The sequence below is a fragment of the Sinomonas mesophila genome (genome assembly GCF_001999765.1).
Classification (GTDB): Bacteria; Actinomycetota; Actinomycetes; order Actinomycetales; family Micrococcaceae; genus Sinomonas; species Sinomonas mesophila.
Genome location: NZ_MTIC01000013.1, coordinates 169,796 through 218,510, shown reverse-complemented (window position 1 = coordinate 218,510; position 48,715 = coordinate 169,796). Strand labels below are relative to the sequence as shown.

Here is a 48,715-nt window from a genome sequence, read left to right as displayed (position 1 = left end):
CTCCGGGTCAGCGCCCCAGCCAAGCTGCCGTCAACGTGTCACACGACAGCCTGACGCATGGGGCATCTCGACGCCGATCCTCCGTCTCGGGTGCACGGCCTGGTCGCCGGTCGGGGCATCCGGAGCCCGGGGGTGCACGACGCCGGCCGGTCACCGGCCTGGGCGGGGAACCCTCCATCGCGCGTCCGGCGCCGCCCGGCCGGAGAGACGCGAAGGGTGCCCCCCGTTTCGGACAATGCCCCCCGCTCCGGCACGGGGCACAGACCGAAACAGGGGGCAGAAAGGCCAAGACTCGCCCCGCATCGTCCGCGGCCCCGCGCACGACGGCGGTGCCCGGCCCGCGCGGGCGAGCACCCGCCGTCGTGCGCCGGCGCAGTGACCGGAGCCGTGCACCCGAAACGGCGAATCGCCGTCGAGATATGTACCCGAAGCGGCGAATCGCCGTCGAGATACGTACCCGAAACGTCAGACGGCGGAAGGCCCGCCCCCTGCGAGGGGACGGGCCTTCTGCGAATCCGCGGGATCCGCGAGGCGAGCAGTGACTACTTCGCCTTCTCGAGGATCTCGACGAGGCGCCACCGCTTGGTGGCGGACAGCGGACGGGTCTCCGCGATGAGAACGAGGTCGCCGATGCCGGCGGTGTTGTTCTCATCGTGGGCCTTGCGCTTCTCGGTGCGGCGGATGACCTTGCCGTAGAGCGAGTGCTTCACGCGGTCCTCGACCTCGACGACGATCGTCTTGTCCATCTTGTCGGACACGACGTAGCCGCGGGCCGTCTTCCGGTAACCACGGTCGTGGGCAGGCGCAGCGTTCTCTGCCACGGTGTTCTCCTGGTTCTCGCTCACTTGGCGTCCTCCTCAGCGGATTCGGCCGCCTCAGCCTTCTTGGACGCCTTCTTCTCGTCCTTGGCGTCCACGACGGCGGGCACAGCCTCCGCGCGGATGCCGAGCTCGCGCTCGCGCAGGATCGTGTAGATGCGCGCGATGTCCTTCTTCACGGCGCGCAGGCGGCCGTGGCTCTCGAGCTGGCCGGTGGCCGACTGGAAGCGCAGGTTGAACAGCTCTTCCTTGGCCTTCTTCAGCTCCTCGAACAGGCGCTCGTTGTCCAGCTGGTCGAGCTTCTCAGCCGTCAGATCCTTCGAACCGACTGCCATTCTCATTCACCACCTTCGCGGCGCACGATGCGCGCCTTCAACGGGAGCTTGTGGATGGCAAGGCGAAGAGCCTCGCGCGCCACCTCTTCGTTCACACCGGAGAGCTCGAAGAGCACACGGCCCGGCTTGACGTTGGCGACCCACCACTCCGGCGAACCCTTACCGGAACCCATGCGGGTCTCGGCAGGCTTCTTGGTCAGCGGACGGTCCGGGTAGATGTTGATCCAGACCTTGCCGCCACGCTTGATGTGGCGGGTCATGGCGATACGAGCGGACTCGATCTGGCGGTTGGTCACGTACGCCGGGGAGAGGGCCTGGATGCCGAACTCGCCGAAGGTGACCTTGGTGCCACCGGTCGCAGCGCCGGAACGACCCGGGTGGTGCTGCTTGCGGTGCTTCACACGACGCGGGATAAGCATTTAAGCCTCTCCTCCTTCTGCTGCCGGAGCAGCTACTCCTTCTGCTGCCGAGGCAGCAGGCGCAGCAGCCTCGGCCGGAGCCTGCTGCTGGCGGTCGCCAGACGGACGACGGCGGCGCTCGCCACCGGGGCGGCCAGGACGGTCGCCCCGGTCGCCGCGGCCGCGAGACGGAGCGGCGGCGGCCTGGGCCGCCAGCTCCTTGGAGGTCACATCGCCCTTGTAGATCCAGACCTTCACGCCGATGCGGCCGAAGGTGGTCTTGGCCTCGTAGAAGCCGTAGTCGATGTTCGCGCGGAGCGTGTGCAGCGGCACGCGGCCCTCGCGGTAGAACTCCGAGCGGGACATCTCGGCGCCGCCGAGACGGCCCGAGCAGGCCACGCGGATGCCCTTGGCCCCGGCGCGCTGCGCCGACTGCATGGCCTTCTTCATGGCGCGGCGGAACGCGACGCGGCTCGAGAGCTGCTCCGCGATGCCCTGGGCCACGAGCTGCGCCTCGACCTCGGGGTTCTTGACCTCGAGGATGTTCAGCTGGACCTGCTTACCGGTGAGCTTCTCGAGCTCGCCGCGGATGCGGTCGGCCTCGGCGCCGCGGCGGCCGATCACGATGCCCGGACGGGCCGTGTGGATGTCCACGCGGACGCGGTCGCGGGTGCGCTCGATCTCGACCTTGGCGATGCCGGCGCGCTCCATGCCCGTGGTCATGAGCTGGCGGATCTTGACGTCCTCACGGACGAAGTCCTTGTAGCGCTGGCCGGGCTTGTTGCTGTCGGCGAACCAGTGCGAGACGTGGTCCGTGGTGATGCCGAGTCGGAACCCGTGCGGGTTGACCTTCTGTCCCATTTACCGGGCCTCCTCGTTCTCGGGCGTCGCGACGACCACGGTGATGTGGCTGGTGCGCTTGTTGATGCGGTACGCGCGGCCCTGGGCACGCGGCTGGAACCGCTTCATGGTCGGCCCCTCGTCGACGAACGCCTCGCTGATGTAGAGGTCGCTCTCGTCGAACGGCAGACCGTCGCGGTCGGCCAGAACGCGGGCGTTGGCCACTGCGGACGCGAGCACCTTGTACACCGGCTCCGAAGCTGCCTGCTGGGCGAACTTCAGGATCGCCAGAGCCTCATTCGCCTGCTTGCCACGAACAAGGTTGACGACGCGCCGGGCCTTCATCGGCGTTACGCGGATGTGGCGCGCAATTGCCTTGGCTTCCATTGCTTTCCTTCTCTTTCTCAGAGCTCAGCGCTGCTGGGCCTGCCTTGCGGCAGGGGTCAGCGGCGCTTGCCCTTCTTGTCGTCCTTCACGTGGCCGCGGAAAGTCCGCGTCGGGGCGAATTCGCCGAGCTTGTGCCCGACCATCGACTCGGTGACGAAGACCGGGACGTGCTTGCGTCCGTCGTGCACGGCGATCGTGTGCCCGAGCATGTCGGGGATGATCATCGAGCGGCGGGACCAGGTCTTGATGACGTTCTTGGTGCCCTTCTCGTTTTCCTTGACGACCTTCACGAAGAGGTGCTGGTCAACGAAAGGACCCTTCTTCAGGCTGCGTGGCATGTGTCCAGGCTCCTATCGCTTGTTCTTGCCAGTACGACGACGACGGACAATGAGCTTGTCGCTCGCCTTGTTCGGGCGGCGGGTGCGGCCCTCGGGCTTGCCGTTGGGGTTGACGGGGTGACGACCACCGGACGTCTTGCCCTCACCACCACCGTGCGGGTGGTCCACCGGGTTCATGGCGACGCCGCGGACGGTCGGGCGGACGCCCTTCCAGCGCATGCGGCCGGCCTTGCCCCAGTTGATGTTCGACTGCTCGGCGTTGCCGACCTCGCCGACGGTCGCGCGGCAGCGCACGTCGACGTTGCGGACCTCGCCCGACGGCAGGCGGAGCTGGGCGTACTTGCCCTCCTTGGCCACGAGCTGGACCGAGGCGCCGGCCGAGCGGGCCATCTTGGCGCCGCCACCCGGGCGGAGCTCGACGGCGTGGATCACGGTACCGACCGGGATGTTGCGCAGCGGCAGGTTGTTGCCGGGCTTGATGTCGGCGTCCGGACCGGACTCGACGACGTCGCCCTGCGCGAGCTTGTTCGGCGCGATGATGTAGCGCTTCGTGCCGTCGACGTAGTGCAGGAGGGCGATGCGGGCCGTGCGGTTCGGGTCGTACTCGATGTGCGCGACCTTGGCGTCGACGCCGTCCTTGTCGTGGCGACGGAAGTCGATCAGACGGTACTGGCGCTTGTGCCCGCCACCCTTGTGGCGCGTCGTGATCTTGCCCGAGTTGTTGCGGCCGCCCTTCTTGGGGAGCGGGCGAACCAGGGACTTCTCCGGGGTCGAACGCGTGATTTCTGCGAAGTCGGCCACGCTCGAGCCACGGCGGCCCGGCGTAGTCGGCTTGTAGTTACGGATTGCCATTTACCTGTTCCTCGTTAAAGTGGTCTCCGCTCAGGCGAGCGGACCGCCGAAGATGTCGATCGTGCCGTCCTTGAGGGTGACAATCGCACGCTTGGTGCTCTTGCGCTGACCCCATCCGAACTTGGTGCGCTTGCGCTTGCCGGCACGGTTGAGAGTGTTGATCGAGTCGACCTTGACCGAGAAGATCTTCTCGATCGCGAGCTTGATCTCGGTCTTGTTCGAGCGCGGGTCCACGAGGAACGTGTACTTGCCCTCGTCGATCAGGCTGTAGCTCTTCTCGGAGACGACCGGCGCAAGGATGACGTCGCGCGGGTCCTTGTAGGTGGCTGCGCTCACTTGGAGCCCTCCTCGTTCTGGGACTTCGCCGCAACGAACGCGTCGAAGGCGGCCTTGGTGAAGACCACGTCGTCGGAGACGAGCACGTCATACGTGTTGAGCTGGTCCGCGTACAGTGCGTGCACCTCGGTGAGGTTGCGCACGGACAGGGCGCCGAGCTCGTCAGCGCGATCGAGCACGACAAGCACGTTCTTGCGCTCGGACACGGAGCGCAGGACGCCGAGGGCGGCCTTGGTGTTCGGCTTCTCGCCGGAGACCAGGGACTCCACGACGTGGATGCGGCCGTTGCGGGCGCGGTCCGACAGGGCACCGCGGAGGGCGGCGGCCTTCATCTTCTTGGGGGTGCGCTGGCTGTAGTCGCGCGGGGTCGGGCCGTGCACGACGCCGCCGCCGGTCATGTGCGGGGCGCGGACGGAACCCTGGCGGGCGCGGCCGGTGCCCTTCTGCTTGAACGGCTTGCGCCCGGCACCGGCGACCTCACCGCGGGACTTGGTCGAGTGCGTGCCCTGGCGCGCGGCGGCGAGCTGGGCGACGACGACCTGGTGCAGCAGCGGGACGTTCGTCTGGACGTCGAAGATCTCAGCGGGGAGATCGACCTTGACGGTTGCGTTGGCCATGGTTTCAGGCTCCCTTCACGGCGGTGCGGACGAGAACGACCGTGCCGCGGGCACCCGGAAGGGCGCCCTTGATGAGGAGCAGCGACTTCTCGGCATCCACAGCGTGGACGGTGAGGTTGAGGGTCGTGTGGCGCACGTTGCCCATGCGGCCGGCCATGCGCAGACCCTTGAAGACGCGGCCCGGGGTGGCGCAAGCACCGATGGAGCCGGGCTTGCGGTGGTTCTTGTGGGCACCGTGCGAGGCGCCGACGCCGGAGAAGCCGTGGCGCTTCATGACACCGGCGAAGCCCTTGCCCTTGGTGGTGCCAACGACGTCGATCTTCTGGCCGGCCTCGAAGAGCTCAACGGAGAGCTCCTGGCCCAGCTCGTAGGACTCGGCGTCGCCGGTGCGCACCTCGACGAGGTGGCGGCGGGGGGTCACGCCGGCCTTCTCGAAGTGGCCGGTGAGCGGCTTGTTGACCTTGCGGGGGTCGATCTGGCCGTAGCCGATCTGGACCGCGGTGTAGCCGTCGGTCTCGGCGTTGCGCAGCTGCGTGATGACGTTGGAGTCAGCCTTAACGACAGTGACGGGGATGAGCTTGTTGTTCTCGTCCCAGACCTGGGTCATGCCGAGCTTCGTGCCCAGCAGGCCCTTCACGTTGCGGGTCGTGGTCATAGTTCTCTCAGCACCTCCCTCTAGAGCTTGATTTCGATGTTGACGTCCGCCGGCAGGTCGAGACGCATGAGCGAGTCGACGGCCTTGGGCGTCGGGTCGATGATGTCGATCAGCCGCTTGTGCGTGCGCATCTCAAAGTGCTCGCGGCTGTCCTTGTACTTGTGCGGAGAGCGGATGACGCAGTACACGTTCTTCTCCGTCGGCAGCGGGACGGGGCCCACCACCGTTGCGCCTGCGCGCGTGACCGTCTCAACGATCTTCCGAGCCGAAGTGTCGATGACCTCGTGGTCATACGACTTCAGCCGGATGCGGATCTTCTGTCCCGCCATATCGCCTGACTCGCTTTCGTCTGTCTAGCACTGCACTGTTCTGTTTCAGCTCACGTGGCTGCCGAGGCATTCAAGGAAAGTGACCACCACTGGCCGCACTGCCTGAATCCGGGCATCCCGGGTTCCTCAAACAGCCGGCCTGTCCGACCCCCGCGGTCGGGCGTGTCGCGATTTTCGCACGCACGTACCCGTAGCCATCCTGCGGAAGTGGGTCGTATTTGGGCTCCAGCCTGGACCCTGCACCCGGCATTATCCGGATCGGGACACGAAAGAGCGCTTGAACAACTCATCTAGTGTGCCAGAGATCCTCCGGGATCGCCAATCGGAGCCCGGCGGCCCCTGATGGACCCCCGTCCTCCCACCATTGCCCTCCCGGCGCGGCGTGAGGATCATGGTCCCATGCCCACTGCGGATCCGCACGACGGCGACGAGGCACCGCCGCCGCTCAGCCTCGCCGCGCCGCCGGTGACGCCCGCGGAGCCCACAGAACCCCGAGCGCCAGGCGAGGAGCCCGCCCGGGCGCCCTCCGCCGTCGACCGCCTTGCCGCACGGATCCCCCCCGACTTCGTCCTCGGCGTCGCGACCGCCGCGTTCCAGATCGAGGGCGCCCTGGCCGAGGACGGGCGCGGCCCGAGCGGCTGGGACCGCTTCACGGAGCGGCCCGGGGCCATCGCGCTGGGCCACACGGCCGCCGTCGCGTGTGACCACTACCACCGCAACGACGAGGACCTCCGGCTCGCGGCGGAGCTCGGCGTCGACTCCTACCGCTTCTCCATCGCCTGGCCGCGCGTCCAGCCGGACGGGCGCGGTGCGTGGAACGAGAAGGGCTGGGACTTCTACGACCGGCTGATCGACCGCATGCTCGAGCTCGGCCTCTCCCCCATGGCCACGCTGTACCACTGGGACACCCCGCTCCCCCTCGAGCTCGACGGCGGGTGGCTGGCCCGCGAGACGGCCGAGCGCTGCGGTGAGTACGCGGCAGAGGCGGGGCGGCGGTTCGGCGACCGGGTGGACCGCTGGATCACGCTCAACGAGCCGGTCTCGGTCACGCTCAACGGGTACGCCGTGGGCATCCACGCGCCGGGCAAGCAGCTGCTCTTCGACTCGATGCCGGCCGTGCACCACCAGCTCCTCGCGCACGGACTCGCGGTCCAGGCGCTGCGCGCATCCGGTGCGCGGGGCGCCGTCGGGATCACGAACATGCACGCCCCCGTGCACCCGGCGGGCATGAACCTCCTCGACTGGATCCATGCGCGGGTCGTCGACCTCATGATCAACCGGCTCTACGCCGACCCCGTGCTCCTGGGCCGCTACCCGAAGCCGCCGCTGCTCGCGCGCAAGTTCTTCCACGCGCTGCGCGACCCCAAGCCCGAGGACCTCGCGACCATCCACCAGCCCCTCGACTTCTACGGGGTCAACTACTACTACCCCGCGCGGATCCGCTCTGGTCCGGGCCCGACGCCGGACGGCGTCGTCGAGACCAAGGCCATGAAGGCCGTCCCGTTCCACCTCGCGGACTTCCCCGAGCATGCGAGCACGGGATTCGGCTGGCCCATCTCCCCCGCGTACTGCGGCGTCGTGCTCCGCGAGCTCAAACAGCGCTACGGCGCCGCCCTCCCGCCCGTCTACATCACCGAGAGCGGGGCGAGCTTCCCGGAGCCCGAGCAGGCGGACGGCCTCGTGTACGACGACGAGCGGATCGACTATCTCGCCGGTCACCTCGAGGCGGCGCTCACCTCGTGCGGGCCAGGGGGGCCGGCCCAGGGGGTCGACCTGCGCGGTTGGTACGTGTGGACGCTCATGGACAACTTCGAGTGGGCCGCGGGCTACACGCAGCGCTTCGGCCTCATCCACGTGGACTTCGACAGCCAGGAGCGCACCCCGAAGGCCTCCTACTACTGGCTCCGGCGCCTCGCCCAGGGCCGCCGGCGCCTCGAGCAGGCGTAGCCCGCTTTCGGGCATGAACCCCGCCGGGCGCGAGAAGACCCCGCCGCGATAGCGCGACGGGGTCTTCTCAGATCAGCCCGTGGGCAGCAATCCGTGAGGACTACTTGATGATCTTGGTGACGCGGCCCGAGCCAACGGTGCGGCCACCCTCGCGGATGGCGAAGCCGAGGCCCTCCTCCATGGCGATGGGCTGGATGAGCGCAACGGTCATCTCAGTGTTGTCGCCCGGCATGACCATCTCGGTGCCCTCGGGAAGGGTGATGACACCGGTGACGTCCGTGGTGCGGAAGTAGAACTGCGGACGGTAGTTCGAGTAGAACGGGTTGTGACGGCCACCCTCGTCCTTGGAGAGGATGTAGACGTTCGCCTCGAAGTCGGTGTGCGGGGTGATCGAACCCGGCTTGACGACAACCTGGCCACGCTCGACGTCCTCGCGCTTGATGCCGCGGAGCAGGAGGCCACAGTTCTCGCCGGCCCACGCCTCGTCGAGCTGCTTGTGGAACATCTCGATACCCGTGACCGTGGTCTTCTGGATCGGGCGGATGCCGACGATCTCGACCTCGGAGTTCAGGGCGAGGGTACCGCGCTCGGCGCGGCCCGTGACGACCGTACCGCGGCCGGTGATGGTGAAGACGTCCTCGATCGGCATGAGGAACGGCTTGTCGCGGTCACGGATCGGGTCCGGAACGTTCTCGTCGACGGCCTCCATGAGCTCCTCGACAGAGGCAACCCACTTGGGGTCGCCCTCGAGGGCCTTGAGGCCCGAGACGCGGATGACCGGGGCGTTGTCGCCGTCGAAGCCCTGCGAGGAGAGGAGCTCGCGCACCTCCATCTCGACGAGGTCGAGGAGCTCCTCGTCCTCGACCATGTCGGCCTTGTTCAGCGCGACGAGCAGGTAGGGGACACCAACCTGGCGGGCGAGCAGAACGTGCTCACGGGTCTGGGCCATCGGGCCGTCCGTGGCGGCGACCACGAGGATGGCGCCGTCCATCTGCGCGGCACCCGTGATCATGTTCTTGATGTAGTCAGCGTGGCCCGGAGCGTCGACGTGAGCGTAGTGGCGCTTCTCCGTCTGGTACTCGATGTGGGCGATGTTGATGGTGATACCGCGCTGGCGCTCCTCGGGAGCGGCGTCGATCGACGAGAAGTCGCGCTTCTCGTTCAGGTCCGGGTACTTGTCGGCAAGCACCTTCGAGATGGCAGCAGTCAGCGTCGTCTTACCGTGGTCAACGTGACCGATGGTGCCGATGTTGACGTGCGGCTTAGTCCGCTCGAACTTTGCCTTCGCCACGTGTTCCTCCTAGAACGTATTCAGAAGACTGCTTCCGGCCGCGCTTGTCGCGGCCGAAACTCCAGCAAGTCTACTGGGGCTGTGTTTTTTCGTGAAATCACGCGGGAGATGGCTCCTGCGCTTCAGGGCGACCCACCGCCGTCGTGCCGTGCATTGCGCTTCAGAGCTGCGCAACGGCACGGACGACGGCGGCGGGCCGCGGTCCAGAACTACTCGCCGCGCGACTTCTGGATGATCTCGTCGGCCACGGCCTTCGGAACCTCGGAGTAGCTGTCGAACTGCATCGAGTAGACAGCACGGCCCTGGGTCTTGGAGCGAAGGTCGCCAATGTAGCCGAACATCTCGGACAGCGGCACGAGGGCACGCACGACCTTGACGCCGACAGCGTCCTCCATGGCCTGGATCTGGCCACGGCGGCTGTTGAGGTCGCCGATCACATCGCCCATGTACTCCTCGGGCGTGCGGACCTCGACGGCCATGAGCGGCTCGAGGATCACCGGGTTGGCGCGGCGTGCGCCCTCCTTGAAGACCTGCGAACCGGCAATCTTGAACGCCATCTCCGAGGAGTCGACGTCGTGGTAGGCACCGTCGATGAGGGTCGCCTTGACGCCCACCATCGGGTAGCCGGCCAGGATGCCGAACTGCATGGCGTCCTGGATGCCGGCGTCCACGCTCGGGATGTACTCGCGCGGGACGCGGCCACCGGTGACGGCGTTCTCGAACTCGTAGAACGTGCCCTCGGCGGTGTCGAGCGGCTCGAAGCTCACCTGCACCTTCGCGAACTGGCCGGAACCGCCAGTCTGCTTCTTGTGCGTGTAGTCGACCTTCTCGACCTTCTTCTTGATGGTCTCGCGGTAGGCGACCTGCGGCTTGCCGACGTTGGCCTCGACCTTGAACTCGCGGCGCATGCGGTCCACGAGGATGTCGAGGTGGAGCTCGCCCATGCCGCCGATCTCGGTCTGGCCGGTCTCCTCGTTGAGGGAGACGGTGAACGTCGGGTCCTCGGCGGAGAGCTTCTGGATGGCGGTGGAGAGCTTCTCCTGGTCGCCCTTGGTCTTCGGCTCGATGGCAACGAAGATCACGGGCTCCGGGAAGGTCATCGACTCGAGCACGATCGGGCTGTTCGTGTCGCAGAGCGTGTCACCCGTCGTGGTGTCCTTGAGACCGATCACGGCGTAGATGTGGCCCGCCGAGACCTCGTCGACCGGGTTCTCCTTGTTGGCGTGCATCTGGAAGAGCTTGCCGAGGCGCTCCTTCTTGCCCTTCGTGGAGTTCAGGACCTGCAGGCCGGAGGTGGCCTTGCCCGAGTACACGCGGATGAAGTTGAGCTGGCCGAAGAACGGGTGCGCCGCAATCTTGAACGCGAGGGCCGAGAACGGCTCGTCGGCGCTCGGCTTGCGGGTCATCTCGACCGCCTCGTCCTTCGGGTCGTGGCCGATCATGGCCGGGACGTCGAGCGGGGACGGGAGGAAGTCGATGACCGCGTCGAGCATCGGCTGGACACCGCGGTTCTTGAACGCAGAGCCGCAGAAGACCGGGTAGATCTCCGAGTTGACCGTGAGCTTGCGGATGCCCGCCTTGAGCTCGTCGATGGTCAGCTCTTCGCCCTCGAGGTACTTCTCCATGAGCTCCTCGGACGCCTCTGCGGCGGCCTCGACGAGCTGGTGGCGGTACTCCTCGGCCTTCTCGCGAAGGTCGGCGGGGATCTCCTGGGTCTCGTAGGCAGCACCCATGGTCACGTCGCCCTTGGCGTCGCCCGGCCACACGAAGGCCTTCATGGAGAGCAGGTCGATGACGCCGACGAAGTCGTTCTCGGCACCGATCGGCAGCTGCATGACGAGCGGCTTGGCACCGAGGCGCTTCACGATCGTGTCGACCGTGAAGTAGAAGTCGGCGCCGAGCTTGTCCATCTTGTTGACGAAGCAGATGCGCGGGACGTTGTACTTGTCCGCCTGGCGCCAGACCGTCTCGGACTGCGGCTCGACGCCCTCCTTGCCGTCGAAGACGGCAACGGCGCCGTCGAGCACGCGCAGGGAGCGCTCGACCTCGACCGTGAAGTCCACGTGGCCGGGGGTGTCGATGATGTTGATCTGGTTCTTGTTCCAGAAGCAGGTCACGGCCGCGGACGTGATGGTGATGCCGCGCTCCTTCTCCTGCTCCATCCAGTCGGTCGTCGAGGCGCCGTCGTGCGTCTCGCCGATCTTGTGGTTCACGCCCGTGTAGAAGAGGATGCGCTCGGTCGTGGTGGTCTTGCCGGCATCGATGTGCGCCATGATGCCGATGTTGCGGACCTTGCTGAGGTCGGTAAGCACGTCGAGTGCCACGGTGTCTCCTGTTTGTCCCTAGTTGGCTGCACATTCGCCGCCGGCTCCCTGTGAGGAGCCGGCGGCGAACCCTGGTTTTACCAGCGGTAGTGGGCGAAGGCCTTGTTCGACTCGGCCATCTTGTGGGTGTCCTCGCGGCGCTTCACCGCGGCACCGAGGCCGTTCGAAGCGTCGAGGATCTCGTTCTGGAGACGCTCGGTCATCGTCTTCTCGCGGCGGGCCTTCGAGTAGCCCACGAGCCAGCGCAGGGCCAGCGCGGTGGCGCGGCCCGGCTTGACCTCGACCGGGACCTGGTAGGTGGCGCCACCGACACGGCGGGAGCGGACCTCGAGGGTCGGGCGGACGTTGTCCATGGCCTTCTTGAGCGCGGCGACCGGGTCGCCGCCCGTCTTCTGGCGGGCACCCTCGAGGGCGCCGTAGACGATGCGCTCGGCCGTGGACTTCTTGCCGTCCACGAGAACCTTGTTGATGAGCTGCGTCACGAGCGGCGAGCCGTAGACCGGGTCGACGACGAGCGGACGCTTCGGGGCAGGACCCTTGCGAGGCATTACTTCTTCTCCTTCTTCGCGCCGTAGCGGCTGCGGGCCTGCTGGCGGTTCTTGACACCCTGGGTGTCGAGGGCGCCGCGGACGATCTTGTAGCGAACACCGGGGAGGTCCTTCACACGACCGCCGCGCACGAGCACGATCGAGTGCTCCTGCAGGTTGTGGCCCACGCCCGGGATGTAGGCCGTGACCTCGACGCCGCCCGTGAGGCGGACACGCGCGACCTTGCGGAGGGCGGAGTTCGGCTTCTTGGGGGTCGTGGTGTACACGCGGGTGCACACGCCGCGACGCATGGGGTTGCCCTTGAGGGCAGGAGCCTTGGTCTTGGAGACCTTCGGCGTGCGGCCCTTGCGGACCAGCTGCTGAATAGTAGGCACTTTCGTGTTCTCCGTACTCGTTGAACTGTTCGCCCACGCCTCCCTCAACGGGTTCGGCGGGCTCTGTCGGTTGCTTCGCACTCGCTGCGGGAACCGACCGTAGGCGTGCAAAAGTGTGGCATTCGTTGCGCACCAACCCCGCAACCCGGAAACAGGCCCCGTCGACTCGCTCGGCGTCTCCGCCAGGTTCCAACGGCCTTCATCCACTGCCACACAGAAACAATCGAGGAAAGCTTATCACGCGCTATCAGGCCCGCCGAATCGGCCCCCAGACGCTCCCCGACCGCCACTTCCTCGCGCCGAGATGGGGTGGTGTGACCCGCCGAAATGGGGTGCTGTGACGCCGAGATGGGGGGATGGGGCGCCGAGATGGGGTGGTGGGGCGCCGAAATGGGGGCCGGGGGCTTGGGATGGCGTGTCTCGGACGACGACCGCTCCCGCGCCGCGGCCACAAAGGGGCGGGCCCTCATTCGGCGTCACAGGCCCCCATCTCGACGTCACAGGCCCCCATCTCGACGTCATAGGCCCCCATCTCGGCGTAGGGGCCAGACACGCGGAGGGCCGACACCCCCGGAGGGAATGCCGGCCGCCCGTGGTGAGGTGCCCGCCGTCGTGCGCCTGTTCAGGGGCGCACGACGGCGGGCGCCGCGACATCAGCGGAAGTCGCCGCCCAGGTCGTAGTCGTCCAGCGGGATTGCGTGGAACTCCTGGACGCCGTCCCCGCTGAGCGGGTCGTAGGCGAAGTCGCTGAACGCGCTCGGACCGGTGAAGAGCGTCGCCTTGGCCTCCTCCGTCGGCTCGACTGCGACGTCCGTGTAACGGGGCAGGCCGGTGCCGGCAGGGATGAGCTTACCGATGATGACGTTCTCCTTGAGGCCCAGCAGCGGGTCGCTCTTGCCTTCCATGGCCGCCTGCGTGAGGACGCGGGTGGTCTCCTGGAAGGACGCGGCCGAGAGCCAGGACTCCGTGGCGAGCGACGCCTTCGTGATGCCCATGAGCTCGGGACGGCCGGAGGCCGGCTTCTTGCCCTCGGACACGACGCGGCGGTTCTCGTCGCGGTAGCGGCGGGACTCGGCGAGCTCGCCCGGGAGCAGCTCCGTGTCGCCGGACTCGATGACCGTGACGCGCCGCAGCATCTGGCGGACGATGACCTCCACGTGCTTGTCGTGGATGCCGATGCCCTGGCTGCGGTACACGCCCTGGACCTCGTCGACGAGGAACTTCTGCGCCTCGCGCGGGCCCTGGATGCGCAGGACCTGCTTCGGGTCGACGGGGCCGTTGACGAGCCGCTGGCCGACGCCGACGCGGTCGCCGTCGTCGACAAGCAGGCGCGAGCGGCGCGAGACCGGGTACGCGATCTCCTCGGTGCCATCGTCCGGGGTCAGCACGATCCGCAGCTGCTTCTCGGTGTCCTCGATCGTGACGCGGCCGGCGGCCTCGGCGATCGGGGCCACACCCTTGGGGGTGCGGGCCTCGAAGAGCTCCTGGATACGGGGCAGACCCTGGGTGATGTCCTCGCCGCCTCCGGCGGAGACGGCACCACCGGTGTGGAACGTACGCATGGTCAGCTGCGTGCCGGGCTCACCGATCGACTGGGCCGCGATGATGCCGACGGCCTCGCCGATGTCCACGAGCTTGCCCGAGGCGAGCGAGCGGCCGTAGCACTTCGCGCAGGTGCCGACGGCGGACTCGCACGTGAGCACGGAGCGCACCCGGATCTCCTGGATCCCGGCGCCGACGAGCTTGTCGATCAGCACGTCGCCGAGATCGGCGCCGGCCTCCGCGAGGACGTTGCCCTCGGAGTCCGTCACGTCCACCGCGAGGGTGCGCGTGTACGCCGTGTTCTCGACGTTCTCGTCCTTGACGAGCTCGCCGTTGTGGTCCGGCACCGCGATCGTGACGTTGAGGCCGCGCTCGGTCTCGCAGTCCTCCTCGCGGACGATGACGTCCTGCGAGACGTCCACGAGACGACGCGTGAGGTAGCCCGAGTTGGCCGTACGGAGGGCCGTGTCGGCCAGACCCTTGCGGGCACCGTGCGTCGCGATGAAGTACTCCAGGACCGAGAGGCCCTCGCGGTAGGAGGACTTGATCGGGCGCGGGATGATCTCACCCTTCGGGTTGGCCACGAGGCCGCGGATACCGGCGATCTGGCGCACCTGCATCCAGTTACCACGGGCACCGGAGGAGACCATGCGGTTGATGGTGTTCATCTTCGGCATGGACTCGCGCATGACCGACGCGATCTCGGTGGTCGCCTTGTCCCAGATCTCGATGAGCTCGGAGCGGCGCTCCTCGTCGTCGATCAGACCCTTGTCGTACTGGCTCTGGATCTTCGCCGCGCGGTCCTCGTAGCCGGCCAGGATGCCGGGCTTCGCCTCGGGAACGGCGATGTCCGAGATGGCCACCGTGACGCCCGAGCGCGTGGCCCAGTAGAACCCCGCGTCCTTGAGGTTGTCCAGCGTGGCCGCCGTGACGACCTTCGGGTAGCGCTCCGCGAGGTCGTTGACGATCCGGGAGAGCTGGCCCTTGTCCGCGACGGACTCGACCCACGGGTAGTCCTCGGGCAGGGTCTCGTTGAAGATGACCTGGCCGAGCGACGTCTCGATGAGTGCCGGGGTGCCCGGCTCCCAGCCCTCGGGCGCGGGACGCTCCGCGGACGGGACGAAGCCCTCGAGGCGGATCTTCACCTGCGCGTTGAGGTGCAGGGTGCGGGCGTCGTGCGCCATGATCGCCTCTGCCACCGACGAGAACACGCGGCCCTCGCCCTCGGCCCCCTCACGCTTGGTGGTGAGGTGGTACAGACCGATGATCATGTCCTGCGAGGGCAGGGTCACGGGACGGCCGTCCGACGGCTTGAGGATGTTGTTCGAGGACAGCATGAGGATGCGGGCCTCGGCCTGGGCCTCCGGGCTCAGCGGAAGGTGCACGGCCATCTGGTCGCCGTCGAAGTCCGCGTTGAAGGCGGCGCAGACGAGCGGGTGCAGCTGGATGGCCTTGCCCTCGACGAGCTGCGGCTCGAAGGCCTGGATGCCGAGGCGGTGCAGGGTGGGCGCGCGGTTGAGCAGCACCGGGTGCTCGGTGATGATCTCCTCGAGCACGTCCCAGACCTGCGGGCGGTAGCGCTCGACCATGCGCTTGGCGCTCTTGATGTTCTGGGCGTGGTTGAGGTCCACGAGCCGCTTCATGACGAAGGGCTTGAACAGCTCGAGAGCCATCTGCTTGGGCAGGCCGCACTGGTGCAGCTTGAGCTGCGGGCCGACGACGATGACCGAACGGCCCGAGTAGTCGACGCGCTTGCCGAGCAGGTTCTGGCGGAACCGGCCCTGCTTGCCCTTGAGCATGTCGGAGAGCGACTTGAGCGGGCGGTTGCCCGGCCCCGTCACGGGGCGGCCGCGGCGGCCGTTGTCGAACAGCGAGTCCACAGCCTCCTGGAGCATGCGCTTCTCGTTGTTGACGATGATCTCCGGCGCCCCGAGGTCAAGCAGGCGCTTGAGGCGGTTGTTGCGGTTGATCACGCGGCGGTACAGGTCGTTGAGGTCGGAGGTCGCGAAGCGGCCACCGTCCAGCTGGACCATCGGGCGCAGCTCCGGCGGGATGACCGGGACGGCGTCGAGGACCATGCCCTGCGGCTTGTTCTCGGTCGTGAGGAACGCGTTGACCACCTTGAGGCGCTTGAGCGCGCGGGTCTTCCGCTGGCCCTTGCCGTTCTGGATGATGTCGCGCAGGTTGTCGGCCTCGGCGTCGAGGTCGAAGGCCTCGAGGCGCTTCTGGATCGCCTCGGCACCCATCGAACCCTCGAAGTACATGCCGTACTTGTCGCGCAGCTCGCGGTAGAGCGCCTCATCGCCCTCGAGGTCGGCGACCTTGAGGTTCTTGAAGCGGTCCCAGACGGCCTCCATGCGCTCGATGTCGGCATCCGCGCGCTTGCGGATGGTCGCCATCGTCTTGTCGGCGACGTCGCGGGCCTTCTTCTTGTCCGCGGCCTTGGCGCCCTCGGCCTCGAGCTTGGCCAGGTCGTCCTCGAGGTCGCGCGCGACGGCGGCGATGTCGGCGTCGCGCGTGTCCACGAGGCGCTTGCGCTCGAGGTCGTGCTCGGCCTGGAGGTTCGGCAGCTGCTCGTGGCGGCGCTCCTCGTCGACCTTCGTGATCATGTAGGCCGCGAAGTAGATGACCTTCTCGAGGTCCTTCGGGGCCAGGTCGAGCAGGTACCCGAGGCGCGACGGGACGCCCTTGAAGTACCAGATGTGCGTCACGGGCGCGGCGAGCTCGATGTGGCCCATGCGCTCGCGGCGGACCTTGGCGCGGGTCACCTCGACGCCGCAGCGCTCGCAGATGATGCCCTTGAAGCGCACGCGCTTGTACTTGCCGCAGTAGCACTCCCAGTCACGGGACGGGCCGAAGATCTTCTCGCAGAAGAGACCGTCCTTCTCAGGCTTGAGGGTGCGGTAGTTGATGGTTTCCGGCTTCTTGACCTCGCCGTGCGACCAGGTGCGGATGTCGTCCGCGGTCGCGAGGCCGATCTGCATGAGGCCGAAGGAGGATTCGCTGGACAATGTGGTCCCTTATCTCTCGTGTCTCTAAGTCGTTCGTGCCGGTGCGGGAGGAGGGTCAGACCTCTTCGACGGAGCTGGGCTCGTCGCGGGAGAGGTCGATGCCCAGCTCCTCCGCAGCGGTGAAGACCGCATCGTCGGCATCGCGCATCTCGATGGTCTGGCCGTCGGCGGAGAGGACCTCCACGTTCAGGCACAGGGACTGCATTTCCTTGATGAGGACCTTGAAGGACTCGGGCACGCCCGGCTCGGGGATGTTCTCGCCCTTGACGATCGCCTCGTAGACCTTCACGCGGCCGTGGATGTCATCCGACTTGATCGTCAGGAGCTCCTGGAGCGTGTACGCGGCGCCGTAGGCCTCGAGGGCCCACACCTCCATCTCGCCGAAGCGCTGGCCGCCGAACTGCGCCTTACCACCGAGCGGCTGCTGGGTGATCATCGAGTACGGGCCGGTCGAGCGCGCGTGGATCTTGTCGTCGACGAGGTGGTGGAGCTTCAGGATGTACATGTAGCCCACGGAGATCGGGTCCGGGAACGGCTCGCCGGAGCGGCCGTCGAACAGCTGGGCCTTGCCCGAGGAGTTGATGAGGCGGTCGCCGTCGCGGGTGACGTTCGTCGAGTCGAGCAGGCCGGCGATCTCCTCCTCGCGGGCGCCGTCGAACACGGGCGTCGCGAGGGTCTGGTTCGGGCCGGTCTCGCGCGGCATGTTCGGCAGGCTGTTGAACCACTCCGGCTCGCCCTCGACCTTCCAGCCGGTCTTGGCGACCCAGCCGAGGTGCGTCTCGAGGACCTGGCCGACGTTCATGCGGCCCGGCACGCCGAGCGGGTTGAGCACGACGTCGACGGGCGTACCGTCGGCGAGGAACGGCATGTCCTCGACCGGCAGGATCTTGGAGATGACGCCCTTGTTGCCGTGACGGCCGGCGAGCTTGTCGCCGTCCGTGATCTTGCGCTTGGCGGCCACGTAGACGCGGACGAGCTGGTTCACGCCCGGGGGCAGCTCGTCGTCGTTGTCGCGGTCGAACACGCGCACGCCGATCACCGTGCCGGACTCGCCGTGCGGGACCTTGAGGGACGTGTCGCGGACCTCGCGGGACTTCTCGCCGAAGATCGCGCGCAGGAGGCGCTCCTCCGGGGTCAGCTCGGTCTCGCCCTTCGGGGTGACCTTGCCGACGAGGATGTCGCCCGCCTCGACCTCGGCACCGATGTGGATGATGCCGCGCTCGTCGAGCTGGGAGAGCACCTCTTCCGAGACGTTCGGGATGTCACGCGTGATCTCCTCGGCGCCCAGCTTCGTGTCGCGGGCGTCGATCTCGTGCTCCTCGATGTGGATCGAGGACAGGACGTCCTCGGCCACGAGGCGCTGCGAGAGGATGATCGCGTCCTCGAAGTTGTGGCCCTCCCACGACATGAACGCCACGAGGAGGTTCTTGCCGAGCGCGAGCTCGCCCTGGTCCGTCGCCGGGCCGTCGGCGATGATGCCGCCGAGCTCGAGGCGGTCGCCCTCGTTGACGAGCACGCGGTGGTTGTAGCAGTTGCCCTGGTTCGAGCGCGCGAACTTGCCGATCCGGTAGTTCGTCTCGGTGCCGTCGTCGTTGAGCACGACGACGAGGTCCGCCGAGACCTCGGTGACGACGCCGGCCTTCTTGGCCACGACAACGTCGCCCGCGTCCACGGCGGCCGCGCGCTCCATGCCGGTGCCGACGAAGGGCGCCTCGGAGCGGACGAGCGGCACGGCCTGGCGCTGCATGTTGGCGCCCATGAGGGCTCGGTTGGCGTCGTCGTGCTCGAGGAACGGGATGAGGGCCGTCGCGACCGAGACCATCTGGCGCGGGGAGACGTCCATGTACTCGACCTCGTCGGCCGGGATCAGGACGGGCTCGCCGCCGCCGCCGCGCTGGCGGACGAGGACCATGTCCTCGGAGAAGCTGCCGTCCTCGTTCAGCGGCGAGTTCGCCTGGGCGATCTGGACCTCTGCCTCGTCGTCGGCCGTGAGGTACGCGACCTCGTCGGAGACGATGCCGCTCGTGACCTTGCGGTACGGGGTCTCGATGAACCCGAACGGGTTGATCCGGCCATAGGACGCGAGCGAGCCGATCAGACCGATGTTCGGGCCTTCAGGGGTCTCGATGGGGCACATGCGGCCGTAGTGCGACGGGTGGACGTCACGGACCTCCATGCCCGCGCGGTCGCGGGAGAGGCCGCCGGGGCCGAGCGCCGAGAGGCGGCGCTTGTGGGTCAGGCCCGAGAGCGGGTTGTTCTGGTCCATGAACTGCGACAGCTGGGAGGTTCCGAAGAACTCCTTGATCGCGGCCACGACCGGGCGGATGTTGATGAGGGTCTGCGGCGTGATCGCCTCGACGTCCTGCGTCGTCATGCGCTCGCGCACGACGCGCTCCATGCGGGACAGGCCCGTGCGGACCTGGTTCTCGATGAGCTCGCCGACGGCGCGGATGCGGCGGTTGCCGAAGTGGTCGATGTCGTCGACCTCGACGCGGACCTCGACCTCGGCGCCCTCGCGGACGCCCTGGACCGACTTCTCGCCCGCGTGCAGCGCGACGAGGAACTTGATCATCGCGACGATGTCCTCGATGTGCAGGACGGAGGCGTCCTTGTCACCGAGGCCGCGGTCGACGCCGAGCTTCCGGTTGAGCTTGTAGCGGCCCACCTTGGCGAGGTCGTAGCGCTTCGCGTTGAAGTAGAGGTTGTCCAGGAGGGACTGCGCGGCCTCGACCGTGGGCGGCTCGCCCGGGCGGAGCTTGCGGTAGATGTCGAGGAGGGCGTCCTCGCGGGTCTCGGTCGTGTCCTTCTCGAGCGTCGCGCGCATCGAGTCGTACTCGCCGAACTCCTCGAGGATCTGGCCCTCGGTCCAGCCGAGCGCCTTGAGCAGGACGGTCACGGACTGCTTGCGCTTGCGGTCGAGGCGGACGCCGACCTGGTCGCGCTTGTCGATCTCGAGCTCGAACCACGCGCCGCGGGACGGGATGATCTTCGCGGTGAAGATGTCCTTGTCGCTCGTCTTGTCGGCCGTGCGCTCGAAGTAGGCGCCGGGAGAGCGGACGAGCTGCGAGACGACGACGCGCTCGGTGCCGTTGACGACGAACGTGCCCTTCTCGGTCATGAGCGGGAAGTCGCCCATGAACACGGTCTGCTGCTTGATCTCGCCCGTGTTGTTGTTCATGAACTCGGCCTTGACGTACAGCGGGGCCGAGTAGGTGGCGTCGCGGTCCTTGCACTCGCCGACCGTGTACTTCGGGTCGGCGAACTCCGGCTCGGAGAAGCTCAGGGACATGGTGCCCTGGAAGTCCTCGATCGGGGAGATCTCCTCGAAGATGTCGGAGAGGCCGCTCGTCGTGGCGACGCTGTCGTCGCCCTCGGCCTGGGCTGCGGCGACCCGGGCCTGCCAGCGCTCATTGCCGACGAGCCAGTCGAAGCTCTCGGTCTGGAGGGCAAGGAGATTCGGAACATCCAGCGGTTCGTGAATCTTGGCGAAAGAGAGACGGCGGTTCGCACCGTCGGTGCTAGCGGTTTGGTAGTCAGAGGTGCTCGAGGCGACCAAGAGGGATCCTTCCACAGACCTTCAGGATTGTCCGCACCCTCCCCCGACGCGCGGCTACCCGCCAACTTCTTCTGTTGAAGGACCGCCGCCCACGAGCCCACCGCTATATGAAGGCTGGAGGTTAAAAGGGAGAACGCAAAGATCTAAGATACCCCAAACGTGCGCGCGTGTCTAGCGCACGTCCGGGTTCCGGTCAAGTGCCTCGTTCCCGGTTCCAGATCCGGGCTGGCTGCGAGAGGCCTCTCTGCCTCGCCTCGCCGTGTCGCGCGAGACAACTGTACACCGCTGCAGATCCGGCAGGGACGACGGCGGGTGGGCACCGCCGCAGCCCAGCGGCGGTGCGCCGCGCGCACCGCCGCGGGCCCGCCGTCGTCCTGCATGCGGCCGCGGTCACCCGGCGGTAGCCTGAACACAGGAACCAGACGGAACCCCACGAAGCCAGCGGAGTTCGGAAGAGTTCAGAAGAACGCAGAAGGAACCGGAAGGAAGAGGGAACCATGAGCGCCGACAACAACGACGTTGTCATCCTGTCCGCGGCCCGCACGCCGCAGGGCCGGCTCAACGGCCAGCTTGCCCCGTTCACCGCCGTCGAGCTCGGCGCGCACGCGATCCGGGCCGCGATCGAGCGCAGCGGCGCGGGGGCGGGCGCGGTCGACGCCGTCGTCATGGGGCAGGTGCTCCAAGCCGGCGCCGGGCAGAACCCGGCGCGGCAGAGCGCCGTCGCCGCCGGCGTCGGCTGGAACGTCCCCTGCGTGACCATCAACAAGGTGTGCCTCTCCGGCCTCACCGCGGTGATCGACGCGGCCCGCATGATCCGCGCGGGCGACGCGACCGTCGTCGTCGCCGGCGGCCAGGAGTCCATGACCCGCGCGCCGCACGTGCTCCCCGGGTCCCGCCAGGGCTGGACCTACGGCACGGTCGCGATCCTCGACGTCGCCGCGCACGACGGCCTCACGGACGCCTTCGACGGGCAGTCGATGGGCCTCTCGACGGAGTCGAAGAACCTCACGCTCGGGATCGACCGGCTCGCGCAGGACGAGGTCGCGGCGGCCTCGCACCAGCGCGCCGCGAAGGCCCAGGCCGAGGGCGTCTTCCAGGAGGAGATCGCGCCCGTCACGGTCAAGCCCCGCAAGGGCGACCCGGTCACGCTCGCCGACGACGAGGGAGTCCGCCCGGCGACGACAGTCGAGACGCTGGCCCCGCTCCGGCCCGCCTTCGCCTCCGACGGCACGATCACGGCGGGCAACTCCTCCCCGATCTCCGACGGCGCTGCGGCCCTCGTGCTGACGAGCCGCGCCTACGCCGAGGAGCACGGCCTGTCCTGGCTCGCCGTCGTCGGTCGCCCGGGGCAGGTGGCCGGGCCGGACAACTCGCTCCACTCCCAGCCCGCCAACGCCATCGCCGACGCCCTCTCGCGCGCCGGCTGGACCACCGCGGACCTGGACTTCATCGAGATCAACGAGGCGTTCGGCTCGGTCGCGGTGCAGTCGCTCAAGGAGCTCGGCTACCCGCTCGGGCAGTGCAACATCCACGGCGGCGCGATCGCCCTGGGCCACCCGATCGGCGCCTCCGGCGCCCGGCTCGCGGGGCACGCCGCGCACGAGCTCGCCCGCCGCGGCTCGGGCCGTGCCGCCGTCGCGCTCTGCGGCGGCGGCGGGCAGGGCGAGGCGCTCCTGCTGTACCGGGACTGAGCGGCAGTGACGACGCACGACGGCGGCGCTCCCCCGGGTGCGGACGGCCACTCGCGCTTCCTCGCGGCCGCGCGGGAGCACGGGCTCGAGGTGCACGTGGCCGAGCGGGCCGCGGCGAGGAGCCTCGAGGAGGCTGCAGCGATCCTGGGGATCGAGCCGCGGGAGATCGTGAAGTCCCTCGTGGTGAAGCGGCCGGACGGGACGTTCCTGTTCGCCCTGATCCCGGGCGACCGGCAGATCTCGTGGCCCAAGCTGCGGGCCCTTCTCGGAGTGAACCGGCTCTCGCTGCCGCCCGCCGATGTCGCGTTCGAGGCGACCGGCTACGAGCGCGGGACCATCACGCCGCTCGGGTCCACGACGCCGTGGCCGGTGGTCGCGGACTCCGCGATCAGCGGGCGCGTATCGATGGGTGCCGGGGCGCACGGGCGCAGCGCCTTCGTGGATTCGAGTCAGCTCGTGCGGGCCCTCGGCGCGACCGTGGCGGACATCAGCGACCCGGCCTGACCCCGGATCCCTCGTCCGCCGAGATGGGGGGGTGGAATCCCGAGATGGGGCCTATGACTCCGCGCTGGGTCGGGGCCGACGAGGCCGGCTCTGGAACCTCGAGGTCGGGCCACGGCCCTCGCTCTCTCTTACTGACCGGCATCTGCTGCCCTTAGCCGCTCCTGCTGAGTGAATTCTCCCAGCAGAAGCGGCTATGGGCAGCACATGTCGAAGCTCGATGGCGGCGCTTCGGCCGTACGACGGCGAGTGGTCCCGAACGCGGACACGCTCACCTCGGCGGCCCACACCCCCACCTCGGCGCCCCACACCCCCCACCTCGGCGCCCCACACCCCCCACCTCGGCGGGAGGCGGGGACGCGGAAGGGCCCCGCCGTCCGAACGGATCGGACTGCGGGGCCCTTCGTGCACGCGGTGCAGGCCCTGGGCCCTGCGGTGCGGGCGGGAACTACTTGAGGGTGACCGTGGCGCCGGCGGCCTCGAGGACCTCCTTGGCCTTGTCGGCGGCCTCCTTGGTGGCGCCCTCGAGGACGGCCTTCGGAGCACCGTCGACGAGGTCCTTGGCCTCCTTGAGGCCGAGCGACGTGAGGCCACGGACCTCCTTGATGACCGCGATCTTCTTGTCGCCAGCGGCCTCGAGGATGACGTCGAAGGAGGTCTTCTCCTCCTCAGCAGCGGCCTCAGCACCGCCGGCCGGGCCGGCGACGGCCACGGCGGCAGCGGTGACCTCGAAGACCTCCTCGAACTTCTTCACGAACTCGGAGAGCTCGATGATGGTGAGCTCCTTGAAGGCCTCGATCAGCTCGTCCTGGGTGAGCTTCGCCATGGTTGGCGTCCTTTCGCTAGGTGGTGCCCCGCCGGGTAGTCAGGCGGCGCACCGAGAATGTGGGTTGGGGGAAGAGAATCAGTTCTCTTCGGCGGGCGCCTCGGCGGCGGAAGCCTCGGCGGGCGCCGCGGCCTCTCCGGCCTCGGCAGCCTCGGCGGACTCAGCAGCGGGAGCCTCGGCGGCAGCCGGAGCGCCGCCCTCCTCCTCGAGCTTGAGGCGCAGGGCGTCGATGATGCGTGCAGCCGCGGCCATCGGCGCCTTGAGGACGCCGGCAACCTTGGCGAGCTGCAGCTCGCGGGACTCCAGGGCTGCCAGGGCGGCAACCTCGCTCGCATTGAGCGACTTGCCCTCGAAGTAGCCGGTCTTGATGATCAGCTGCTTGTTGTCCTTGGCGAAGTCGGTCAGGCTCTTGGCGGCCGCAACGGCGTCACCCTTGATGAACGCGATCGCGGTCGGCCCGGCGAGCTGGCCCTCGAACGCGTCGACGCCAGCCTCCTTCGCGGCGATGGCGGTCAGGGTGTTCTTGACGACCGAGAACTTGTTCTCGGTGCCGAGCGAACGACGCAGCTGCTTGAGCTGGGCGACGGAGAGCCCGCGGTATTCGGTCAGGACCGCAGCGGTCGACTCCTGGAAATCCTTGGTGATCTCCTCGACGGCTGCCACCTTGGTAGGCGTTGCCATAACCCTCCTTCCGGGGAAACAGTGCCGGCTGGTCCGGCCCCCGGAAAGACGGAACGCCCCGCGCAGATGCACGGGGCGTGGCATGCGGGCCGCGGTGCGGCCTATAGGCTTTCGCTCAGTATCACCTGCGCAGGCCGCCCCGGATGGGGACTTTCAGTTGGGCGCGCGTCCCGGCTTTCGGCACGCAGCATCCAACGACCGGCGGTCTTTGGTCCTCCCACTGTACGGGACGCCCCGCGCCTCGCCAAATCCGCCTGGCCCGGGCACCCCCGGCACGCCGCGGGACTCATTCGCGCAGCAGTGCCCGCAGCGTCTGGATGGTGTCGGCATCATCGGGCCGCTTGTCCTCACGGTAGCGCTTGACCCGCGCGAAGCGCAGCGCAATGCCTCCCGGGTAGCGCGAGGACCGCTGCACGCCGTCGAGCGCGATCTCGACGACCGTGACCGGCTCGAGGTAGACGGCGTGCTCGTCGCGGCGGGCCTCGATGGACGGGAAGTGCTCGGTCTGCCAGCGCAGGATCTCGTCGGTGAGGCCCTTGAACGTCTTCCCGACCATCACGAAGCCGCCCGGCTCGCCGAACTCCCCCGTCGGGTCATATGCGCCGAGGTGCAGGTTCGACAGCCAGCCGCGGCGGCGGCCGTAGCCCCACTCGGCGGCGAGGACCACGAGGTCGTACGTGTGCACGGGCTTGACCTTGATCCAGCTGGAGCCGCGGCGGCCGGCGGCGTATGCCGAGCCGATCGCCTTGACGACAATGCCCTCGTGGCCGCTCGCGAGCGCCTCGCGCGAGACCCGCTCCGCGGCCGCAGGGTCCGCGGTCACCTCGCCCGGGACCATGTGGTCCGGCGCGAGCCTCGCGAGCTCGGCGCGGCGCACCGCGAGCGGCTCGTCGAGCAGGTCCCGCCCGTCCACGTGCAGGAGGTCGAAGAACCAGGGCCGCAGCACCGCCTCGCGCGCCCCTTCCGCACCGAACCGGGACATCGTCTCCTGGAACGGCCGCGGCGCCCCGCCCTCATCCAGGGTGAGCGTCTCGCCGTCGAGGATCACGTCCCGCACGGGCAGGGTCCGCACCACCGCGACGACCTCGGGCACGCGGTGGGTGATGTCCGCCAGGCTGCGGGTGAAGACGCGCACGTCACCGCCGGCACGGTGCACTTGGATCCGCGCGCCGTCGAGCTTGAACTCCACCGATGCCTCCCCCGTCGATGCCAGCGCCTCGGCGGGGGTCTTCGCCGAGCCGGCCAGCATCGGCAGCACCGGCCTGCCGACCACGAGCCCGACGGCCGACAGCTCGTCCTCGTTCCCCGTGACGGCGATCCGTGCCGTCTCGCCGAGGTCGCCCGCGAGCATCGCGGCGCGCCGCACGAGTGCGAGGGGCCGGCCGCCGGCGGCCGCGATCGCATCGGCCAGGACGCCCTCGAGGGCGCCCGTGCGGATCTCCCCCAGCAGCACCCCGACGATGAACCGCTGCTCCCGCTCCGTGGCGCGCCGCATGAAACCGCCCAGCAGCTCCGCGCGTGCCGCGCCGGACCCCGTGCCGGACGTCAGGGCGAGCCGGTCGAGGAAGGCGTCGAACTCGCCGACCGTCAGCGACGGCAGCTCGGCGGGCGCCATGCCGCCCCTGGCGTGGGCGAGCCCGCGCCAGCCGACTCCGACGCGGCCCTGCCGCGGCTTCGCAACGAGCAGTCCCACGGCGGTCGCGACCTCCTCCGGCGACTCCCCGGCGAGCCGGCGCAGCAGCTGCGCGAGCGTCTCGATCTTCGCGAGCCGCGACCGCGTGGACGCGACTGCCTCGGCCGCGGAGACGAGCTCGTCGAGCAGCATGGGGCCTAGTCTCGCAGCGTCCGCCACGGCCGAGAAGGCCCCGGTTCCTGGCCAGGGCGGCTCACGGCCCCTCCGGGACCACCGCCGTGGCGGCCGCCCTGCCGTCCTCGACGGCCGCAGCGACGTGGCGTGTGAAGAGCACGAGCCACGCGAGGATCACGCCGGCGACGACGAGCTCCATCCCGGTCATGGTGTAGTAGCCGAGCGGCACCCACAGCAGGACCGAGAGGACGGCCGCGCCGAGCATCACGTACCCGGCGATGTAGAAGGTCCGGCTCAGCCCGGGCAGCCAGGCCCGGACCCCGAGGACGAGGACCGTGTAGGACGCCGTCATGGCCGTCGCGAGGGAGTTGTGCAGGGGCATGAACACGTCCACCGGGACGAGCCCGGACCCCGCGAGGAACAGCCCGATGAGGACGAAGCACGCGATGATCGGCCGCTCGCGCGACCGGGCCACGCCCTCCCCCGAGCGCGCGCGGTGCAGGTCCAGGGCGCGGAGATCGCGCGTCATGTACTCGGCGAGGAGCGCAATCACGGCGCCGGCCGTCACGAGGGTCGCGTTGAACGCCAGCGCGACCCCGTAGTCCGCAGCCCCGAGCACGCTGAAGTTGATCTCCCACCAGTCCGTCCGGCTCGTCGTGACCATGGAGGTCAGCACCCCGGCAGCGAGATACGTCGCGAGCAGGTTGGACAGGGCGAAGCTGTCCATGCGCGAACCCGACTGGTGGCTCGAGTACGCCGCGAGGGCCGCCGCAACGGCGGTGAGCAGCGCGGCGGCGAAGGTGTCCAGGCTCACCCCCGTGAACGCGCGCTGGAAGATCTGGAAGCTCGCCCACGTGACCATGAAGGCGATCGCCGCGTGCGCGAAGGCGAGGGCGACGAGCCCGAGGAGGCGCCGCCAGAGGGGCCGCTCGGCCAGCCACCTCCGGTCCGGGTCGGAGGAGGAGCGCCGGTAGGCCAGGGCGAAGGCCAGCGCGGCGGCGGCGCCGGCCACGATCGCGGCGACGTCTCCGACGCCGCGGTCCCCCGAGAGCGCCGGGCGGCGGTCGGCGAAGGCCCAGAGGGCGACGGCGAGGCCCGCGGCGACGGCGGCCCCGGCGGCGATGAGCGCACGCACCTCGGCGCCGGTCGCCGTCCCCTGCGGCCGCGGGCGGGCCCGGGGACCCGGGGCCGGATCGGGAACGCCCGCCCCCCGGGCGGTCCCGACGGCGTCGTCGCTCATGCGAGCCTCCGGTACCACTCGCCGTCGGCCCCCGCGGGCCTGAACCCGAGGGCGGTGTTGATGGCGAGCATGTGCTCGTTCTCGGCCGCGTTGAAGGTCACGACCTTGGCCGCGCGCGGGAAGCGCGCCCGGTAGGCGCGCAGGTTCGCGAGCTTGATCAGCATGCCGAGGGAGCGCCCCCGGTGTCCGAGGCGCACGAGGGTGTCATCCTGATCGCCCACGTCCTCCTTGCCCTCGCGGACCCACAGGGCCGTGTAGGCCGCGAGCTCCCCCGTGCCGCGGTGCCGCGCGACGGCGTAGAGCGGCACGGTCCCGGCCTCGAAGAGCATGCGGTCGAGGGCCGCGACCCGGTCGGCGTCCCAGCGCTCGGGCTCGTAGGCGTCCTCGCCCTGGGGCGCGTCGATGGACATCCGGCCGAAGAGCTCCGCCATCGCCGCCCTGTGCTCGGGCGGGACGCACTCCCACAGCAGCACCTCGTAGTCGGGCCCCGCCTTGTCCGCGGCGGCCGCCTCGAGGGCCGGCCACGAGGCCTCGTGCTCGTCCAGCACGAGCTCGCTGAACCGCGTGACCTGGCTCAGCGCGAAGCCCGCGGCCTGGGCGAAGCGCACCGAGCGGTCGCCGCCGGGGACTGTGCCGGTACCGGTGGAGGGCACGACGGCGTCGGGCACGACGCCGTCCGGCGCGGCGGCCGCCGCTGGGAGGGTCGGGAGCGTCAGGGGCCTCGCAAGGGGGTGCTCGGTGTAGGTGTCCAGGACCGTGCGGCCCCGCCGTCGTGCCTCCTCGACCGCCGCGGCGAGCAGGAGCCGGCCGATCCCCCGGCCCGTGTGCCCCTCCAGGACCTCGGCGCGCACCTGGGCCCGGCCAAGGTCCTCCTGGAGCGGGACGCGGCACCAGGCCCGGCCGACCATGCGGCCGCCGTCCCGGACGTAGAAGAACGCCGTGGACTCGTAGGCCGAGTCCCGCCACGCGCGCAGGCGGTAGGCGGCCGGGGAGCAGCGGTCCTCGTGCCCCCAGATCTGCCGCTGGACCTCGTCGGCGAGGCCGCAGAACTCGAGGAAGGCGGCAGCGCCCGGCGCCTCGAGGGACGCAGGGAGGCTCAGCCGCTGAACGCGGTAGTCGGCGCTCATGCTCGGAGTCTACTCACGTGTGAAACGCAGCACGCCCCCTCCCGCGGCGGGAGGGGGCGTGCTGCGTGCGGCCGCGCCGAGCTCAGGGCTCAGTGCCACCGGTGAAAGCGTCTTAGGCGTCGAGGACGACCTTCGTGACGTTCGGGTCGACCGGGATGCCGGGGCCGAAGGTCGTGGTGACCGTGGCCTTCTGGATGTAGCGGCCCTTGGACGCCGACGGCTTGAGGCGCAGGACCTCGTCGAGGGCGGCCGCGTAGTTCTCGGCCAGCTGGCGGGCGTCGAACGAGGTCTTGCCGATGATGAAGTGCAGGTTCGAGTGCTTGTCGACGCGGAAGTCGATCTTGCCGCCCTTGATGTCGGTCACGGCCTTGGCCACGTCCGGGGTCACCGTGCCGGTCTTCGGGTTCGGCATGAGGTTGCGCGGGCCGAGGATTTTGCCGAGGCGGCCGACCTTGCCCATGAGCTCCGGGGTCGCGACGGCGGCGTCGAAGTCCGTCCACCCGCCCTGGATGCGCTCGATCAGGTCGTCCGAGCCGACGACGTCGGCGCCGGCGGCCTCGGCGGCCGCGGCCTTGTCACCCGTCGCGAAGACGACGACGCGGGCCGTCTTGCCGGTGCCGTGCGGGAGGTTCACCGTGCCGCGGACCATCTGGTCCGCCTTGCGCGGGTCGACGCCGAGGCGGAAGGCGACCTCGACGGTCGAGTCCATCTTGGACGCGCTGATCTCCTTGGCGAGGGCAACGCCCTCGGCCGGGGCGTACAGCTTGCCGTCCTCGATCTTCGCGGCGGCTGCCTCATATGCTTTGCTGCGCTTTGCCATGCTGCTCTGTGTCTCCTTGTGCAGTTGTGGTCATGTGGGCCGCGCTCGGCCCTGCCACGGACGACGGCGGGATCGCCGGCGTCGTTCTTGTTCAGTTGGGGGGTGAGGGCTTAGCCCTCGACGGTGATGCCCATCGAGCGGGCAGTACCGGCGATGATCTTCTTCGCGGCCTCGACGTCGTTCGCGTTGAGGTCCTCAAGCTTGGTCTTGGCGATCTCCTCGACCTGCGCGTCGGTGAGCTTGGCGACCTTCACGGTGTGCGGGGTCGCGGAGCCCTTCTGCACGCCCGCGGCCTTCTTGATGAGCTCGGCGGCCGGCGGGGTCTTGGTGATGAACGTGAAGGAGCGGTCCTCGTAGACCGTGATCTCCACGGGGATGACGTTGCCACGCTGGGATTCCGTCGCGGCGTTGTACGCCTTGCAGAACTCCATGATGTTGACGCCGTGCTGACCGAGCGCAGGGCCGATCGGCGGGGCCGGGTTGGCGGCACCTGCCTGGATCTGCAGCTTGATCAGGCCGGTGACCTTCTTCTTGGGAGCCAATGTAGGTCCTTCTTTCCAGTGCTTCCTGGGCAGCAGGAGCGCCGCCCAGGTGATGACTGCCCTGGCGAGGCAGTCGGCCGCCCCGGGCCCGGCAAAGCGACCGGTCCCGGGGCGAAGTCTTCGGTTTTCTGCGCTGTGTTCTGCGCCTTGTGTTGTGCGCTTCCGCGCCCTTAGATCTTGGAGACCTGGTTGAACGCGAGGGTCACGGGGGTCTCGCGCTCGAAGATCGACACGAGGACCACGAGGGTCTGGGATTCGGGCTTGATCTCAGAGATCGTGGCCGGGAGGGTCTCGAACGGGCCCTCCTTGACGATGACCGACTCGCCGACCTCGAAGTCGACGTTGACCGGCGCGGCGGCGGCCTTCTGGCCGGCCTTGCCCGCGGCCTTGGCCTCGGCGGCCTGCTCCTGCTCGAACACCGGGGCGAGCATCGAGAAGACCTCGTCGAGGGTCAGCGGGACGGGGTTGTGGGCGTTGCCCACGAAGCCCGTGACGCCCGGGGTGTGGCGGACGGCACCCCACGAGGCGTCCGTGAGGTCCATGCGCACGAGCACGTAGCCCGGGATGCGGACCCGGTTCACGATCTTGCGCTGGGCGTTCTTGATCTCGACGACTTCCTCCATCGGGACCTGGATCTCGAAGATGTAGTCTTCCATGTCCAGCGTCTGGATGCGGGTCTCGAGGTTCGCCTTCACGCGGTTCTCGTAGCCGGCGTAGGAGTGGATGACATACCAGTCGCCGGGCTGGCGGCGCAGCTTGGCCTTGAACTCCTCAGCGGCGGCGGCGGGGTCGAGCGCGTGCTCGGCGGCCGCGTCCGACGGCGCGCCCGCCTCGGCGGCGGCGTCGGCCTCGGCGTCGTAGTCGGTGGCGTCGAACCCGGAATCCGCAGAGTCCACAGGGCCCTCAGCGTCCTCCTCCTCGCCGGACTCGCCAGCGGCATCCGCATCGGAGAACGCCGGCTCGAAGGCGCCCTGGTCGGAGTCGTCGGCAGAGTCGCCGAAGTGGGCGGAGTCGCCGAAGTCGGCAGTCGGAGCTTCCGTCTCCTCCTGCTCGGTACCGCGTTCCTCGAGCTCGTGCTCAGACACTTCGTCTCCTGCTTTCCTCAATGCGACTTAAATGCGTCATCCGCACACCCTGCCCCGGGCGCCGGTTCTCCCAGCGCCTCGGGCACGGTCTGCGGACCCCGGCTACCTGTCGGCGGACTCGCCCCCGAAGACCCACCCGACACCGAGGCCGAAGACGAAGTCGAGGGCGAAGACGATCACCATCACGACCGCCACGAACGCCAGCACCACGATCGTGTACGTGAGCAGCTCCTGGCGGGTCGGCGTCACGACCTTGCGGAGCTCGCCGACCACCTGGCGGATGAAGAGGGCGATGCGGCCGAAGAAGCCGAGCTTCCTGGCCTGCTTGGGCCGGCCCGGAGAGCTGCTCGCAGCTGTTTCGGTCACCGATTCCTCGCTCATCCGTCTCGCCCGCAGGACTTCCCCGCCGGATCCGTTCTGTGGGTGCTGGAATGGCCCGGACTAGCCGGGCCGTTCCCTGCGCAGGGCAGACAGGACTCGAACCTGCAACCTGCGGTTTTGGAGACCGCTGCGCTACCAATTGCGCCACTACCCTTCGGTGCGGATTTGCCGCTGGACCACCATACCAAGGATCCGTCAGCAGCGGTGCGCACCGCCGTTGTCCGTCAGGACGCCGGAAATCCCCAGCACGGGGCACTCTCGCGGTTCCCGATACCGAGGATCCAGTCTACGCATATTCAGGCCCGACGTCGAACCGGGCTCCGCCAGCCCCGGCTCCCGCGCGCGAGCGCCTAGAGTAGGAGGGTCAGCGCCACCCCCACCACAGACAGGACCACCCATGACCTCCGCGCGTGTCTCCCAGCGCATCGGATCCATTGCCGAATCCGCCACCCTGGCCGTTGATGCGAAGGCGAAGGCCCTCAAGGCGGCGGGCCGTCCGGTGATCGGCTTCGGCGCCGGGGAGCCGGATTTCGCCACCCCCTCGTACATCGTCGACGCCGCCGTCGACGCCGCGCGGCAGCCGAAGTACCACCGCTACTCCCCCGCCGCGGGCCTGCCCGAGCTGCGCGAGGCGATCGCCAAGAAGACCCTGCGCGACTCCGGCTACGAGGCCGCCGCGAGCCAGGTGCTCGTGACCAACGGCGGCAAGCAGGCGGTCTACAACTCCTTCGCGACCCTCCTCGACCCGGGCGACGAGGTCATCGTGCCCACGCCGTACTGGACCACGTACCCCGAGGCGATCCGCCTCGCCGGCGGCGTCCCCGTCGAGGTCTTCGCCGGCCCCGAGCAGGGCTACCTCGTCACGGTCGACCAGCTCGAGGCCGCGCTCACGCCGCGCACGAAGATCCTGCTCTTCGTCTCGCCGTCCAACCCGACGGGCGCGGTCTACGCGCCTGAGCAGGTCAAGGAGATCGGCCAGTGGGCCGCCTCGAAGGGCCTGTGGGTCATCACCGACGAGATCTACGAGCACCTGACGTACGACGGCGTGCCGTTCACCTCGATCGCGACGGCCGCACCCGAGCTCGGCGACCGCGTCGTGATCCTCAACGGCGTCGCCAAGACCTACGCCATGACGGGCTGGCGCGTGGGCTGGATGATCGGCCCGGCCGACGTCATCAAGGCCGCGACCAATCTCCAGTCGCACGCGACGAGCAACGTCGCCAACGTCTCGCAGATCGCCGCGCTCGCCGCCGTTTCCGGCCCGCTGGACGTCGTCGAGGAGATGAAGGTCGCCTTCGACCGCCGGCGCAAGGCGATGGTCTCGGCGCTCAACGCGATCGACGGCGTCGACTGCCCGACGCCGCACGGCGCCTTCTACGCGTACGCCGACGTCCGCGGCCTCCTCGGCCGCGAGCTGGGCGGGGTCCGCCCGGCGACGTCCGCCGAGCTCGCGGCGCTCATCCTGGACAAGGTCGAGGTCGCGATCGTCCCCGGCGAGGCGTTCGGCCCGAGCGGCTATGTGCGCCTCTCCTACGCGCTCGGGGACGAGGACCTCGCCGAGGGCGTCGGCCGCCTGGCCGAGTTCCTGGGCACGGCCAAGTAGCCGCAGCCCTCATCGACCGCTTTCGCTGCCGTCGTCCCGGCCTTCCAGGACGACGGCAGCGGAGCGGTCGCCCTCTTTCGGTGCGGGAGTGGGCGGGCTACCAGATCTTCCGGTCCGCCGCCCAGCGCGAGAGCTCGTGCCGGTTGGTGAGCTGGAGCTTGCGCAGCACCGCGGACACGTGCGTCTCGACGGTCTTGACCGAGATGAACAGCTCCTTCGCTGCCTCCCGGTACGTGTAGCCGCGCGCGATGAGGCGCATGACGTCGAGCTCGCGCGCCGAGAGCCGGTCGAGCTCGTCGTCGGCGACGTCCGCGACCGCCGCGGTCCCGAACGCGTCGAGGACGAAGCCGGCGAGCCGGGGGGAGAACACGGCGTCGCCCCCGGCCACACGCAGCACGGCGTCGGTGATCTCGGGGCCCGAGGCCGTCTTGGTGACGTAGCCGCGGGCGCCCGCGCGGATCACCGAGACGACGTCCTCCGCGGCGTCCGAGACGCTCAGGGCGAGGAACCGCACCTGGCCCAGCAGCGCCGCCGAGCGCGTCAGCACCTCCCGCCCACCGCCGCCGAGGCCGCCGGGCAGGTGCACGTCGAGCAGCACGACCTGGGGCCGCGCGGAGTCGATGACGGCGACGGCGTCCTCCACCGTCCCGGCCTCGCCCACGACGGCGACGCGCTCGTCGAGGTCGGCCTTGAGGCCCGAGCGGAAGATCGTGTGGTCGTCGACGATCACGACGGTGACGGGGCCGGCCGCCCCGGAGGGCGCAGCGGCGGCGTGCTCGTGGGTCGTCATGTCTCCTCCGTTCCGGGCAGCCGCAGCCGCACCTCGGTGCCGCCGGGACCGCTCGCGATGGCTGCCTCGCCCCCATGGCGGCGCATGCGGCCGATGATGGACTCGCGGACGCCGAGCCTGTCCGCGGGGACGTCGTCGAGGTCGAAGCCCGGCCCGCGGTCGCGCACGAAGACCTCGACCGTGCCGCCGCGCGACTCGGCGTAGACCGAGACGGGCCCGCCGCCGCCGTGCCGGGCAGCGTTGAGCATGGCCTCGCGCGAGGCCTGGAGCAGGGCCTCGTACGCGTCCCGGCGCTCCCGCCCCCCGTTCTCGCCGTCCCGCGCCTCGCCCACGAGGACGACGTCGATCGGCGCGCCGACGGCCCCCTCGACCTCGGCCGCGAGCGCCGTGAGCCGGTCCTCGAACGAGCCGCCCGAGGCTCGCGAGTCGCGATAGAGCCACTCGCGCAGCTCGCGCTCCTGCGCCCTCGCCAGGCGCGTCACGTCGGCCTCGCTGCCCGCGCGGCGCTGGATGAGGGCGAGGGTCTGGAGGACCGAGTCGTGCAGGTGCGCGGCGATCTCGGCGCGCTCCTCCTCGCGCACCCGGGCGGCACGCTCCGCCCCGTACTCGCGCCAGAAGGTGAGGCCCCAGGGCAGGAGCACGAGGGCCACCCCAGCGAGGACCGCGAAGGACGCGAGCAGTGCCGTGCCGAGCAGGTTCCACTGGCTGCCCGAGACCGCGAGCGTGACGCCGGCGACGACGAGGGCCAGGCCCGCGCCGAGACGCAGCCAGCCCGTCCAGCGCTCGGTGCCCGCTCCGCGGACGAGCCGCTCGCGCCGCGCCTCGTCCAGCTGCATCCACGCCAGCGCGACGCCGCCGAGGATCGCCGCGATGGGGACGACGGTGTCCACGGGGACGTCGACGCCGACGAGGCTGCCCCCGAGCACGAACGCGCCGAGCAGCAGGACGAGCCCGAGCAGGATCTCGCGCGCGTAGCGCGGGACGGCGCGCTGCCGGGCCGGGGGGCCGGGGTCGGGGACAGCGCTCACGGCCGGCGCGATGGCCGACGCCGGGCGGCGGGCGGCGCGCTTGGCCGCCTCCGCCGCGGTGGGCACCATGATCCAGAGCCACGCGTAGAAGACGAGGCCGGCGCCGCCGAGGATCGAGGCTGCGGCCATGACCCACCGCACCGCGTCCACGCGGAGCCCGAGGTGCCGGGCGAGGCCCGAGCACACGCCCGCGATGAGGCGGTCCTCGCCCCGGACGAGCGGCGGGCGCGCGGGCACGGTGTTCATGCCCTCAATCCAAGCACCTTTCGCCCTCCTCAGGGGCGTTCCCGGGCGCTTCCCCGGGTCCACTCAGGGTCCGTTCAGGGGTTCCCCCCATGGGTGCGCGGGGGCGCGCGGCGACACGATGGACGCATGAGCACACAGCACCCTGATCCCGACCATCCCGACCATCCCGAACCGGCCACAGGGCCCCAGGCCGGCCCGGTTCCCGGGCCCCAGCCCGGCCCGGTTCCCGGGCCCCAGCCCGGCCCGATGCCCGGCGCGCCTCGCCAGAGCGACTTCTTCGGCTGGATCCGCGGCCTCGGCGTCGTGCGCGGCGGCGACCGCTGGCTCGGCGGCGTCTCGAGCGGGCTCGCGTACCGCTGGGGCGTCGATCCGATCCTCATCCGCGGCCTCTTCATCGTCGCCGCGCTGTTCCTCGGCGTCGGCGTCCTCGCCTACGGCCTCGCCTGGCTCCTGCTGCCCGAGCCTGACGGGCGGATCCACGTCCAGGAGGCGGGGCGCGGGCGCTGGACGGCGGGCATGACCGGCGGCGTCCTCGTGACGATCCTGGGCCTCGGCGGCGCCCGGGCCGGCTTCTGGTTCGGCGAGCGCGGCGTGGGCGGGGCGTTCTGGGGACTCTTCTGGGTCGCCGTCGTCGTCTTCGCCGTATACGGCATCGTGCGGGCATCCCGCCGACGCAGGGCCCTGGCGGGCGCGGCCCCCGCGCCCGGCGACGCGTTCTACGCGAAGGCGACTGGCGCGCCGTCGTACGCCATGCCCCCGGGCGGCACCCCAGGCGCGCCAGGCGGCGCGCCCGTCCCGCCGCCGCCCTCCTACGGCGTCCCGGTCCCGACGCCGGCCCCCGTCCCGCCTCCCCCGCCCGTCCCCCGGCGGCGCGGGCCAGGCGGAGCGTACGTGGCCGTCGTCGTCGGCCTCACGGCGCTCATCGCGGGGACGCTGCTGGCCCTCGACCGGGCCGGCATCCAGACCGCGGGCACGGCCGGCGGGATCTGGGCGATCGCGGCGATCGCCCTGGGCCTCGGGATCGTCGTGGCGGGGCTGCGCGGTCGCACTGCCGGCATCCTGACCCTCTTCGCGATCGTGGCCATCGTCTCGGCAGGGATCGCCCAGGGCGTCAGCAGGTTCGCCGACACGCGCGGGCCGTCCCGCGTGGCCTACGCCCCGGCAACCATCGCCGAGGCCTCGGACGGCTACCGGATCTCAGCGTCGGAGGGCACCCTCGACCTGTCAGCCCTCGACAACGCGGGGCCGCTGGCCGCGGACGAGACGGTGCGGGTGGACGTCGCACTGAGCTCCGTCGGGATCGAGATCCCGAAGGACATCCCGGTCGAGGTCAGGGCCGACGCGAGCATGTCCGAGGTCCGGCTGGGTCCTCGCACGGTCGCCGGCCTCTCGCAGCACGAGACCCAGACGTACAACGCCGACCGCCCGGGCGCGACCCTCGTGCTGGAACTCGACGCTTCCCTGAGCAGCGTCCACATCGAAGAGGAGAAGTGACATGAGCACGCAGGACTACGGGCCCGTGGCCGAGAAGCAGGGCCCCGCCGTGGGCACGATCGTCTGGGGGGCAGTCGTCATGGCCGTGGGGGCCCTTATTCTGGCGGACCGGCTAGGCTGGCTGCACGTGGAACCGGGGTATGCAGCGGCCGGCGTCATGCTCCTCGCGGGGCTCGGCCTCGTCGTGGGAGGCCTGATCGCCGCGGGGCGGCGTCGCCGCAGCGCGGCCGACGGCGGGGTCCCCGCGGGCGGCGCGCAGGGAGCGGACGGCGGTGCCTCAGGGTCCGGTGCCACGCCCACCGCAACGTAAGTGAGCACAGCCGAGTGAGACTTCAGGAGGACCCATGGACACGTTCTTCAATGCCATCCGCTCGAGCGGCCTGAGGCGCGGACCGCGCCGGCTCCTCGGAGGGGTCCTGGCCGGCCTCGCGGCCAAGGCAAACGTGGACGTCGCGTTCGTCCGCATCGGGTTCTTGCTCCTGTGCCTCCTGCCAGGGCCCGCGGTCCTCGCCTACCTCGCGGCGTGGATCCTCATCCCGAACCAGGACGGGCGGATCATCCTCGAGGACGTCCTGCGCCGGCGCAGCCTCGGCCGGGGCCCCTCGGATCCCCAGGGGCCAAAGGGGCCAGCAGTCTGAGCGGCACCGTGAGGGCCCCCGATCCGCAAGGATCGGGGGCCCTTCCCGAGGGGTGAGGCCAGGGCCCGGCGAGGGCCCCAGCGCCCGGCGGGCGCCCGCCGTCGTGAGCCGCCTGGCGCGTCATGCAACTGTGCTCTGCGTCACGATCCGCGGCGGGCGTGACTACAATGTCCGGTGGGCTCAATGAGGCGCTCCTGAATCACACGTTCCGGCCGCGCCATACGTCGCCATCCCCCTTCTGACCTTCCGACGCGGGGCGGCCGCCAACCGAAAAGGGCCTCCATGAAGATCGGCATCCTCACCTCCGGCGGCGACTGCCCAGGACTCAACGCCGTCATCCGCGGCGCCGTGCTCAAGGGCATCGCCGTCCACGGCCAGTCGTTCGTCGGATTCCGCGACGGCTGGCGGGGCGTGGTCGAGGGCGACATCGTCGACCTCCCGCGCACGATGGTGCGCGGCATCGCGAAGCAGGGCGGCACGATCCTCGGCACCTCCCGGACCAACCCGTTCGAGGCCGGCGGCGGCCCCGAGGTCATCAAGGCCCACATGGAGCGGCTCGGCATCGAGGCGATGATCGCGATCGGCGGCGAGGGCACGCTGGCCGCAGCGAAGCGCCTCACGGACGCGGGCCTCAAGATCGTAGGCGTTCCCAAGACGGTCGACAACGACCTCGACGCCACGGACTACACCTTCGGCTTCGACACCGCCGTCGAGATCGCCACGGAGGCGATCGACCGGCTCCGCACGACCGGCGAGTCGCACCACCGCTGCATGATCGCCGAGGTCATGGGCCGCCACGTCGGCTGGATCGCGCTGCACGCGGGCATGGCCGCGGGCGCCCACGCGATCCTCATCCCCGAGCAGAAGGTGGGCATCGACCAGATCGTCGAGTGGGTCAAGATGGCCCACGACCGCGGTCGCGCTCCCGTCGTCGTCGTCGCCGAGGGCTTCGTGCTCGAGGGCATGGCCGCCCCGCACTCCGAGCGCGGCCTCGACACCTTCGGCCGCCCCCGGCTCGGGGGCATCGCCGAGCAGCTCGCCCCCGAGATCGAGACCCGCACGGGCATCGAGACGCGGGCCACGATCCTCGGCCACATCCAGCGCGGCGGCGTCCCGACGGCGTTCGACCGCGTCCTCGCGACGCGCCTCGGGATGGCGGCCATCGACTCCGTGGTCGAGGGCCGCTGGGGCACGATGGTCTCGCTCAACGGCACCGAGATCGCCCACGTGGGCTTCGACGCCGCGCTCGGCCGGCTCAAGACCGTCCCGCAGCACCGCTACGACGAGGCGGCAGTCCTCTTCGGCTGAGCCGGGAGGCGAGGAGCGCATGGTCTTGACCTTCCACGAGGGGAGCCGGGACGTGGTCCGGCTCGCGTGGGCGCGCCGGCTCGGGCTGCCGGACCTGAGCTTCTCGGACGACGGCGGGCGCCTTCTCGGGTGCCGCGACAGCGCGGGCGAGCTGGTCGCCGTCGAGCTCTTCGGACAGCTGGCCCTGTGCGGCCCCACGCCGCTCGTCGAGGCCGGGGCGGACCTGCCGGACGACGACCTGCTCGCCGGCGGAGCGCTCCTGCGCCTCGTCGGGGCCGGCGCGCACGGGCTCCGCTCCGGCGTCCTCGGCTTCGCCGACTACCTCCCGCTCGACCAGCCGGGCACCGAGCCGGAGATCTCCCGCGCGGCGCCCGAGGCGATCGAGCTCGAGATGCGCTGCCCGCCGGACGACGCCGCGTCGGCGCAGATCTCGCGGCGCGAGCACCGCTTCACCCTCATGCTCGACGACGGGCCAGCCGCCTGCGCGGCGTACGCCGAGTTCGAGGGGCTGCTCGCGGACCTTGGCGTGCTCGTGGCCCCGGTCCATCGGCACCACGGACTGGGCAAGTTCATCGCCGCCGTGGCGATCCACGAGGCGCTTGCGGAGGGGCTCATCGTGCAGGTCAACGTGGCCTCGCACCAGATCGCCGGGCTGCGGCTCGCGGACGGGCTGGGGATCACGCCGTCGGGCAGGATCGCCTCAGTCGGCCTGGCCCACGGCCCCTGATCGCCGAGATGGGGGCCTGGGACGCCGAAATGGGGGCCTGGGACGCCGAAATGGGGGCTTGGGGCGCCGAAATGGGGGCCCAGACTGCCGAAATGGGGGCCCTGGAAACGCCGAGGTCGGGCCCTTGGCGTCCCTGACGCACGCCGCACCCTCGCACGTGGCGGCTCGGACCACCGGGTGGCAAGGACCGGTCTCGGCGGACACCGGTGCTTCCCTGCGAGACCGGTCGGGAACACCCCGGTCTCGCAGGGAGGCACCGGCCTCGCAACGAGACCGGTGCCAGACGGGCGCCAAACCGCGCGGGCCGCAGCGGCATGGTGCAGGCGGTCCGCGCGGTCCACAGGGGCCGAGCCCGCGTGGCTAGGGGGCTGCGTCGTCCGGGCAGTCCGGCGTGCCCGCGGGGGCCACGCGCAGGAAGAAGAAGGCAACCACGAGGCCCACGGCGAGGACCCCGGCTGGCAGGAGCACCGACTGGGCCATCGCCGCAGCGAAGCCCGCATGGAGCTCGGCGGGAAGCGTGCCGCCCGCGTACTCCCCCGCGGGAGCGCCGGAGCCGAGCGCGGGCAGCTCCGCCGCGAGTCTGGCCTGCATGAGCGCCGCGATGGCGGCGCTGCCGAGCACGGCGCCGACCTGCCGGGTCGTGTTGTAGACGCCCGAGCCGGCCCCTGCCTGGTGCGGCGGGAGGCCCCGTGTGGCGAGCGTCGCGAGCGGGCCCCAGATGCCGATGTTGGCCAGGCCCACGACGCCGCTCGGGATCAGGAGCAGCCAGATCGGCGTGTCCGGCGTCAGGAGCACGGCGTACAGGACGAGCCCGAGCGCGAAGAGCGCGAGGCCCGCGATGTTCATGGCCTTGGCATGCCCCCTGTCGACGACCCGCCCGCCGAGCGGCGCGAGGCCGCCCGAGAGCAGGGCCATGGGGACCATCATGAGCGCCGACTGCGTCGGCGTCATGCCGCGCACGAGCTGGTAGTAGAAGATCGTGGGCAGGCCGAACGAGGTCACGGTGAAGCCCACGGTCGACATCCCGAGGGTCGCGAGCGAGAAGTTGCGGTCCCGGAACAGGCCCAGGGGCAGGAGCGGCTCGCCGCGCGTGCGGCGCTGCCACCAGACGAACGCGGCCATGACCACGACGCCGGCCGCGATCACTCCCCAGACCGTGACGGGCCCGGCGATGCTGCCCCACGCGTAGGTCTGCCCCTCCTGGATGCCGAACACGATGAGGAACATGCCGACCGCGCTGAGCACGACGCCGAGCAGGTCGAACCGGTGCGGGTGCGTCGCGAGCCGGGGCACGAACCGGGACGCCGCCGCGAACGCGACGATCCCGAGCGGCACGTTCACGAAGAAGATCCACTCCCAGCCGAGCCCGTCCACGAGGAGCCCGCCGAGGATCGGGCCCACCAGCATCGCCACGCCGGCCGTCGCACCCCACAGCGCCATCGCGGCGCCGCGCCGGTCCGGGGGGAAGATGCGCGTGATGACAGCCATGGTCTGCGGCGTCATGAGCGCCGCGCCGAGGCCCTGCGCTGCCCGGGCCGCGATGAGCATGCCGATGCTCCCCGCGAGCCCGCACCACAGCGACGAGAGCGTGAAGATCACGAGGCCCGTGAGGTACATGGCCTTGGGGCCGAAGCGGTCGCCGAGGCGGCCGGTGATGAGCAGCGGCACCGCATACGAGAGCAGGTACGAGCTCGTGACCCAGATGACGGCGTTGACGTCCGCCCCGAGCCCGCGCATGATGGCCGGATTCGCGACCGAGACGATGGTCGAGTCGACGAGGATCATGAAGAACCCGAGGACGAGGGACCACAGCGCCGGCCACGGGCGCTCCATCGCCTCCGGGCGGTGGCCGCGGACGACGGCGGTCCTCCCGCGGGCGGGTTCCTCGCCTCCCCGCCGTTCCCCGGCTACCACGTGTTGTTGTTCGATCTCGCGGTGCCGCCTCTGCCGTCGTCGACCGTCACCCAGCCGTTGTTCCAGTAGTTGTTCGAGTCCTTGCCGAGGTAGCAGTCGTTCGCGTTGCGGAAGTACCCGTTCGCGTCAGTCTGGTCCGTGTACTGGGCGAAGACGTGCGGGGATCCGCCGTCGTTCCAGCACTTGACCGTGACCGTCGCGTTGGGGTGGAAGTTCCGGCCCGTGACATCGAACCAGTAGCAGTTGTTCGACGGGCACCCCGACGCCCCCTGGGTCAGTGCGCCCTTCGCGAGGTTCGCGCTCGGGGACGCGGTCCGGGCCGAGGCGGAGTTGGTCGAGCAGTTCGTCGGCTCGCCCTTGACGCAGGCCGTGACCCTGATCGAGTGCGCCTGGTCCGGGCCGTCGCCCACGGTCGCCGCGCCGTCGTTCGCCACCTGGTTCCCGTCGATCGCGACCGTGACCACGCTCTCGCGGCCGTTGTCGTAGCCGCCGTTCGCGCCGGTGTTCCACTGCATCTGGACGCGGATGCCGTCCTGGCTGGCGCTCACGACCGGGTTCCTGGGCTGGCCGTACGGGTTGGCCGAGTCGGCGTTGCTGGCAGGCCCGGGGCCCGCCGAGTTCACGGCGCGGACGGTGAAGCTGTACTGCGTGCCGTTCGTGAGCCCGCCCACGACCCTGTTCGAGGACAGGCTCTGCCACGTGCCGCCGTTGACGGAGTACTGGTAGCCGGAGATCGCGTCTCCGTTGCTGGCCGGCGCCGTGAAGTCCAGCTGCACCTGCTGGCCCGCGTTGGACGTGTTGGTCGGCCTCGCGGTCAGGTTCGTCGGCGCCCCGGGCTTGCCGTAGGGCACGACGCCGTTGCTCCGCGCCCCCTCGGGGGACGCGCCCACTGTGTTGTAGGAGACGAGCGAGAACGTATACGTGCTCGCGTTGTCCAGACCCGTGACCTGCTGGGACGTGGCCGTGGTGCGCGGCGTCTGCTTCTCGAAGGCGCCGTTGCGGTAGACCTTCACCACGTACCCCGTGACCGGGTCGCCGTTGTTCTTGAGCGGCTCCGAGGCCCACGCGACGTCGACGACGCCGCCGTTGACGGCCGAGGTCGTGCGCGTCGCCGTGGGGGCGGACGGCGCGAACGGCGCGCCGGCGGGCTTGGCCGCCGCGGAGAGCCCGGACCAGTCGGACGGATCCTTGGCGCCGTTCTTGGCCTGGATGCGGGCCCGGTACTCGACGCCGTTCGTGAGCCCGTCCCACGTGAGGGACGTGACGTTGCCGACCGTCTTCTGCGTCAGGCCCTGGGACGAGGACAGCTCGATCGTGTAGTTCGTGATCGGCGTGCCCTCGTTGGCCGGCGGGGTCCAGACGAGGCTGATGCTCTTGTCCCCGCGCGTGAGCTGGGGCGGCGCGGGCTGGGCGGGCTTCGCGTCCGGCGTCACCGGGGCCGAGGCGGGGCTCGGCGCCGACTCCCCGACGGCGTTCACCGCGACGACCGTGAACGTGTACTGCGTGCCGTTGGTCAGGCCGGTGATCGTGCACGTGTTGGTCGGGCACGGCTGGCTGCCGCCGTTGAAGAGCACCCTGTAGCCCGTGATCTCCGCGCCGTTGGTGGCCGGCGGCGCCCAGTGCAGGACGACCTGGCGGCTCGCCATGCTGTCGACGACGGGGGCGCTGGGGGCGTCCGGCCGGTCCCGCACGATGACGGTGAAGCTTCCCTCGACCTCGCGGTCGGGGTCGCCCGTCGCGTCCTGGACGCGGTAGGAGCCGGTGAGCTGGCCGTGGAAGCCGGAGCTCGGGGTCACGACGACGCGGTCGCCGTCGACCCGGGCCGAGCCGCCGCCCGCGGTGGACGCGCTCAGGAGCTTGAGCGGGGTCCCGGGGAACGGATTCGCGTCGTTGGCGAGCACCGGGATGTCCGCGGGCTCGCCCGCCTTGGCCTCGGGCACCGCGTCCGGGTTGGCGAGGGCGAGGGGCCGCGTCGAGCCCACGACCCGCAGGGCCACGGCACCGGAGACCTTGCCGCGCCCGTCGTCGACCTCGACCGAGACCTGCCCGCCCGAGCCCTTCGCGGCGCCGTCGGCCTTGGCCTTGAGGACCGAGCCGTCGAGGCTGACCTGCATGCCCGGAGGTGTCTCGGAGGTCAGCCGGAATGTCATCCGGTCGATGTCGCCCGGGTCCGGATCGCTCGTCGCGGCCCGGAGGTCGAGCTGGGCGGTGTCCTCGCCCTGGGCCATCTCGAGGGTGCTCGTGGCGAAGGTCGGCGGCGTGTTCGGCTTGTCGGCCGTCGGCTCGACCTCGATCGGGACCGTCAGGACGCTCCTGAGCCCGTCCGGGTCGTCCGGGCCGGAGCCGTCGGTGACCTCGAACGTGATCGAGGCGAGGCCGCCGTACTCGCGCAGCGCGGTGTAGCGGAGCGTGCCGGCGTCCTTGACGAGCGGGCTGCCGTCCGAGGCCACGGCGGTCACGGCCCCCTCGGTCGTGATCCGCGGGGTCTTGCCGGGCCGGACGGCGACGTAGTCCGAGAGCCGGAGCTCGAGCGCCTCGCCTGCCTTGGCCTTGGCCGGGTCGAGGGTCTTGAGGACGGGCCGCTGGTCGCGCAGTCCGGGGACCCAGAGGATCGCGGTCGCCGTGAGTCCGTCCACGTCGGTGACCGTGTACGGGATGACCTGCGGCTCCTGCGCGAGCGCGACAGTGACGGTCCGTCCGCTCACGGTCGTCCCGGCGTCGGCCGCGCTCTGCGGCACGGAGACCGAGAGGTCGGCCGCGACGCCGTCCGGGTCCTCGTCGTTCTTGAGGACGTCAACCTGGAACGTCGTCTTGCCCGCGACGTCCATGGCGTTGACCCGGTCGTCGCGCGCGATCGGCGCCTTGAGCTCGGCCTCCGGGGTGACCTCGACGACGATGCTGCCCACGGCGCGGCCGCCGCGCCCGTCGTCGATCGTGTAGCGCACGGTCGCGGTCCCGGCCCGCTGGGGGGCGGTGACGACGACGCGGCCCTCGTCCACCCGCGCCTCGGCGCCCTCGGGGATGTCGAAGCCGTCGCCGACGAGGCGCACGGTATCCCCGTCCGGGTCGGTGTCGTTCGCGAGCACGTCGACGGAGACGGGCCGGCCCGGCCGGACCGAGACCGTGTCGTCGCCCGCGATCGGCTTCTGGTTCGAGTTCGGCGCGGCGGCGACGCCGACCATGACCGTCGCGATGCCGCGGCCCCCGAACCTGTCCTCCACGACGTAGGTGAAGGTGTCCTTGCCGCTGGCGTTGTTCGCGGCGCTGTACTCGATGTAGCCGTCCTTGACGATCGCGGTGCCGAGGGCGGGCGCCTTCTCGATGCCCGTGATCGTCACGGAGTCGCCGTCCGGGTCGACGCCGTCGAGCGGCACGGCGACCTTGGCCGTGTGCCCGGCGAGAAGGCGGGCCGTGAGGTTCTTCGGCACGGGCTGGGCGTTCTGCGTCGGGTCCGCGGCGCGGATCGTGATGGAGACCTTGGCCGAATCCTTCTGCCCGGCCGGGTCGACGACCTGGTAGATCCCGTACACGGTCCCGGCATTCTGCCCCGCCGAGAAGCGCAGCGTCTCCTGGTCCACGAAGAGGTGCCCCATGGCGGAATCCGGGACCTCGACGAGCTCGGGATCGAGCGTGATCGGGACGTTGTTCGGGTGCGAGTCGTTCCCCAGCACCGGGATGGTCACGGTGTCCCCCGCCCGCACGACGACCTCGTCGTTCTTCGCGACCGGCGGCTCGAGCTTCTCGGGGGCCGGGACCGGGGTGACCGTGACGGTCGAGCTCGCGGTCCTGTCCCCGTTCGAGATGACGTACCCGATCGAGAGCGGCTCCTTGAGCCCGCGGGTGTCCGTGATGCGCAGGACGGCGTGGTTGATGATCGAGACGGTCACGGGCGCGCCCTGCGGGAGCGAGATCGACTGGACCACGAGCACTCCACCGGCCGGGTCCGTGTCGTTCGCGAGCGGGTCCACGAGGACGTTACCGCCCGCGGGCAGGAGCGCGACGTCGCGCACGGCCACGGGCGCACCCGAGTCCTGCATCCGTGGCTCGATGTCGATGCGCACGAGCCCCTGGGCCGTCGCGGCGCCGTTCGACGCGAGGTAGACAGCGTAGTAGACCTTGGGCTCGGCCGCCGTCGCCGAGAACGTGCCGTCCTCGGAGTTCATGACGACGTCGAGGCCCGGCACGGGCTCGACCTTGAGCAGGCGCAGCCCGGCGCCCGAGGGGTCGATGTCGTTCGCGAGCGGCGAGACGACGATGGGCTCGCCCGTGCCCGTGCGGACGTGGTCCGGGGTCGTCTGCGGGGGCAGCGTGCCCCGGGGGCGGGAGTCGACGCGGATCGTCGCCTCGGCCACGTCCCGCCCGTCGGAGACGCGGACCGTGATCTCCTTCCTGCCGACCGTCTTCCCGCCGTCCTGGAAGATCACGGTGCCGTCCGTCTGGAAGCGGACGGAGTCGCCGTCGCCCGCCGTGCTCACCCCGGCGAGGAAGACCTCGTCGCCGTCCGGGTCGACGAAGTCGCCGAGGACGTTCTGGGAGACCGAGGTGCCCTGCTCGACGGCGATCGTGTTGACCCGCACCTGGCGCGGCGCCACGTTCGCGGTGTCCTCGCGGACGGTGAGGTTCACGCGCGCGGTCGCGGTCCCCCCGCGCCCGTCCGAGACCTCGTAGTCGAACGGCTCGGTTCCGGTGGCCTCCGCGCCGACCACGATCTGGAGGGCCGCGCCGTTGAAGATCGTCTGCACCTGCCCGAGGCGCGGGGCAGCGCCGATCGCGCGGACGGAGAGCACGTCGCCGTCGGGATCGGTGTCGTTCAGGAGCACGGGCAGGATGACCGTGCGGCCCGGCCGGACGCCGAAGTCGTCCGGCATCGCGGTCGGCGGCTTGTTCTCCTCGCTGCGGTCGGGAAGCTCCTTCTGGAGCATGACCTCCGCGGAATCCTCCTGCTCCCCCGTCTTGGTCTGCTTCTGGGGGACGATTTCCTGCCAGTTGTTCACGAGCTGCATCTGGTCGGTCACGAGCCAGACGTTGCCGCCGCGGACGTCGTTGAGCACCACGAGGTCGCGGTTCGTGCGGAACACGAGCTCGGAGTCGGGCCGCACGGAGGGGATGTCCTTGAGCTCCGGGGCGCCCGAGCCGCACGCGCGCAGGTAGACGCCCGTGCCGGCCCACGCGCCGTACACGCATCCGTTCTGCTGGACGGGCCGCGCGGGCAGGCCCTCGCGCCCACCCGCCGCCTGGAGCACGCGGGGCTCGCCGCCGCCGAGCGGCACGAGCGCGACGCCCTCGGCCGTTCCGACCGCCACCGCGTCGGCGTCGGGCCCGCTCTCCTGGAGCTGCGCGCTGCGGAACACGTCGCGCTGGACGCGGCCGCCGCCGGGCAGGAACAGGGTCCCGGAGCCGGCGTCGAGGACGACGGCGTCGCCCCCGACCGCCGCGAGCTGGACCTTCGCGGAGGTGCTCAGGCCGTCGACCTTCGTAAAGCGCGGCTCGCCGCCCTCCGGCACGCGGACGATCTCGGCGCGGGCCGGGGAGACGCCCACGACCTCGTTCTCCGTGGTCACCGTCGCAACGACGCCGGGCACGTCCTCGACCGTCGGCTCGGTGGTCTCGGGGTTGAAGCCCGTGAGGCTGTCGAGGCCGAGCGCCCACAGGCGTCCCCTGCCCGGATCGGCGAGGGCCGCCGTCGTCGTGCCGAACGCCGCCGCGCTGCTGCCGCCGAACGACAGGTCGGCGGTGAGGCGGACCTCCGCGGCGTCGACCGGGCTCAGGGTCCCGACGCCCTTGTCCTGGACCGCGACGGACCGGCCCTGCTGGACGACGTCGAAGCTCGACGAGCGCGCGGCGAGCCCGCTGTCGAGGATCTTGGAGGAGAAGTTGAGGTGGCCCACCATGTTCATCGAGCCGTTGGTGACCCACACACCGCCGTCATTGAGCTCGGCGGAGACGGAGCGGAAGCCCGGGTAGAAGATCGCCGCGGCCACAAGGACCGCCGCGACAAGGGACATCGCGGTCCCCGTGATCGCCTTCGCGGCATGGCGGCGCAGCAACCCCCCGGCTCGACGCACTCTGATTCTCCCGTTCCCCTCGCGGAACACGCCCCACCCATGGCACAGTGGCAGCGGCCCAGTTCCCTGCGGTCTGTGCTGGCCGGCGCCCTGTCCTCAGACTGTCGTCATCAGGCGCGCCGGCACCCACGAGGTTACCCCAGCGTCGGTGGGAGACCCAGCCCGCGGGGAGTTCTCCCCATGCGGGTGGGAGGCGCGGCCCGGGGTCGGCTAGCGGGCGGTGCCGAAGAGGCCGAGGATCTCCGCGCGGCCGAACATCTGCGCCGCCTCGCGGGCGGTCGGGGCCCCGGCGTCGGGGTCCGCGCCGAGGGCCAGGAGGGCCTCGGCGACCTCGGCGTAGCCCTTGAACACCGCGCCGGCGAGCGGGGTCTGGCCGCGGTCGTTGGCGGCGTTCGCATCGGCGCCGTGCTCGCCGAGGAGGCGGACGGCGCCTGCGTGGCCGTGGTACGCGGCGAGCATGATGAGCGTGTCGCCGGACTGGTTGGCGAGCGACGCCGGCGCGCCGGCCGCGAGGTACGCGCGCAGCACCGCCTCGTCCCCGGCGCGGGCCGCGTCGAAGAGCTTCCCGGCGAGGGCGACGACGTCCTCGTCCGGGGCGGCGTCGTTCTGCGCGTCCCGGGCCTGCTGGCCGTGCGCGTGCTCGCTCATGCGTTCCTCCTCAGGAATCCTGTCGGGCGGGCGACGGCGGCGCCGGCCTCCGGGGCAACGATAACCTCCTGCGACGCGGCATACGCCTCACCCTCAGCCTCGCCCACGACCGTGAGCGGCGCCGCGGGGTCGGTGCTGCGCTTGAGGACGGCGAGGGCGATCGGCCCCATCTCCCAGTGCAGGGCCGCGGACGTCACGCGGCCCACGGGCTTGGCCCCCGTGTCCGGGCCGGCGCCGGCGGCGTAGACGCTGCTGCCCGCGGCGGGGAGCGTGTGCGTTGACCCGTCGAGCTGGAGGAGGGTCAGCCGCCGCGGCGGGTGGCCGAGGTTGTGCACGCGGGCGATCGTCTCCTGGCCCTTGTAGCAGCCCTTGGCCAGGTGCACGGCGGTGCGCAGGAGGTCGAGCTCGTGCGGGATCGTGCGCTCGTCCGTCTCGGTGCCCCAGCGCGGACGCCACGCGGCGATGCGCAGCGCCTCGGCGGCCATCGCGCCCGCAAGCCCCACGCCGTCGGCCGCGAGCGCGTCCGCGGCCTCCTCGAGGCGGGACAGCTCGACGACGTGCTCGAACCACGGCCGCTCGAGCCCAGGGTGGCGCGCGTCCTCGACGGCCGCGTAGCTCGTGCCGCCCGGGGCCACGTGCGGCCACGGGTCCTCCCAGACGAGCTGGGCGCCGCCAGTGCCACCCGGGCCGAACGGGGCGAGGGCGTCGAGCCGGCGCGTCGCGGCGAGCACCGCCCAGCGGGCCGAGGCGTCCTCGACCTCGACGCGGAGCATGAACTTCATCGACGTGAGCCAAGCCGCGAGCCCCTCGGCCTCGGCCGGCTCGACGAGCAGCCACGCGCACTCGCCGTCGTCCACGATCCGCGCGTCGTACTCGATCCGGCCCTGGATGCTGAGCAGGAGCAGCTCGCTCGACTCGCCGGGGCGCAGGCCGGAGACCTGCTGCGAGGAGAGGGTCGTGAGCCATGTGAGCCGGTCCGGGCCGGCCACGGTCACGACGCCGCGGTGGGAGAGGTCGACGGCGGCCCGCCCGGCGGCGAGCTCGCGCTGCTCGCG

General features: G+C 70.5%; 41 protein-coding genes and 1 tRNA gene (1 of these 42 only partly in view). 9 read left to right on the top strand and 33 right to left on the bottom strand.

Annotated features, from left to right (window positions below; translation table 11 throughout):
• Positions 1–542: 542 nt before the first annotated feature.
• From rpsQ to rpsJ, 11 genes are read right to left on the bottom strand one after another with little or no spacing between them, the layout of a single operon-like run.
• Positions 543–845 carry a 30S ribosomal protein S17 gene (gene rpsQ / locus BV907_RS15565; RefSeq protein ID WP_077490647.1) on the bottom strand — a complete coding sequence of 101 codons (303 nt, stop codon included), beginning with the start codon at positions 843–845 and terminating at the stop codon, positions 543–545.
• Complete coding sequence (gene rpmC / locus BV907_RS19610) at positions 842–1,153, bottom strand: 50S ribosomal protein L29 (protein WP_077490646.1); 312 nt, start codon at positions 1,151–1,153, stop codon at positions 842–844. Before rpmC ends, rpsQ begins: the two co-directional genes overlap by 4 nt.
• 2 nt (positions 1,154–1,155) lie before the next feature.
• Entirely contained in the window at positions 1,156–1,572 is a 417-nt protein-coding gene (gene rplP, locus BV907_RS15555) for a 50S ribosomal protein L16 (RefSeq protein ID WP_077490645.1), read from the bottom strand.
• Positions 1,573–2,412 (bottom strand): 30S ribosomal protein S3, encoded by an 840-nt coding sequence (rpsC, locus tag BV907_RS15550; RefSeq protein WP_077490644.1) that lies wholly within the window; start codon positions 2,410–2,412, stop codon positions 1,573–1,575.
• A complete protein-coding gene (rplV, locus tag BV907_RS15545; RefSeq protein ID WP_077490643.1) occupies positions 2,413–2,778 on the bottom strand; it encodes a 50S ribosomal protein L22 in 366 nt (121 codons plus the stop codon).
• Positions 2,779–2,834: 56 nt separating this feature from the next.
• A complete protein-coding gene (gene rpsS, locus BV907_RS15540; protein ID WP_077490642.1) occupies positions 2,835–3,116 on the bottom strand; it encodes a 30S ribosomal protein S19 in 282 nt (93 codons plus the stop codon).
• A gap of 12 nt (positions 3,117–3,128) precedes the next feature.
• Entirely contained in the window at positions 3,129–3,968 is an 840-nt protein-coding gene (gene rplB, locus BV907_RS15535) for a 50S ribosomal protein L2 (protein ID WP_077490641.1), read from the bottom strand.
• A gap of 30 nt (positions 3,969–3,998) precedes the next feature.
• On the bottom strand, positions 3,999–4,304 hold the full coding sequence (gene rplW, locus BV907_RS15530) for a 50S ribosomal protein L23 (protein ID WP_077490640.1): 306 nt from the start codon (positions 4,302–4,304) through the stop codon (positions 3,999–4,001).
• Positions 4,301–4,921, bottom strand: coding sequence for a 50S ribosomal protein L4 (rplD, locus tag BV907_RS15525; protein WP_077490639.1), 621 nt, complete (start codon positions 4,919–4,921; stop codon positions 4,301–4,303). The genes rplW and rplD overlap by 4 nt, the downstream gene beginning before the upstream one ends.
• Positions 4,922–4,925: 4 nt before the next feature.
• The gene (gene rplC / locus BV907_RS15520; protein WP_077490638.1) at positions 4,926–5,576 is read right to left on the bottom strand and encodes a 50S ribosomal protein L3; all 651 of its coding nucleotides are present in this window, start codon (positions 5,574–5,576) and stop codon (positions 4,926–4,928) included.
• Between the two features lie 20 nt (positions 5,577–5,596).
• The gene (rpsJ, locus tag BV907_RS15515; protein WP_043119398.1) at positions 5,597–5,905 is read right to left on the bottom strand and encodes a 30S ribosomal protein S10; all 309 of its coding nucleotides are present in this window, start codon (positions 5,903–5,905) and stop codon (positions 5,597–5,599) included.
• Positions 5,906–6,304: 399 nt separating this feature from the next.
• Between rpsJ and BV907_RS15510 the strand changes: the two genes are divergently transcribed.
• Positions 6,305–7,852, top strand: a complete 1,548-nt coding sequence (locus tag BV907_RS15510) for a GH1 family beta-glucosidase (protein WP_077490637.1) — start codon at positions 6,305–6,307, stop codon at positions 7,850–7,852.
• 100 nt (positions 7,853–7,952) lie between these two features.
• On the opposite strand, the gene tuf is transcribed toward BV907_RS15510, so the two are convergent.
• The 6 genes from tuf to rpoB form a co-directional block, all read right to left on the bottom strand.
• Complete coding sequence (gene tuf / locus BV907_RS15505) at positions 7,953–9,143, bottom strand: elongation factor Tu (protein WP_077490636.1); 1,191 nt, start codon at positions 9,141–9,143, stop codon at positions 7,953–7,955.
• Between the two features lie 209 nt (positions 9,144–9,352).
• Positions 9,353–11,467: an elongation factor G gene (gene fusA, locus BV907_RS15500; protein ID WP_077490635.1), complete on the bottom strand. Its 2,115-nt coding sequence runs from the start codon at positions 11,465–11,467 to the stop codon at positions 9,353–9,355.
• 77 nt (positions 11,468–11,544) lie between these two features.
• A complete protein-coding gene (rpsG, locus tag BV907_RS15495; protein WP_077490634.1) occupies positions 11,545–12,015 on the bottom strand; it encodes a 30S ribosomal protein S7 in 471 nt (156 codons plus the stop codon).
• Positions 12,015–12,389, bottom strand: coding sequence for a 30S ribosomal protein S12 (gene rpsL, locus BV907_RS15490; protein ID WP_077490633.1), 375 nt, complete (start codon positions 12,387–12,389; stop codon positions 12,015–12,017). Before rpsL ends, rpsG begins: the two co-directional genes overlap by 1 nt.
• A 653-nt stretch (positions 12,390–13,042) precedes the next feature.
• Positions 13,043–16,942, bottom strand: coding sequence for a DNA-directed RNA polymerase subunit beta' (locus BV907_RS15485; protein WP_077490632.1), 3,900 nt, complete (start codon positions 16,940–16,942; stop codon positions 13,043–13,045).
• Positions 16,943–16,997: 55 nt separating this feature from the next.
• The gene (gene rpoB, locus BV907_RS15480) at positions 16,998–20,498 is read right to left on the bottom strand and encodes a DNA-directed RNA polymerase subunit beta (protein ID WP_077490631.1); all 3,501 of its coding nucleotides are present in this window, start codon (positions 20,496–20,498) and stop codon (positions 16,998–17,000) included.
• A gap of 497 nt (positions 20,499–20,995) precedes the next feature.
• On the opposite strand from rpoB, the gene BV907_RS15475 reads away from it, so the two are divergent.
• Positions 20,996–22,189: an acetyl-CoA C-acetyltransferase gene (locus tag BV907_RS15475; protein ID WP_077490630.1), complete on the top strand. Its 1,194-nt coding sequence runs from the start codon at positions 20,996–20,998 to the stop codon at positions 22,187–22,189.
• Positions 22,190–22,195: 6 nt separating this feature from the next.
• The gene (locus tag BV907_RS15470) at positions 22,196–22,693 is read left to right on the top strand and encodes an aminoacyl-tRNA deacylase (RefSeq protein ID WP_077490629.1); all 498 of its coding nucleotides are present in this window, start codon (positions 22,196–22,198) and stop codon (positions 22,691–22,693) included.
• Between the two features lie 445 nt (positions 22,694–23,138).
• Here BV907_RS15470 and rplL read toward each other — a convergent pair whose 3' ends face one another.
• From rplL to BV907_RS15420, 10 genes are all read right to left on the bottom strand, one after another.
• Entirely contained in the window at positions 23,139–23,516 is a 378-nt protein-coding gene (gene rplL / locus BV907_RS15465; RefSeq protein WP_077490628.1) for a 50S ribosomal protein L7/L12, read from the bottom strand.
• A gap of 78 nt (positions 23,517–23,594) precedes the next feature.
• Positions 23,595–24,197, bottom strand: a complete 603-nt coding sequence (gene rplJ, locus BV907_RS15460; RefSeq protein ID WP_077490627.1) for a 50S ribosomal protein L10 — start codon at positions 24,195–24,197, stop codon at positions 23,595–23,597.
• A 286-nt stretch (positions 24,198–24,483) separates the two neighbouring features.
• A complete protein-coding gene (locus tag BV907_RS15455) occupies positions 24,484–26,022 on the bottom strand; it encodes an ATP-dependent DNA ligase (RefSeq protein WP_077490626.1) in 1,539 nt (512 codons plus the stop codon).
• Positions 26,023–26,083: 61 nt separating this feature from the next.
• Positions 26,084–27,244: a DUF998 domain-containing protein gene (locus BV907_RS15450; RefSeq protein WP_077490625.1), complete on the bottom strand. Its 1,161-nt coding sequence runs from the start codon at positions 27,242–27,244 to the stop codon at positions 26,084–26,086.
• Entirely contained in the window at positions 27,241–28,371 is a 1,131-nt protein-coding gene (locus BV907_RS15445) for a GNAT family N-acetyltransferase (RefSeq protein ID WP_077490624.1), read from the bottom strand. The genes BV907_RS15450 and BV907_RS15445 overlap by 4 nt, the downstream gene beginning before the upstream one ends.
• 112 nt (positions 28,372–28,483) lie before the next feature.
• A complete protein-coding gene (rplA, locus tag BV907_RS15440; RefSeq protein WP_077490623.1) occupies positions 28,484–29,191 on the bottom strand; it encodes a 50S ribosomal protein L1 in 708 nt (235 codons plus the stop codon).
• A 110-nt stretch (positions 29,192–29,301) separates the two neighbouring features.
• Positions 29,302–29,733, bottom strand: a complete 432-nt coding sequence (gene rplK / locus BV907_RS15435) for a 50S ribosomal protein L11 (RefSeq protein WP_077490622.1) — start codon at positions 29,731–29,733, stop codon at positions 29,302–29,304.
• A gap of 170 nt (positions 29,734–29,903) precedes the next feature.
• On the bottom strand, positions 29,904–30,818 hold the full coding sequence (nusG, locus tag BV907_RS15430; protein WP_077490621.1) for a transcription termination/antitermination protein NusG: 915 nt from the start codon (positions 30,816–30,818) through the stop codon (positions 29,904–29,906).
• Between the two features lie 102 nt (positions 30,819–30,920).
• Positions 30,921–31,199, bottom strand: a complete 279-nt coding sequence (secE, locus tag BV907_RS15425; protein WP_077490620.1) for a preprotein translocase subunit SecE — start codon at positions 31,197–31,199, stop codon at positions 30,921–30,923.
• An 81-nt stretch (positions 31,200–31,280) separates the two neighbouring features.
• Positions 31,281–31,353: transfer RNA gene (locus BV907_RS15420), tRNA-Trp, on the bottom strand.
• 243 nt (positions 31,354–31,596) lie between these two features.
• Here BV907_RS15420 and BV907_RS15415 point away from each other — a divergent pair.
• Positions 31,597–32,802: a pyridoxal phosphate-dependent aminotransferase gene (locus BV907_RS15415; RefSeq protein WP_077490619.1), complete on the top strand. Its 1,206-nt coding sequence runs from the start codon at positions 31,597–31,599 to the stop codon at positions 32,800–32,802.
• A gap of 97 nt (positions 32,803–32,899) precedes the next feature.
• Here BV907_RS15415 and BV907_RS15410 read toward each other — a convergent pair whose 3' ends face one another.
• Together BV907_RS15410 and BV907_RS15405 are read right to left on the bottom strand one after the other, a co-directional pair.
• Positions 32,900–33,592 carry a LuxR C-terminal-related transcriptional regulator gene (locus BV907_RS15410; protein ID WP_077490618.1) on the bottom strand — a complete coding sequence of 231 codons (693 nt, stop codon included), beginning with the start codon at positions 33,590–33,592 and terminating at the stop codon, positions 32,900–32,902.
• Positions 33,589–34,866, bottom strand: a complete 1,278-nt coding sequence (locus BV907_RS15405; protein WP_077490617.1) for an ATP-binding protein — start codon at positions 34,864–34,866, stop codon at positions 33,589–33,591. Before BV907_RS15405 ends, BV907_RS15410 begins: the two co-directional genes overlap by 4 nt.
• Positions 34,867–34,992: 126 nt before the next feature.
• Here BV907_RS15405 and BV907_RS15400 point away from each other — a divergent pair, with 126 nt between their 5' ends.
• The 5 genes from BV907_RS15400 to BV907_RS15380 all read left to right on the top strand — a co-directional run bounded on the left by BV907_RS15400 (position 34,993) and on the right by BV907_RS15380 (position 39,033).
• A complete protein-coding gene (locus BV907_RS15400; protein ID WP_139346815.1) occupies positions 34,993–36,360 on the top strand; it encodes a PspC domain-containing protein in 1,368 nt (455 codons plus the stop codon).
• A 1-nt stretch (position 36,361) separates the two neighbouring features.
• Entirely contained in the window at positions 36,362–36,670 is a 309-nt protein-coding gene (locus BV907_RS15395; RefSeq protein ID WP_077490615.1) for a hypothetical protein, read from the top strand.
• Between the two features lie 34 nt (positions 36,671–36,704).
• Entirely contained in the window at positions 36,705–36,998 is a 294-nt protein-coding gene (locus BV907_RS15390; RefSeq protein ID WP_077490614.1) for a PspC domain-containing protein, read from the top strand.
• A 282-nt stretch (positions 36,999–37,280) separates the two neighbouring features.
• On the top strand, positions 37,281–38,306 hold the full coding sequence (locus tag BV907_RS15385) for an ATP-dependent 6-phosphofructokinase (protein WP_077490613.1): 1,026 nt from the start codon (positions 37,281–37,283) through the stop codon (positions 38,304–38,306).
• A 25-nt stretch (positions 38,307–38,331) separates the two neighbouring features.
• Positions 38,332–39,033, top strand: coding sequence for a GNAT family N-acetyltransferase (locus tag BV907_RS15380; protein ID WP_139346814.1), 702 nt, complete (start codon positions 38,332–38,334; stop codon positions 39,031–39,033).
• A gap of 360 nt (positions 39,034–39,393) precedes the next feature.
• Here BV907_RS15380 and BV907_RS15375 read toward each other — a convergent pair whose 3' ends face one another.
• From BV907_RS15375 to ygfZ, 4 genes are all read right to left on the bottom strand, one after another.
• Positions 39,394–40,866, bottom strand: a complete 1,473-nt coding sequence (locus BV907_RS15375) for a DHA2 family efflux MFS transporter permease subunit (protein ID WP_077490611.1) — start codon at positions 40,864–40,866, stop codon at positions 39,394–39,396.
• 74 nt (positions 40,867–40,940) lie between these two features.
• Complete coding sequence (locus BV907_RS15370) at positions 40,941–47,012, bottom strand: Ig-like domain-containing protein (protein WP_139346813.1); 6,072 nt, start codon at positions 47,010–47,012, stop codon at positions 40,941–40,943.
• 210 nt (positions 47,013–47,222) lie between these two features.
• Entirely contained in the window at positions 47,223–47,660 is a 438-nt protein-coding gene (locus BV907_RS15365; RefSeq protein ID WP_077490609.1) for an ankyrin repeat domain-containing protein, read from the bottom strand.
• Positions 47,657–48,715, bottom strand: partial view of a CAF17-like 4Fe-4S cluster assembly/insertion protein YgfZ gene (ygfZ, locus tag BV907_RS15360; RefSeq protein ID WP_077490608.1) — the 3' portion only. Its footprint extends 93 nt past the window's final position; only the last 1,059 of its 1,152 coding nucleotides appear in the window; the start codon falls outside the window, past its right edge — the gene reads right to left on this strand; the stop codon is at positions 47,657–47,659. Before ygfZ ends, BV907_RS15365 begins: the two co-directional genes overlap by 4 nt.

What these genes read in the sequence shown, in the direction of transcription:
- rplV (WP_077490643.1), bottom strand. Translation starts at nt 2,778, where the DNA reads ATGGAAGCCAAGGCAATTGCGCGCCACATCCGCGTAACGCCGATGAAG.
- BV907_RS15410 (WP_077490618.1), bottom strand. Translation starts at nt 33,592, where the DNA reads ATGACGACCCACGAGCACGCCGCCGCTGCGCCCTCCGGGGCGGCCGGC.
- BV907_RS15375 (WP_077490611.1), bottom strand. Translation starts at nt 40,866, where the DNA reads ATGGAGCGCCCGTGGCCGGCGCTGTGGTCCCTCGTCCTCGGGTTCTTC.
- rplC (WP_077490638.1), bottom strand. Translation starts at nt 5,576, where the DNA reads ATGACCACGACCCGCAACGTGAAGGGCCTGCTGGGCACGAAGCTCGGC.
- rplA (WP_077490623.1), bottom strand. Translation starts at nt 29,191, where the DNA reads ATGGCAAAGCGCAGCAAAGCATATGAGGCAGCCGCCGCGAAGATCGAG.
- BV907_RS15385 (WP_077490613.1), top strand. Translation starts at nt 37,281, where the DNA reads ATGAAGATCGGCATCCTCACCTCCGGCGGCGACTGCCCAGGACTCAAC.
- rplJ (WP_077490627.1), bottom strand. Translation starts at nt 24,197, where the DNA reads ATGGCAACGCCTACCAAGGTGGCAGCCGTCGAGGAGATCACCAAGGAT.
- rplL (WP_077490628.1), bottom strand. Translation starts at nt 23,516, where the DNA reads ATGGCGAAGCTCACCCAGGACGAGCTGATCGAGGCCTTCAAGGAGCTC.
- rplB (WP_077490641.1), bottom strand. Translation starts at nt 3,968, where the DNA reads ATGGCAATCCGTAACTACAAGCCGACTACGCCGGGCCGCCGTGGCTCG.
- BV907_RS15450 (WP_077490625.1), bottom strand. Translation starts at nt 27,244, where the DNA reads ATGAGCGACGACGCCGTCGGGACCGCCCGGGGGGCGGGCGTTCCCGAT.
- BV907_RS15475 (WP_077490630.1), top strand. Translation starts at nt 20,996, where the DNA reads ATGAGCGCCGACAACAACGACGTTGTCATCCTGTCCGCGGCCCGCACG.
- BV907_RS15400 (WP_139346815.1), top strand. Translation starts at nt 34,993, where the DNA reads ATGAGCACACAGCACCCTGATCCCGACCATCCCGACCATCCCGAACCG.
- BV907_RS15510 (WP_077490637.1), top strand. Translation starts at nt 6,305, where the DNA reads ATGCCCACTGCGGATCCGCACGACGGCGACGAGGCACCGCCGCCGCTC.
- rpsC (WP_077490644.1), bottom strand. Translation starts at nt 2,412, where the DNA reads ATGGGACAGAAGGTCAACCCGCACGGGTTCCGACTCGGCATCACCACG.
- BV907_RS15455 (WP_077490626.1), bottom strand. Translation starts at nt 26,022, where the DNA reads ATGCTGCTCGACGAGCTCGTCTCCGCGGCCGAGGCAGTCGCGTCCACG.
- BV907_RS15445 (WP_077490624.1), bottom strand. Translation starts at nt 28,371, where the DNA reads ATGAGCGCCGACTACCGCGTTCAGCGGCTGAGCCTCCCTGCGTCCCTC.
- rplD (WP_077490639.1), bottom strand. Translation starts at nt 4,921, where the DNA reads ATGGCCAACGCAACCGTCAAGGTCGATCTCCCCGCTGAGATCTTCGAC.
- BV907_RS15390 (WP_077490614.1), top strand. Translation starts at nt 36,705, where the DNA reads ATGGACACGTTCTTCAATGCCATCCGCTCGAGCGGCCTGAGGCGCGGA.
- BV907_RS15395 (WP_077490615.1), top strand. Translation starts at nt 36,362, where the DNA reads ATGAGCACGCAGGACTACGGGCCCGTGGCCGAGAAGCAGGGCCCCGCC.
- BV907_RS15415 (WP_077490619.1), top strand. Translation starts at nt 31,597, where the DNA reads ATGACCTCCGCGCGTGTCTCCCAGCGCATCGGATCCATTGCCGAATCC.
- rpmC (WP_077490646.1), bottom strand. Translation starts at nt 1,153, where the DNA reads ATGGCAGTCGGTTCGAAGGATCTGACGGCTGAGAAGCTCGACCAGCTG.
- rpsS (WP_077490642.1), bottom strand. Translation starts at nt 3,116, where the DNA reads ATGCCACGCAGCCTGAAGAAGGGTCCTTTCGTTGACCAGCACCTCTTC.
- rplP (WP_077490645.1), bottom strand. Translation starts at nt 1,572, where the DNA reads ATGCTTATCCCGCGTCGTGTGAAGCACCGCAAGCAGCACCACCCGGGT.
- secE (WP_077490620.1), bottom strand. Translation starts at nt 31,199, where the DNA reads ATGAGCGAGGAATCGGTGACCGAAACAGCTGCGAGCAGCTCTCCGGGC.
- rpsJ (WP_043119398.1), bottom strand. Translation starts at nt 5,905, where the DNA reads ATGGCGGGACAGAAGATCCGCATCCGGCTGAAGTCGTATGACCACGAG.
- BV907_RS15365 (WP_077490609.1), bottom strand. Translation starts at nt 47,660, where the DNA reads ATGAGCGAGCACGCGCACGGCCAGCAGGCCCGGGACGCGCAGAACGAC.
- rpsG (WP_077490634.1), bottom strand. Translation starts at nt 12,015, where the DNA reads ATGCCTCGCAAGGGTCCTGCCCCGAAGCGTCCGCTCGTCGTCGACCCG.
- BV907_RS15405 (WP_077490617.1), bottom strand. Translation starts at nt 34,866, where the DNA reads ATGAACACCGTGCCCGCGCGCCCGCCGCTCGTCCGGGGCGAGGACCGC.